The sequence below is a fragment of the Mesorhizobium sp. L48C026A00 genome (assembly GCF_000502375.1).
Classification (GTDB): Bacteria; Pseudomonadota; Alphaproteobacteria; order Rhizobiales; family Rhizobiaceae; genus Mesorhizobium; species Mesorhizobium muleiense.
Window position 1 is genome coordinate 56,507 of the sequence record NZ_AYWU01000024.1, and the last position, 47,114, is coordinate 103,620.

Sequence of the window (47,114 nt, forward strand, 5' to 3'; positions counted from 1 at the left end):
GCATGACGGCGTGGATGTCGCTGCACAACTGGCCGCTGATGGGCGCGCACTCGTTCATTGGCCTCGACAATTACTGGGCGATCCTGCGCGACACCAGGTTCTGGAACGCGCTCAAATTCACCGGCTACTATACGGTGATCGTCACCATCGCGATCTTCGTCGTCGCCTTTCCGCTGGCACTGTTCATCGAAAGGCCACGGCCGCTGACCGGCTTCTACCGGACGTCGTTCTTCATGCCGGCCGTCATCGGCTTCGCCTCGGCCAGCCTGCTGTGGTCGTGGCTGCTCAATGTCGATTCCGGCCTGTTCAGCCCGGCCGCCTTCGAGCTCGGCCTGACCGAGAAGAAGGTCAACCTGCTGGCGACGTTCCAGCCGGCGTTCTGGTCGATCATCGCCATGGTCGTCTGGAAGGTGGCGGGTTTTACCATGATCATCCTGATGACCGGCCTGCAATCGATCCCGCCGGATCTGCAGGAGGCGGCGATGATCGACGGGGCAGGGCCGCTGGCGCGGTTTCGCGCCATCACCCTGCCGCTGATGCGCCGCACGCTGGCGCTGGCGCTGATCCTGTCGGTTGCCGGCTCGGTGCTCGCCTTCGACCAGTTCTACATCATCCTGCGCGGCGGACCGCGCAACCAGACGCTGACCGCCGTCTACTGGATTTTCAACCAGTCGTTCGTGTCGTTCAAGCTCGGCTACGGCGCCGCCCTGTCGATGGTCCTGCTGGTCATCTTGGTCGCGCTCAGCCTGATCCAGCTGCGGTTGCTGCGCCAACCGGAGGGCGTTGACTGATGGCGCAGGCACGAAGCCGCAAACGCCGCATCGGCATGCAGATCGCCGAGCACGCGACGGGCATCATCGCCTCATTGCTGTTTCTGGCGCCGATCGTCTGGACCGTGCTTTCGGCCTTCAAGCCAGCACAGGAATCGCGCCAGCCGCCGCTGCCGCCCTGGCCGACGACGGGTTTTTCGGTCGAGAACTACGCGACGCTCAACACCTTCGGCGACGGCCTCTGGCTGCCGGCGCAAAACAGCATCTATGTCTCGGTCATGACCGTGGTTTTGTCGGTGATCGTCAGCGTGCTGGCCGGCTACGGTTTCTCGCGCTTCCGCTTTCCGCTGAAGAACCTGCTCTTCGTCCTTATCCTGTCGACGATCATGATCCCGTTCCAGTCGATCCTGACGCCGATCTTCCTGGTGCTGACCAAGATCGGCCTGCACAACACGCTGACCGGGCTGGTTTGCGTCTATGTCACGCTGCAGCTGCCGTTCTCGATCTTCATGATGCGCAACGCTTTCGACGCGGTGCCGCGCGAGATCGAGGAGGCGGCGCGCATGGACGGCGCCAACAATGTCACCATGCTGCTGCGGGTGATGCTGCCGCTGGTCTGGCCGGGCATCGTCACCATCGCGCTGTTCGCGTTCCTCGGCGCCTGGAACGAGTTTCTGGCGGCGCTGGTGCTGATGACCGACCAGTCCAAATTCACGCTGCCGATCATGATGACGGCGCTGCAGTCGGGCCGCTTCGGCGCCATCGACTGGGGCGCGGTGCAGGCCGGGGTCACCGTGATGATGGTGCCATGCCTGGTGCTGTTCCTGCTGCTGCAGCGCTTCTACATCCGCGGCCTCATGGCAGGGGCCGTGAAGTGACCAATCGAACCGAATCGGAGTAAATTGATGACCGCATCGCAATCCGCCAAGCCGGCTGCCGAGCTGGACCAAACCGGCAAGTCGGGCAGGCCAAAACGCGCCTTCCGCCCGCTGCCGATGCCGCAGGTCGATGTGCGCGGCTTTTGGGGTGACCGTGCCGATGCCGTCGCCACCACGACCGCCGGCATCCTCTATGACCGCTGCGTCGAGGCGCGCATGCTCGAGCAGATCGATCCGGATCGGCCATCGCCGGGCGTCGTCATTCCGTTCCACTCACCTTCGCCGGACGAAGCAGCCACCGCCGGCAACGAATTCACAGGATCGACGGTGACGACCCAGATGTTCTGGGACTCTGACTGGGGCAAGACTATCGAGACCGCCGCCTACTCGCTGTACCGCCGCCGCAACGAAGCGCTGGAGAAGAAGATCGACGCCGTCATCGACATGTACGGCAGACTGCAGCAGCCGGACGGTTATCTGTCGAGCTGGTACCAGCGCATCCAGCCCGGCCTGCGCTGGACCAATCTGCGCGATTGCCACGAGCTCTACTGCGCCGGCCATCTGATCGAGGGCGCGGTCGCGTACTACCAGGCGACGGGAAAACGCAAGCTGCTCGACATCATGTGCCGCTATGCCGACCATATCGCCGAGACCTTCGGCCCCGAGCCCGGCAAGAAGAAAGGCTATTGCGGCCATGAGGAGATCGAGCTGGCGCTGGTCAAGCTCGCACGGGTCACCGGCGAGCAGAAGTACATGGACCTGGCAAAATACTTCATCGACCAGCGCGGCCTTGAGCCGCATTATTTCGACCAGGAGGCGCGTGCCCGCGGCGCCGACCCAAAAGCCTATCATTTCAAGACCTACGAATACAGCCAGTCGCACAAGCCGGTGCGCGAGCAGGACAAGGTCGTCGGCCATGCGGTGAGGGCGATGTATCTCTATTCCGGCATGGCCGATATCGCGACCGAATATGGCGACGACACGCTGCGGGCGGCGCTCGACCGGCTGTGGGACGACCTCACCACCAAGAACCTCTACATCACCGGTGGCCTCGGACCGTCGTCGCACAATGAGGGCTTTACATCAGACTACGATCTGCCCAACGAAACCGCCTATGCCGAGACCTGCGCTTCGGTCGGATTGGTGTTCTGGGCGAGCCGCATGCTCGGCATGGGCCCCAACGCGCGTTACGCCGACATGATGGAGCGAGCGCTCTACAACGGCTCGATTTCGGGCCTGTCGCTCGACGGCTCGCTGTTCTTCTATGAAAATCCGCTGGAAAGCCGGGGCAACCACAACCGCTGGAAATGGCATCGCTGTCCGTGCTGCCCACCCAATATCGGCCGCATGGTCGCCTCGATCGGCAGTTATTTCTACGGCCTGTCCGGCGATGCCCTTGCCGTCCATCTCTATGGAAACAGCACGGCTCGTTTCGATATCGCAGGAACGCAAATGGAGCTGCGCCAGACCAGCAACTATCCATGGGACGGCGCGGTCTCGATCACGATCGAGCCCGAGGCGCCGACGACATTTACCTTGCACCTGCGCCTGCCGGCCTGGTGCCGCAAGGCGGCGCTCAAGGTGAACGGGGAGGCGGTCGATCTGCAGGCGGTCACCAGCGACGGCTATGCCGCGATCCGGCGCGAATGGCGCAAGGGCGACCAGGTCGAGCTCGACCTCGAAATGGCCATCGACCGGCTCTATGCCAACCCGCAGGTGCGGCAGGATATCGGCCGCGTCGCGCTTGCCCGCGGCCCGCTGATCTATTGCGTCGAGGAGACCGACAATGCTGGCCAGCTGCACCGCATCGCCTTGCCACAGACGGCACAGATCGAGGCGCATCAGCAGCCGAACCTTTTGGGCGGCGTCGTGACGCTTTCGGCTGTTGCCACGAAAGAGGCGTTTGAAGACTGGGACAACGGCCTCTACCGCCCCGAACCGCCGGCGGTTGAGGAAGCAAAAATCACCGCCGTGCCGTATTTTGCCTGGGACAACCGCGATCCCGGCGAGATGCTGGTCTGGCTGAGAGACTCGTGATCCGGGGACGAAGATGATGCCGCCGACGACAGGGATGTCTTGAATTCGCCCCGGCGGCGCTAGTTTAGAGGGCAGAGTGGCGCCAGCCACTCGAATGGGTGGAGGCAGAGTTGGCGCTCGAAGATGTCGCGCGTCCGAGCGCTGGTGCTCGCGCCATGGTCATGACCGTCGCGGCGGTGCCGTTGCTGTTCGTGATCAGTGGACTGGCCATCCGCTATGCGGCTTTTGCTTCGGTGTCGGAGGAAACAGGTTTTGCGGCTTATGCCCGTGCGCTGTGCCGGTGGGATTGCGCCTGGTACGTTGGCATCAGCGAACAGGGCTATGAGCGCTTTCCCATTCCAAACCACAGCAATGTCGGTCGCTGGGGCTTCTTCCCGCTCTATCCGATGCTGGTGGCGGCGATCCGGTTTGTTTTCCCATATCCTACGATACTGATCGCGACGGTCACCTCGATTGCGTGCAGCTACGCCGCCTGTCTGGTGGCGTGGCCGCTGCTCGAGAACAACATGCGGGCCTATGTGCTGTATTGCGCGTTTCTGCTCAGCGGCCCGTTCTCGTTCCACTTCACGACCTTCCTGAGCGAACCGCTTTTCGTGCTGCTGACCTCGTGCGTTTTTCTGGCGCTCAAGCGCTCCAGCTATCTCGCCGCGGGCGTTTCATCCGCGCTGCTGTCGGCGACCAGGCTGGTCGGAGTCTTCGTCGTCTTTGCAACCGTCATTCAAATGTTCAGCGAGCACCGCCGGCAGGGCGGATCGGCGCTGTCTTTCCCGCGCTGGGTACTTGGCCGACCGGATCTGCTGGTCGCTGTCCTCATCTCGCCTGCCGGTTTGTTCGCTTACATCCTGTTCCTGTACCTCACCGTCGGAGACGGCTTTGCATTCCTGCACATCCAGCGCGCGTTCGGACGGGTGGCGGGCAATCCGCTGGTCTTCCTGTGGGACGGGCTCTCAGCTGTTCCGACCACCGGATGGCTGCCCACGGCGCCGCAATGGAGTGCGCTCTCCGCGATCACCGGGCTGGCGCTGTCGGCCGGTCTGGCGGCTCGCAGGCAATATGGCGCGGCACTGTTCTGCGCGCTCTGCATCATCCTGCCGCTGATCACCAACCTGGCCTCAATCGTCAGATATGTGATTGGGCTTGCGCCCCTGACAATGTTGCTCGTCGTCCTGTTGTCGGCGTCGAGGCTCATTTGGCTCGCGGCTTTGGTTCTCTTCCTTGGCGCCTGTTATTTCATGACTGTGGCGTGGATCGGAGGCTATCTTGCCCTGGTCTGACATTCCGGCCCCGTATCGGCGCGCCGCCTCGCTTGGCGGCTACGCGCTTGCGGCAGTTCTGGCCGGGTCCGAGATCGTCATCCTAGCGCTTGCTCTCAATCCGAACGTCAACGCCGATTACCGCGCCTTTTACATCGATCAGACGACGACCTGCCTTAATCGCGATGCGACCGGCAGCTACACACTTGGCCAGACGGTGTCGTTCCGGAGCGACGGCGCCAAACGGGCAGCCAGCATAAAGGTCTGCGGCTGGTCGGGGTCGGCCGGCGACGGCACCCATTCGCTAGGCGAGACCTCGCGGCTTCGCGTGAAGATACCGCCGCTCCGCGACAGCCTGATGGCCACGCTGCAAATGGCCGCCGTCATTCGTCCACCGCAGATCACGCAAAGGGTGGTGATCTCGGTGAACGGTGTTCGGGTGCATGCGGAGACGCTGTTTGGCAAAGAACCACGAACGGTCTCGTTCGTCGTTCCACCGGCGGCTCTCGGCAAGGCCGATACACTCGAAATCGCCTTCGACTATCTCGACGGCATTCCGCCGACTCCGGCCGCCAGCAACATCTACAAGCGCTCCATCAAGCTGGTGTCGTTGCGGCTGGATGCGATTTGAGATCACGCTCAAAATCCCTGCAGTCCATGCGTATCATGAACGCGCGCAATAGGCGTGTTCACAGAACGCTGTATTACAGCCAATGAAGAGCATTGCCGTGCGCTGGCGACAGCACGGGGTCGCAGCGTACCAGCAGTGCCGAGCGGGTCTTAGCGAAAGGTCTCCGGCCCGGGGCGCGCCATGGCCTGCTCGCGCGGCGTTTTGTCTGCGGCCGCCATGATCAAGCTGGCGAAGCGCGTGAGATCCACATTGCCGCCACTGACGATGACACCGATGCGCTGGCCGCGCAGGCTTTGCGATTCACTGCGAACCGCCGCCGCTGCAAGACAACCGGTGGGTTCGACCACGATTTTCATGCGCTCGGCGAAAAAATGCATCATTTCGATGAGCGCGTCGTCGCTGACCGTGGTGATAGCGGCAACCTTGTCGCGGATGACAGGAAAATTATGCGCGCCCAGATGGGTGACGACCGCGCCATCGGCGATGGATTTCGGCACTTCGATGGTGACGACCTCACCCCGCGCGAGGGATTGCTGACCATCATTGCCGGCCTCCGGTTCAACCCCGACGACCCTGCAGGCGGGCGCACATTCCGCTGCCGCCAGTGCGGCGCCGGCGAGCAGGCCGCCACCGCCAAGGCAGACATAAAGGGCATCGAGAGAGCCGGCCTCCTGGATAAGTTCAAATGTCGCCGTGCCTTGCCCGGCAATCACATCGGGGTGGTCATAGGGTGGAATGAGGGCGGCTCCTCGCTCGGCGGCGGTCCTGCTGCCAATCTCTTCGCGGTTCTCGCTGTAGCGGTCGTAGAATATCACTTCTGCGCCATAGCCGCGGGTGGCACGCACCTTCAGCTCGGGCGCATCCCTGGGCATGATGATCGCTGCCTTCACGCCCTTGATCGCGGCCGCATAGGCCAGCGCCTGCGCATGATTGCCCGAAGAATAGGCCACCACTCCGCGCGCCCGCGCCGAAATATCCAAGGCCAGAAGCGCGTTCATGGCGCCGCGGAACTTGAACGCGCCCCCACGCTGGAAGTTCTCGCACTTGAAGAACACCTCGGCGCCGGTCAGCTCGTTGAAGGTGCGCGAGGTCAGCACCGGCGTCCGGTGGGCCAATCCGGCGAGGCGCGCCGCGGCGGTCAGGACATCGTCGAATGTCGGGATATTGAGGGACATTGCGGGTCGCCTTCTTCACTTTGCCGATGGTGGGCTGGCCGATGAGCTGGCTTGTCTGCGACGATATGTGTTTGCGCGAACCGGCGATCGCATTCGATGGGAAAGTCGGCGCAGCATTCGTCCGAATGACGGGCGACAAACCGCAGGAAATGCCGCTCGTTGGCCAACACCGCTGTCTTCCCCCGAGAACCGCTGGCTAGAATGAGGGAAAGCCGGGGAGATGTCATGTCCGTCACCGCAGACGAGTCGCAGCTGGTACTGCTTGCGGGCGATCAGGTCGCGCCGCTGTTGGAGCCGGATGCCGTCCTCGATGCCGTGCGGCGGTCCTTCGAGCTTCACAGTGCGCGCGAAGGCAGGGTCTTTCCGCTTGTGCGCGAGAAGCTGCATACCGGCGGCATTTTCGGTATCAAGTCGGGCGACGTGCCGAAAGCCGATCTTCTGGGCTTCAAGGCAGCGGGCTTCTGGCCAGCCAACCGCGAACTCGGCAAGGAGCCGCATCAGGCGACCATCGTGCTTTTCGACCCGCACACCGGGCGTCCCTTGTGCATCATCGACGGGAACGCCATCACCACCTTGCGCACAGGGGCGGCTGGCGCCATTGGCCTGACCCTGCTGGCCCGCCCCGAAAGCCGGTCGATCTGCATTTTCGGCACCGGCACCCAGGGCCGGATCCAGCTGCGCCTGGCACTGCGTGAGATGCCCGGTCTGGACACCATCCATTACCTGACGGCGGACGGCCGGGCCGACGCGGCGTTCGAGGCGGCATTCGAGGATTTCGCGCCGGCCCATTCGAACCAAGCCGCCAAAGCTGTCGGCTCGAGCGATATCATCATCACCGCGACCCCTGGCAGCGGACCGCTGTTTCCGGCAGACGCGGTGCGGCCCGGCACGCACATCAACGCCGTGGGTGCCGATACGCAAGGCAAGCGGGAACTGCCCGACGGCCTGCTTCGCCGGGTACGGCTCTTTGCCGACGACTGCGAGCAATCGGCCGCTGTCGGCGAAGGCCAGTGGGACACCGGCTGCCAGGCGACCGAAATCGGCGATCTTCTGACCGGAAAAATTCCGTTCACGCGCGATGCCGCCGATATCACAGTCTTCGATATGACCGGGCTCGCGCTGCAGGATCTGACGGTCGCGGATATGCTCTGGCGACAGGCCAGGAGCCGGGGCACGGGAACGCGCGTGCCATGGCGCTGGTAGGCCGGGCCGAAGTGACCGACGGCGACGGAACAAAGCTCGAGACGCGATCTTCGTTGCGCACGGAACAGTCAATCAGCTCGCCCTGAAGGGTCCACTCAAGAAGATCTTCGTCATCGCTGAGAACTGACCACAGCTTCCTCTGTCCGAAAGGAACGAACTGCCACGCCGGACTATGGCGGGACAGGCGCCGTGGAAGCGGTGAAGCTGTGTGCCTGAAGCGCGCCTGTATGTATTGGATGCCGGAAGAGGGTGCGGCGGCGGCGACCGCATCGGCGAGAGCGGTCATCAAACGGTCCAGATCGCGCCTGAGCCCGTAGGTAACGATCGCTCAGCGTCCTTTGCTGTTGCCATTGCGGTCAATCGCGTCTGAAGGCGCCGACTTCCATTTTCGATCTGTCCGTGAAGCGTGACAGGCGGAATGGAGTCGCATCGACGCTTGCCGCGTCACCGGCGACCAGATCCGCCGCCAGATGGCCAATGCCAGGGCCGGCGCCGAAGCCGTGTCCGGAACAGCCAGCGGCGACGAACGCTCCGCCGATGCTGTCCACCGCCGAAATCACCGGTACTGCGTCCGGCGTGAAGTCGATATAGCCGCCCCAGGAGGACACGATGCCGGCATCGGCAACGGCGGGGAACAGGGCCTTTATCTGCGTCATGATGCTTGCCACCATCCGCTTGTCCGGAGCGGGATCGAGGACGCGGATGCGCTCAAACGGGGTCGGCCTGTCGAGATGCCAGCGACCGAGTGTTTCCGGGCCTGCGAAGAACGAGCGACTTATGCCGATCTCGACGGACTTCAGTCGGTTGATGAACATCGGCAGAAACGGGCGGGCGTAGCGGATGCCCTGCGGGGTGATCTCGAGCGTCGCCCTGCCGCTGGCGGCTATCGTGTAGCTGCCATCGATCCGGCGCGTCAGGGCACCGTCAGAGGTAAAGATTGCCCCGCCAAGATCCGGTGCAGGACCGGTCCGCAAGGTGGTCTGACGGACGCTGGCCTGCGGCAGCGAAACCGCATGCATGCGCAGGAAAGCAGAAGCCCAGGCGCCGGCGGCGCATAGCACTGCGCTGGTGCGGATAAGGCCTTTCTCGGTGACGACGCCGCTCACTTGCCCATTGGTGATATCCAGGCCGCGTGCCGCGCAGTTCTGATGAATGGTCGCGCCACGCTTGCGGGCGCCCTCGGCGATCCGCGGGGCGGCGAGCCAGGGCTCGGCCTTGCCATCGTCTGCAGCGTGGACACCGCCCAGTCATTTGCGGCCGCCAGCCGCAGGAACGGCGGCAGTGGCCTCGTCGGCCGTAAGCATCCGCGTCTTGACGTCGAACCGCCGGGCAACCGCGCGCCACTTGTCCCATTCGGCAAGTTGCTTTGGATCGTCCGTCGCATAGATGAGCCCGCAACGGCGGAAGCCAAGGTCGTGCCCGATCTCTTCGGTCAGCTCTTGCCACAGCCGCAGCGCCAGATTGGCAAGCGGCAATTCACGTGCATCGCGGTTCTGCCGGCGGCACCAGCCCCAGTTCCGGCTCGACTGTTCGCAGCCGACGTACCCCTTTTCGATCAGCGCCACCGACAGGCCGCGCCGCGCCAGGGAATAGGCCGCGCTGGCGCCGACAATCCCGCCGCCGATCACCACGACGTCCGCTGACTTGGGCAGCGTTTCATCGCTGCTGATGTGGTGGATTAAAGGAGACATGGCGGCCTCGGCAATCAATGATAGCTCGCAGTATCGGCGAACGGCGCCGCAGAATGCACTGACTGCAGTGGCACTTCGGTATTTTGCACGGAATATCGCCGGCATTCGGCGAGGGACGCGGAAGGGGCGATTCTATCGTCGTGTCAGTCTTCCCACTCCAACAGTCCTGGTGCTCATGAACACCCAGTCCATCACATTCGAACCTTTTGAAGCGCACCATCTTGAGGAAGCGACGGCCCTGTCGCGAGCGGCCGGCTGGCCGCACCGGAGCGAAGACTGGGCCATGATCTGGTCCCTGAGCAAAGGTCAGGTCGCCTTGGAAGCCGGCAGGGTGGTCGGAACCGCCTTCATGACCCCCTTCGGAAATACCTGCGCAACGCTCAACACCATCATCGTCGATGAGGCAATGCGTGGTCGCGGGCTGGGACGGCGGCTGACCACCACCGCGCTCGAGCAGGCCGGCGACCGCGAGTGCCGCCTTACCGCCACGGCCGACGGACTGCCTCTTTATGAAAAGCTGGGCTTTTTCGCGACGCACGATGTTCGCCAGCACCAGGGCACCGTCGGGCGGGTCAGTGCGCCCCCGGCCGTGGAATGGATCGGGTCCGAGCACCTTCCGACACTCACCGCGCTCGATCGCGCCGCCTTCGGTGCGGATCGCGCCGCACTCATGAACGCCTTGGCGGGCGAGGGACGGTTTGCGGCCATCACCAACGAGGACGGCATCGCGGCCTTCGCAGCCGTGAGGGCATTTGGCAGGGGCGAGGTCGTCGGACCGGTCGTGGCGGAGGATCGCGATCAGGCGAGAGCCCTGATCGCCTTCATCCTCTCGGGAATGCAGGGCTGCTTCGTGCGCATCGACATCCCTGAAGACGCCGGCCTTTCACCCTGGCTCGAAGGATTGGGGCTTGCCCATGTGGGCGGGCCGGTTGCCATGCTCCGGGGCGCAAGCAATATCCCGGGTTCCGCGAACGCACGCATCTTTGCCCTGGCCAGCCAGGCCCTCGGCTGAGCCCAACTCAGAAGGCCATGGATCAGGTGGAGCGGTCGCCGTGCTCGCCGGGTCCTCGCTGCGCAAAAACCCATCGGTCGAGCATGAGAAGATTGACCGCCGGAACAAGCAGGCATGTAACCAGAATGGCAATGATCGGCGGCAGGCCGAGTTTCGCCGTCAAAAGCGCCGGCGCCGCATAAGCCACGGCAAAGCCTGTCGCCGTCAGCAGGAGAAAACGCGCAGCTTCCGATCGATGCGATCCATTCGACATGAAGGTTACTGATTTATGGGCGAAATATGAAAACACGGCAGCCGCCGCGTAAGCCGCGAGCGACGCCTGGACCGGCGAAAGGCCGATCCATTTCGATTCGACCAAACCGATAGCCAGGGCAGCATACAGGATTGTCGCGGCGATGCCGACCAACCCGAAGCGCGCCAGCAGCTTCAGCCCGGCACCGGCAGTCGAACGGTCCTCAGACATGCGCGCTGCACGCATACTGGGCCCCGAGCGGCAGAGGCGCGAGCAGGCGCTCGAGTCGTCTGGCGAAGGACCTGGCCGACGGCAGCAGCAGGAAGTGCTCGGATCGGATATCCTGAAAACCCGTCTCCTGAAAAAGGGATCTTGCCTTGGCGGCGTTGAGCAGGACCGCGTCCTGGTCGAACGGACACCGGAACACCGCAAGACGCGTCAGCGGATTATGGGGGTTATGCTCGATGATGCAGGCGACGCCGCCCGGCCGCACGACGCGCCGCATTTCCCGGAAGAAATCGGGCCAGGAGGCGGGCGGAACGTGATGGACGACGCAACTGGCGAAAGCCAGATCGAACGCGCCGTCGCCATAAGGCAGGCGCGGCGTCGTGCAGGCCCTGTAGGTCACACACGGATTGTCCTGGCCGGCGCGCAGGATCGATTCTTCCGAGACGTCGCAGCCATCCAGGCTCTCGAACGCGCCTTCGAGATAAGGGTGGAGCGACCCGACGCCGCAGCCGATATCCAGCGCCCGCACCCCGCCCTGTCGAAGCCCACGCTCGACAACGAGACGCCGCAGCAGGTCGGCCTTGGCGATCAGAAAAAAGTCGTGCCCGAGTCCGGAAAACCGGATGGATCCTGCGACCGCCTCGCCATAGTTCGATTTATAGCTGTCGAAGAGTTCGGCCATCAGCCGAGGCTCCGTTCCTGGGTTTTCGAAACGGTCGACGGCTCTCACTGGCGGCACGCATCGCCTTGTCGAAGCCGGCGACCCGATCGATCACGTAAAGCGGACGGCGTTTCACCTCGGCGTGGATGCCGCCGACATAGAGCCCGACCACGCCGGTCATGAAAAGATTGATGCCGCAAAGCAGCGACACGATCACCACGGTGGATGTCCAGCCGGCAATGATGCCGGTTTCAAAAATCCAGGCGAAGATGGCGTAAATGCCGAACAACACCGCAAGCGCGGAGATCGCTAATCCGCCCCACAGCGCCATGCGCAGCGGCTTCTCGGAGAAGCTTACGATGCCGTGAACGGCAAGGTGCATCATCTTCCAGAATGGGTATTTGGTCTGGCCAAGGGTCCGCGCCGGGCGTTCGAAAGGCACCGCTGTCTGCTTGAACCCCATCCAGGCGAACATGCCCCTGACGAAACGGTCGTGTTCGGGCATTTGCTTGAAGGTTTCCAGAGCCTTGCGTCCGACCAGGCGAAAATCGCCGACGTCGCGGGGGATGTCGACCGACGTCATCTTCTCCAGCAGGCGGTAGAAGAGACTCGCCGTCAGGCGCTTGAACCAGGATTCGCCCTCACGCTTGACACGGCGGGCATAGACGATCTCGAAGCCTTCCTTCCACTTCGCCACCAGATCGAGGACCACCTCCGGCGGGTCTTGCAGGTCGGCATCCATGACGATGACGGCATCACCCGCAGCCGCATCCATACCGGCCGTGATCGCGACCTGATGGCCGAAATTGCGGGAAAGCTCGATCAGCCGGAAGCGCGGCTCGACGGCGACGACGTTGCGAAGGTATTCGACGCTCCCATCGAGGCTGCCGTCATCGACGAAGATCGCCTCAGTCTCACCGTCCAGCCGGCCGATCAGCGAACTAATCCGCTCGATCAGTCGCGGCAGCACCTGTTCTTCATTGTATATGGGAAGGACCAGCGAGTACCGCGGCGGCGACACGTTCACCGCAGTCCTGATGCTTTGGATCACAGGGTCTCGCATGCCGTTGAAAATGGAACGCAAGCTACAAAGTTCCAAGAACATACAAGAAATCGCTAAATTTAGCGGTTTCGGCCAGGTGCTGATCATGCGGGGAAAGGAACACAGGCGTTACCGCAATCGAGCGTCCATTTGTGGTCGGAGCACGGCGCCAATGGGCTATCGGCCAGTCCGAAACCGCCGCGAAGCAACCTTTGAGGCCCGCTTCGATCATGCCGCCCAAAACCGGGTGTCTGCTGGCCGATTTGCCCCGCTTGCCACTTCTGCCATTGCACAAGCCACATCAGAACAATAGATGGTGCGGAGCGGCCGCCCCTTATGTCAGGCGGAAAAACAGGACTATGCGCATGACCGATACGCTGGACTCAGCGAAATTGACCGACCGGGTCGCGGCCCTGGTCGAGGCTGCCAAACGGGCCGGCGCCGACGCCGCCGACGCGGTTGCGGTGCGCGGCCGTTCGACCGGCGTGTCGGTGCGGCTTGGCAAGGTCGAGGGCACCGAGGCGTCCGAGAGCGAGGATGTCTCGCTGCGCGTCTTCGTCGGCAAGCGGGTGGCGAGCGTCTCGGCAACCGCTGCCTCCGACCCGAAAGCGCTAGCCGAGCGCGCCGTGGCGATGGCGAAAGTCTCGCCGGAAGATCCCTACCAGGGCCTCGCCGATCCGGCCTTGCTGGTCAAGAAGCCGCGCGACCTCGATCTGTTCGATCCGACGGAAGTCTCGGCCGACCAGTTGAAGGAAGCGGCGCTGGCCGCGGAAGCGGCGGCCCTTGCCGTCAAGGGCGTTACCAATTCGGCCGGCAGCGGCGCCAGCGCCGGGCTTGGCGGGCTGGTGCTCGCCACCTCGCACGGCTTTGTCGGCCACTATGTCGCCTCGCGCTTTTCGCGCTCGACCAGCGTCATCGCCGGCGAGGGCACCGGCATGGAGCGCGACTATGAATACTCCTCGCGCCAGCATTTCTCCGATCTCGACGCGCCCGAGGACATCGGCCGCAAGGCCGGCGAACGCGCGGCGCGGCGCATCGGCGCGCGCAAGGCGGCGACGGGGCCGGTCGATGTGGTGTTCGACCCGCGCGTCGCCCGCGGCATTGCCGGCCATCTCGCCGGCGCCATCAATGGCGCCTCCGTCGCGCGCAAGACCAGCTTTCTGCGCGACATGATGGGCAAGCAGGTGGCGGCGGCCGCGATCACCGTCACCGACGAGCCGCTCCGGCTCCGTGGCCAGGCGTCGCGTCCGTTCGACGGCGAAGGCATCGAGGGTGAAAAGCTGCTTATGGTTGAGAAGGGCGTTTTGAACCACTGGTTCCTGTCGACCTCAGTCGCGCGGGAATTGGCGCTGACCACCAACGGGCGCGGCTCGCGCAACGGCTCCTCGGTCTCGCCGTCATCGACTAATCTTGCCATCGAGCCGGGCGAGCGGACGCCCGAGGACCTCATCAAGTCGCTCAAATCAGGTTTTTACGTCACCGAGGTGTTCGGCCAAGGCGTCGACATGGTGACTGGCGAGTACAGCCGCGGCGCTTCCGGCTTCTGGATCGAGAATGGCGAGCTCGCCTATCCGGTTGCGGAAGTGACCATCGCCTCGAACCTGAAGACGATGTTCCTCAACATGGTTCCGGCGAGCGATCTCGATCGCAATTTCGGCACCGCCGCACCAACGCTGCTGATCGAAGGCATGACCCTTGCCGGAGCTTGACCAGGTCGCCTCCGCCGCCGGGGCTCGTGAGGATCTGCCGCTGCTGCGCGACGCTGCCCGCGAGGCGGGCGCCATCGCCATGCGCTATTTCGGCAACAATCCGCAAGTGTGGATGAAGGGCGGCACCTCACCGGTGAGCGAGGCCGATCACGCCGCCGACGCCTATCTGCGCCAAACCTTGCTTGCAGCGCGGCCGGACTATGGCTGGCTGTCGGAGGAGACGGCCGACGATCCGGCAAGGCTTGCCGCCCGCCGCACCTTCGTCGTCGATCCGATCGACGGCACCCGCGGCTTCCTCGAAGGCCTGCGCTCCTGGTGCGTCAGCGTCGCGGTGGTCGAGGACGGCCGCACGCTTGCCGGCGTGCTCGAATGTCCTGCCACGGAGGAGACCTATTGGGCGCTGCCAGGTGAGGGGGCGTTCCTGAATGGCCGTCGCATTGCCGTGCGCCGCCCGGCAGCGATGGTCGAAATTGGCGGGCCGAAGCCATTGATCGCCCTGATGCCGGCGCAGTGGCAAGGCCGGCTGAGCCGCGTGCCCTATATTCCCTCGCTCGCCTATCGGCTGGCGATGGTCGCCAATGGCCGGCTCGACGCGACCTTCGTCAAACCCAGCGCACATGACTGGGACATCGCCGCGGCGGATCTCATTCTGCGCGAGGCCGGCGGCGCATTGCTCGACCAGAAGGGCCGCGCACCGCGCTATGCCGGCGAAGTAATCCAGCACGGCGCGCTGGTCGCCGGCAGCGGCGAACTGCTCGCCGTCCTCTCCGCCGTCGTCGCAGGGCTGGACGATTGAACATGTCATCAATGGTTCCAAAGTCGGCGGCTTTGGTCTAGACCTGTCACAAACTCACGATATGTGAAGGACCGACATGACCGCGGAAGACGGAAAGAAGCAGCTATTGCACCTGGTGTTCGGCGGCGAACTGAAGACGCTGGGCGGAACAGAATTCCGTGATCTCGAGACGCTCGATATCGTCGGCATCTATCCGGATTATCAATCCGCGCAAACGGCGTGGAAAGCCAAGGCCCAAGCCAGCGTGGACAATGCCCACATGCGTTATTTCGTCGTTCACCTGCACCGGTTGCTCGACCCCGAAAACAAGCCTGCCGGTTGACATGGATGGATCATGAAGGCGTGAAAGGGCCGGCCACGAGGTCCGCGGCAAGGCGGCGCCGCGGTGGCACCCCGAAGACATTCTGGCGCAAGATACGCGAACCGCTGGCGCAATCGCGATTCGTCAAGAACGCCATCGCCAGCCTGTTTGCGCAGTTCGTTCGCCTCGTCCGCCTGACCAATCGTGCTGTCGACGGATCAGCGCAGATGTCGGGCGGCGCCTACTCGCAGTTCGAACCCGCCATCATCGCGCTGTGGCACGGCCAGCATCTTCTGACTCCGGCCTACTATCCCGGGGGACGGCCAGTAGTCGCCATGGTGTCGCGTAGTGCCGATGCCGAGCTCAACGCACTGATGATCGAGAAATTCGGGATCGAGGCGGTGCGCGGCTCGGGTGGACGCGAAGGCTCGAAGCGTCGCGACAAGGGCGGCGCCAAAGCGCTGATCGCCCTGAAAAAGTCACTCGCCATCGGCAAGAACGTCGCCATGATCGCTGACATTCCGCATGGCACGCCGCGCGACGCCGGGCTTGGCATCGTTCTCCTGGCGCGGCTTTCGGGCCGGCCGATCCTGCCCGCCGCAATCGCCACCAGCCGCCGCAAGGTGCTGGAGCGCAGCTGGGACAAGACCACGATCAATCTGCCGTTCGGCCGCTCCTCGATCGTGCTTGGAGCGCCGGTGTTCGTTCCGGCCAACGCCGACGAGGCTGAAATGGAACGCAAGCGCCAGGAGGTCACGGCCGCGCTCAACGCCGCGACCGCCGAGGCCTACCGCCTCGTGGATGGCCCAAAATGAGCGAGCGCTGGGCGCGCACTTTCCTGACGGCGTATCGTTTCGCAGGCGCAGCCGCCTATCCCCTGGTCGGGCCCTATGTCGCCTGGCGCACCTCCAGAGGCAAGGAGGATCGAATTCGCCGGCGCGAGCGCTATGGCATCGCCGGGCGCGAGCGCCCCGAAGGGCCGCTGATCTGGATCCATGCGGCGAGCGTCGGCGAGACGATCGCCGTCGTGCCGCTGGTTGAGAGCATCCTCGATTACGGTGTCAACATCGTGCTGACGACGGGGACCGTCACCTCCGCTCAGGTTGCCGAGGAACGGCTCGGCGACCGCATCATCCACCAATACGTGCCGCTCGACCTCAAGCCGGCGGTCAGCCGCTTCCTCGACCATTGGCGGCCGGATCTGGCGATCATCGCCGAATCGGAGATCTGGCCGATGACCATCCTCGAGCTCGGCGCACGGCGTGTGCCGCAGGTGCTGGTCAATGGCAGGCTGTCGGACCGTTCGTACAAATCCTGGAAGAAGCGCGCCAACATCGCCGAGGCGCTGTTCGAGAATCTCGCCCATGTTGTCGCCCAGTCGGATGTCGACGGCGAGCGCTTCCTCTCGCTCGGCGCCCGGCCGGTCACCGTATCCGGCAATCTCAAGGTCGACACCACGCCGCCGCCGGCCGATGAAAGAGCGCTGTACACGCTGAAGCGCCAGATCGGCGCCCGCCCGACCTGGGCGGCGATCTCGACCCATGACGGCGAGGAGGCGGTCGCCGCCGAGGTTCACGCGATGCTGCACAAGCGGCACCACGGTCTTTTGACCATCGTCGTGCCGCGTCATCCCGATCGCGCCGAAGCGCTTGCCGCGCAGATTTCCGGCATGGGCCTGAAACTCGCTCGGCGCAGCAAGGGCGACCGGATCATCGCCGATACGGACATTCTGCTCGGCGACACGATGGGCGAGATGGGGCTTTATCTCCGGCTGACAGAGATCGCCTTCGTTGGCCGGTCGCTCACCTCGGAGGGCGGCCAGAACCCGCTGGAGCCGGCCATGCTCGACACGGCGGTGCTGGCCGGCCGCAACGTCCAGAATTTTCGCGAGACCTATCAGCGCCTGCTCGACAGCGGCGGCGCCAAGCTGGTGCGCGACCGCGACATGCTGGCCGGCGCCGTCAATTTCCTTTTGACCAACGAGGTGGCTCGCCACGAGATGATGGCCGCCGGTGCGGCGACTGTCGAAGAGATGCGCGGCGCGCTGGCGCTCACCTTGAAGTCGCTCGAACCCTACATTCAGCCTTTGGTCGTCAAATCGCGCCTCAAGGGCGCCAACGGCCGTTAAGATGGCCAGCGAAGCGCCCCCCTTTTGGTGGGAAGAACCGGACTGGCGGGCGCTGGCGCTGGCGCCGCTGTCGGCGGTCTATGCGCTGGTTGCCGGTCGCCGCATGCGCTCAGCGGCCCGCGAGAAGATCGAGGCGCCGGTGCTTTGCGTCGGCAACTTCACCGTCGGCGGCACCGGCAAGACGCCGGTGGCGATCGCGCTGGCCCGGCAAGCCAGGCGCATGCAGCTCAATCCAGGTTTCCTGTCGCGCGGCCATGGCGGCTCCTTCGCGCGGCCGCATGTCGTCGATCCGCACCATGACGCCGCCAAGCATGTCGGCGATGAGCCGCTGCTTTTGGCTGCGCATGCGCCGGTCGCAGTGACGCCGAACCGTGCCGCCGGCGCACGCCTCCTGCTGGAAAAGCATGGCTGTGATTTCCTGATCATGGATGACGGTTTCCAGAGCGCGCGCATCCACATCGACTATGCGCTGGTCGTCGTCGACGCACGCTACGGCGTCGGCAACGGCCGCGTCATTCCCGGCGGTCCGCTCAGGGCTGGTATCGTCGACCAACTGGTTTTCACCAGCGCGCTGCTGAAAATGGGCGAGGGCCTTGCTGCCGATGCCGTCGTTCGCCGGGCGGCGCGCGCCGGCCGGCCGATCTTCGAGGCGCATACGCGGCCAACCAGCAAGGCGGGGCTGGCCGGCAAGCGATATCTGGCGTTTGCCGGCATCGGCCATCCCGACAAATTCTTCGACACGGTCCGTCAGGCCGGCGGCGAGGTTGCGCTGGCCCGGTCGTTTCCTGACCATCATTTCTATGGCAAGGACGAACTAGCCGAACTGGCAACGACAGCGCGAGGTGCCGGACTTGGCCTCATCACCACCGCCAAGGACGCCGCCCGGCTACGCCACGATGCCGTGTCTGCCGATTTTCTCGGACAGCTCGATGTGCTGGAGATCGACACCGTGTTCGATCCCGACCACGTGCCCGAACGCATCATCGTCGAGACGCTGGATGCCTGGCGGCAGCGCAAGCTGCAGGGCTGATCCAGAGAACCTTCAAGCGCCGCGGCCGTCGAAGACGCCGGCGGGACAGGATCGCTACAGAACGGCTTTCATCTGCGTCGGACTAACGTCGGCTGCGCAGTTCGGGATGTGCCTCGATCTCGCGGCGCAGCGAGGCCGCGGCACTCACATAGGGCTCCTGCCTGGCGACGCTCCAGTATTTGAGCTCATCGAGCGGGATGCTTTCGCCGGTGACCGCACAGCGCACGAAGGCGCCGGGGCTGGTCACCTGGAAGTCGCCGTCCAGGTAGCGGATACGGGCTTCCTTGCCGCCGGGGCCTTCAAAGCGATTCATCATGACATGGAGCCAAGGTTCATGACGATGTCATCGCCACAAAATGCCGGCAAGGTCAAGCTCCGAACGAGGCAAGATTGGCTTCAGTCGGCTTCGTTTCGAACGGCAACCAGCCGAGCAGGCCGGCAAAGTGGATGCCCCGCATCCTACTGCTCGGCTGCGATGAAATCCTCGATCTTTTCCGCCGCCAGTCCGGCTTGGGCCGCGATGCGCCGGGCAAGCTCGGCTGCGGCGGCGCGCGGGCGCCCGATAGGTCGGTCGAGCCAATAGGATATCGGGCTGAGGACGACGCGCTCGTCGGCCGCGATGATACGGCCAGACTTCAGTTGATCCTCGGTCATCGGCGGCCGCGCCAGCGCGATGCCGAGACCATGGGCGGCGGCGCCGAGCACCAGATTGTAGTCCTCGAAACGGCGATCCTGCGGACGCGGGCGGTAATCGATGTCCTGTGCGGCAAACCAGGCACGCCAGGCCGAGGCGTCGGAATCGTTGATCAGCGGGAATTTGAGCAGCCGGGCAGGGTCGCCTCGGCCGATCTCGCAGGCGAGGTCCGGCGAGGCGACCGGAAACACATGTTCCTCGAACAGCTGCACCGAGACGCGGCCGGGGATGCGGCCGCGTCCGCAGCGGATCGACAGATCGATGCCCTCGTCGGCAAGGTCCGCCTGGCGGATATCGACGTCGAGCACGATGCGCAGCCTGGACGGATTGTTTTCCAGCGCCGCCATGCGCGGCATCAGCCACAGCCCGCTGACCGAGGGAATCGAGGTCAGCCGCACCACGGCGGTGCCGCGCGGCTCGATCCAGCGGTCCGAATTGCTCGATATCAGCGCGAAGGCCTCAGTGGTGCGCAGATGCAGGCGGTTGCCTTCGATCGTCAGCGAGACACCTCGCGCGCCGCGATCGAACACTTTCAGCCCGAGCCAGTCCTCCAGCTTGGCGATCTGCCGGCTGACGGCGCCATGGGTGAGGTTGAGTTTTTCGGCAGCGGCCGAAAAGCTACCCGTCCGTGCCGCGGCGTCGAAGGCGCGCAGGGTTTCGAGCGGCAGCATCGCGTCTGAGCTGTGATCCATAGTCACAGCTGACCCTCGATTTGGTCGTTTGTCAACCGATCGGGAAAGGCGCTTTGTATGTTGAGAGCATGAAACGCGGGAATAATGAAATGAACGCTTGTACCGGCACGTTGAATACGACACAGCGGATCGACACCACGGCGGCCATTGCGGTGGCGTTGACAGTGGTCGGCTGGGCCTCCGCCTTTCCGGCGATCCGTGCCGGCCTCGTCGCTTTCGGGCCGCTGGAGCTTGGCGCGCTGCGCTTCGCCATCGCGGCGGTGCCGGCGGCGATCTTCCTCGCCGTCAAGCGGCCGGCGCTGCCCCGGCTCGATGAATTATGGCGCTTTGCCTTCGGCGGCGCCGTCTTCGTTGCGCTGTACACGGTAATGCTCAATTTCGGCGAGCTGACCGTCTCGGCGGGTGCCGCCGGCTTCATCATTAATGTCAGCCCGATCTTCACCGCGATCATGGCGATGGCGCTGCTTGGCGAACGCTTCTCGGGCCTGGCCTGGGCCGGCACATTCCTGTCCTTCGCCGGCATCGGCATCATCGCCATGGGCGAGGGGCAAGGGTTGCATTTCAACAATGGCGCGCTGCTGGTCCTCGGCTCGGCGCTGTGCTCGGCGGTCAACACCATCGTGCAAAAGCCGCTGTTTGCCCGCCATCATCCACTGACCATTTCGGCCTCGAACATGCTGCTCGGCGCGCTCTGTCTGCTGCCCTTCCTGCCGAACGGCCTGGCGCAGGCGGCAGTTGCCGATACCGCCGGTCTCGGCGCCGTCGTCTTTCTCGGCATCGTGCCAAGCCTCATCGCCTACGCCGCCTGGGCGACAGCACTTTCCCGGCTGCCGGCGGCGCGCGCCTCGAACTTCCTTTATCTGGTTTCGCCGGTGGCGACGCTGATCGGCTTCTTCTGGCTGGGCGAGGTGCCGACGCTGCTCGGCATTCTCGGTGGCGCGCTGGCGCTCGGCGGCGTGGTCGTGGTGAATTTGAAGCGGTGAATCAGAGGGTTGGAGGTTTGCTTGAATCATAGACAGCTGTTTCGAACGGCTCTTTATGATTTCCCCTCTCCGGTTTGCTTCGCAAACCACCTCTCCCCACTTCGTGGGGCGAGGAACCCAAGTTTTCTGGGGTCGCGGCCTTGGCGATTGGTGTTTCCTCGCCCCCATTTTAATGGGGAGGTGGCCGCGAAGCGGCCGGAGAGGGGGCTACGCCGTTACAACTGAAAAGCTCAGTCCCTTCACCGCCGCCCGAACAGTCGCTCAATGTCGGCGAGCCTGAGCTCGATATAGGTCGGGCGGCCGTGGTTGCAGGTGCCGGACCCGGGCGTCGCCTCCATCTGGCGCAGCAGTGCGTTCATCTCTTCCGGCTTGAGCAGGCGGCCGGAACGCACCGAGCCGTGGCAGGCCATGGTCGCGGCTATCCTGTCCAGCCGCTCTTTCAGCGTGTCGACGGTGTCGTTGTCGGCGATCTCGTCGGCAAGGTCGCGCACCAGCTGCTGGACATTGGTTTCGCCGAGCATCGACGGCGTCTCGCGCACCGCGACCGCACCCGGGCCGAAGCGCTCGACGGCGAGGCCGAAGCGGGCCAGTGTTTCGGAATGCAACGCGAGCCGTTCTGCATCCTCTTCCGGCAGATCGACGATCTCGGGCAAAAGCAGCATCTGCGACGGCACGGCGCGCGAATGCAATGCGTTCTTCAGTGCCTCGTATACCAGCCGCTCATGCGCCGCATGCTGGTCGACGATAACGAGCGAATCCCTGGTCTGCGCGACGATGTAGTTCTCGTGCACCTGCGCGCGTGCGGCACCCAGCGCCATGCCGAGCAGCGTCTCCGCCGCTTCGTCTTGTCCGGCGCGCGCGTCGGCGCTGTGAAGCGAACCGGCAGCGAACGCCGCCTGATCGTTTTCGCTGAAGCCGCCATTTGCAAATCCTGCATCCAGCGGCCGTTGCGACGAGCGGGAAGGATCGAAACCGGCGAAGCCGGAGGCCCGGTAGGCCGCTTCGTAGCTGCGATGGCCGTTGGCCGGTCCTGGATGCGCATAGGATGCTGCGCCTGGCCGGAATGCCGCCATCATGCCGGCCGCCCCTGATGTGGCGGCACGGATGCCGGCATTGGCCAGCGCCTCGCGAATGGCGCCGACGATCAGCCCGCGCACCAGCCCCGGATCGCGAAAGCGGACGTCGGCCTTGGCCGGGTGGACATTGACGTCGACGATGGCCGGATCGAGCGTCAGGAACAGCACCGTCACCGCATGGCGGTCGCGCGGCAGCACGTCGGCGAAGGCGCCACGGATAGCGCCGGCAATCAGCTTGTCGCGCACCGGCCGGCCGTTGACATAGGCGTATTGCTGCAGCGCGTTGGCGCGGCTGAACGACGGGATCGAAACGTGGCCGGCAAGATGCACACCGTCGCGCATGGCGTCGATGGCGATCGCGTTGGGCGGAAAGCCGGCGCCCATCACCTGCGCGACGCGGCGCAGCCGGCCTTCCGGGCTGTCGTCGGTCGCCGGCAGTTCCAGCGTCGAGCGGTCGGAGCCGGCCAGCGTGAAGCGCACGGCCGGGAAAGCGATCGCGATACGCTTGATCACGTCGCTGGTCGCCGAGCTTTCGGCGCGCTCGCCCTTCATGAATTTGAGCCGCGCCGGCGTGGCGAAGAACAGGTCGCGCACCTCGACCGTGGTGCCGCGATTGGCGGCCGCCGGCTTGACGGCAGATACGCGGCCGCCTTCGATGCCGATCTCGGCGGCGCTGTCGCCGTTGGCGGTGCGCGAGCGGATCGACAGCCGCGCCACCGAGCCGATCGACGGCAGCGCTTCGCCGCGAAAGCCGAGCGAGTGGATGTCGTGAATGTCATCGGCGAGCTTCGAGGTGCAATGGCGTGCGATCGCCAGCGGCAGTTCCTTTTCCGGGATGCCTGAGCCATCGTCGGTGACGCGGATCAGGTTCAGCCCGCCGCCGGCGGTGACGATCTCTATTCTCGCAGCGCCGGCATCGAGTGCGTTCTCGACCAGTTCCTTGACCACGCTTGCCGGACGCTCGATGACTTCGCCGGCGGCGATCTGGTTGATCATCGTTTCGGAAAGCTGGCGAATGGGCATGGGGTACTATACGCGGATTCGTCGCCCAAGCGGGAGGGGCGAATTCAGGAATCCGCGCCGCTCACCGTGCTCCTGCATTTCACGTCATCAGCCTGGGCAGTGCCGCTGCCAGCGCGTCGACGGCAAGGCGGACCTTCAGCGGCAAGTGAGGCGTCTGCAGCCAGAGCGCATAGGCGTCGTAAAGAAATCCCGGCTGTTCCGGCAACAGCACGACAAGTGCGCCGGCCTGAATGCGCTCACGGACCAGCCAGTGTGGCAGCCAGGCGAGCCCCATGCCGGCTGCCGCAGCATCGGCGATCGCAGCGAGGTCGTCGAGCCGCAGCCGGCTGACCGGCATGACCTCCAGCGCACGCTGGCCATCACGCGGAAACAGCCACGGTTGAACGACACGGCCCGAACGGCGGTAGATGATGGTCTGGTGGCTGCCGAGATCCTCTACCCGCCGTGGCTGCCCGTGCATCTCGAGATAGGATGGCGACGCGCAGACGACCATGCGCTGGCGCGCGACGCGACGCGCCATCACGCCGGCCTGATCCTCCAGATTGCCGGTCCGGATGGCAAGATCGCAGCCATCCTCTGCAAGATCGGCGATGGGATCGCTGAAAGTCAGGTCGAGTTCCAGAGCGGGATATCGCTGCGCGAGTTCCAGCAGGATCGGGGCAACGCAGCGCCGGCCGAAGTGCACGGGCATGATGACGCGCAGCTTTCCGCGTGGTTCGGAAAGTTGATCGGCCGCCAGTGCATCCGCAGCTTCGGCTTCAGCGAGTACCATCCGGCAGCGCTCATAGTAAGCGCGCCCGAAGTCGGTCAGGCTCTGGCGGCGTGTGGTCCGGTTGATGAGGCGCACGCCCAGACGCTCCTCGAGAAACCGGACATGCTTGCCGACCATCGGTCCGGACAGATCGAGAGCGGCAGCAGTCGCCGCGAACGAGCCAAGATCGACGGTTTTGACGAACACGGCCATGCTCGTAAGGCGATCCATATTCAAAACTCCCAGTTTCTACTGTCTTGCCAAAGCAAGCATTTATCTGCCGGAAGGCCGATGGCATAGCGTATTCGGTTCAAATATTTTGGAGTTATGGCCGCATGGCACGTGTTGTTCGCTTTCATGAGCATGGTGGTCCCGAGGTTCTGCGCATCGAGAATCTCGATATTCCCGCGCTCGGTCGCGGCGAGATTCATATCCGGGTCAAGGCATTGGGTCTCAACCGGGCCGAGGCGCTGCTGCGTTCGGGCACTTATATCCAGACGCCGCCGTTGCCTTCCGGTCTTGGCCTTGAGGCAGCGGGTGTCGTCGAAGCGGTCGGCGAAGCCGTGCACGGTTTTGCGCCAGGTGACGCCGTCAGCGTCGTGCCGCCATTATCGATGGCCCGCTGGCCCGCCTATGGTGAGATCGCCACATATCCCGCCCATCTCGTGGTCAAGCACCCGCCATCGCTTACCTGGGAAGAGGCGGCAGCCGTCTGGATGCAATATCTCACCGCCTATGGCGCACTGATCGACATTGCCAAGCTCAGCAGAGACGACTTCGTCGTCATTACCGCGGCATCGAGCAGTGTCGGACTTGCCGCGATCCAGATTGCCAACATCGTTGGTGCGACCGCGATCGCGGTGACGCGGACATCTGTCAAGAGAGAGGCCCTGCTCAAGTTCGGGGCGGCCCATGTCGTCGCTTCAGCGGACGAAGATCTGGAAGCCCGGCTGAAGGAAATCGCCAGTCCGGACAACATCCGAGTGGTTTTCGACGCAGTCGGCGGCCCGATTTTCGAACCTCTGACGGCGGCGATGGCACGGGGTGGCATTCTCATCGAATATGGCGGCTTGAGCCCCGAGCCGACGCCGTTCCCGCTGTTCGATGTGCTGGCCAAGACGCTGACGCTGCGCGGCTATCTCGTCCACGAGATCACTGGCGATCCGGTGAAGTTGGAAGCTGCCAAGGCGTTCATCCTCGACGGATTGATGTCGGGTTCGCTAAAGCCGGTAATCGCCAAAACCTTTTCGTTCGAGCAGATCGTCGAAGCGCATCGCTTTCTCGAGTCGAACGAGCAATTCGGCAAGATCGTCGTGACGGTTGATTGAGCATTCATGGGAGCCTCAGGCCTGCGCGGCCAGCCAGTCCCGCACCTTGCGAGCATTGTCGCTGAGGTCGCGGGTTCTCGACCAGATGACATGAAAGCCCTTGCCGGTCGTCATCGTGTGGCCGGTCGCACGCACCAGCAGTCCCGACGCCAGCAGGCGCTCGGCGAGGTGGCCCCAGCCGAGTGCAATGCCTTGCCCTTCCATGACCGCCTGGATCACCAGCGCATAATCGTTGATGCGCAAGCCGCGCCCGGCATCGGTGATGTTGACCCCGGCCGAGGCGAACCACTCGTCCCAGCTCGCGGCTTCGCGAAACGGCTCTTCAAGATGGATGAGCCGGTGCGATGGAAGATCCTCGACGGTTTCCGGCAGTCCGAACCGCGCCACATAGCTCGCGCCGGCAACCGGGAATATTTCCTCATCGGCGAGCGGCAGCGAATGATAGTCCGGCCATCCCTGGGGTTCGCCGCCACGAACGCCGAGCGGGATGTCTTCGGCGATGATGTCGAGATCGCGGTCGGCGGTCTGGATGCGCAGGTCGATGCCCGGCAGTTCGTCGCGAAACTGCTGCAGGCGCGGCATCATCCAGAACGAGGCGAAGGCGGTCGAGGCAGCGAGCGTCACATGGCCGCCGGTCGCCTGTAGGCGCAGATCCTCCGCCGACTTGCGGATGTGCGACAGGCCGAGCGAGACGTCGGCGTGGAAACGCTCGCCGGCTTCTGTAAGGCTGACCTGACGATGGCGGCGCTGGAAGAGTTTCGCGCCGAGCTGCTCTTCAAGCCCGCGGATCGCATACGACACGGCAGCCTGCGTCATGCCGAGCTCCCGCCCGGCGGCGGTAAAGCTCGACAGCCGGCCGGCGGCCTCGAAAACGATCAGGCTGCCGGCCGAGGGCAGCAGATGGCGCAAGCTTCGCATAAGCTGAGCTTATACAAGTGATCAGGATTTTCCAGCGTCACAGCCATATTTCCTCTCGCTAGGCTGGTCGTCATTGGGAGGATAGAGTTGCCATGAATGCACCGGCCGCCGAAGTCACCGAACACGCCGGCCGCCGAGGTGGCGGCCGCCTGGGCCGCAAGGCGCTGCGGGGAACTCCGATGGCGTCGTTTCCGACGCTGGTTCGCAACATACCCACATACCAAATGGTCCCGGACGAGGCGGTCGAGCTGATCCACCAGGAGTCGCTGTCGATCCTCGAAGAGGTTGGTTGCGAGTTCCGCGACGACGAGGCCATTGCACTGTGGCAGGCCGCCGGAGCCGATGTCTCTGAGACGCGCGTCCGCATTGACCGCGCGCTCTTGATGGAGCTGGTCTCGAAAGTCCCGCCGGAGTTCACGCTCAATGCGCGCAACCCTGAGCGCTCGGTCCGCGTCGGCGGCAAGAATTCCATCTTCGTGCCGATGTACGGCGCGCCTTACGTGCGCGACCTCGACAATGTCAGGCGCTATGGCACACTCGCCGACCTCAACAATTTCCACAAGCTCGCCTATATGGCGCCAGCGCTGCATTCGTCGAGCTCGATCATCTGCGAGCCGATGGAAATTGCGGTGCCGAAGCGTCACCTCCACATCATCCATTCGGCGCTGAAGCATTCCGACAAGCCGTTCATGGGCATCGTGACATCAAAGGATCGCGCCGAAGACACGATGGCGATGGCGGGCATCGTGTTCGGCGAGGATTTTGTCCGTGACAACCCGGTGTTGGTCGCGATCACCAATTGCAACTCGCCGCTGGTATGGGACGCCACCATGCTGGACGCGATGAAGGTCTATGCGCGTCACAACCAGCCGTTGATCCTGGCGCCGTTCGCGCTGTGCGGCGCTTCGACTTCGGCCTCGGCGGTGGGAGCGGTGGCGCAAGTCAATGCCGAAGCGCTGGCGGGCGTCGCCTTCACGCAGCTGCTGCGTCCCGGTTCGCCGCAGATCTACGGACAGTTCATGGTCACGGTCGACATGAAGACCGGCGCGCCGATGGGTGGCACGCCCGAGGCCGCCCAGATGATGTATCTGATGGGAGCACTGGCGCGGAAATACCGGCTGCCATGGCGCACGTCGGGCTTCCATGTCGGGTCGAAACTGAACGACGCCCAGGCGGGCTACGAGGCGAACATGCTGATGCATGCCGCCATCCTTGCCGGCGCCAACTACATCTGGCACTCCGCCGGATGGCTCGAGGCCGGCCTGACCTGCGGCTATTCAAAATTCGCGACGGACTGCGAACAGCTTGTCGGCTGGTACAAATATGCCGGCGGGCTGTCGTTCGACGATTTCAAGGAAGCGATGGCGGCGATCCGCGAGGTCGGGCCGCAGGGCCACTTCCTCGGCACCCAGCACACGCTCGAGCATTTCCAGTCGGCCTTCTTCATGCCCAGCATCATGGATTTCAATTCGTACGAACAGTGGAAGGCTGAAGGGGCAAAGGACCACGACACACGCGGCCGCGAGAAAGCGCGCAATATGCTCGCCGATTATGAGGAGCCGAAGCTCGATGAGGGCATCGCCGATGGTCTCAAAGATTTGATCGCGCTGCGCGAGGAGAAGCTGCCGGACAGCGTTAGTTAATAGGACAGGCGAAGACCTGACGAGAACCAGAACGGGAGGAAAAAATGACATTCTTCAGAAGCAACGGTGATCGCGTGCCGGGCGCCATCGAGGTGATGGCGGAAGAGACGCGTGCGGGTCGCATGGACCGGCGCGAGTTTCTGGCGCTGGCAAGCGCCTTCGGGGCATCGACCGCCCTTGCCTACGGTATGATCGGTCTTGCCGTGCCGGAATGGGCCCTGGCCGATGAACCGAAAAAGGGCGGAACGCTGCACGTCGCGATGTCGGTCAAGGCGCAGAAGGATCCGCGCACCTATGACTGGACCGAGATGGCAAACGTCACCCGGACTTGGCTGGAGCCGCTCGTCCGCTATACGCACCAGTTCACGTTCGAGCCGGTCCTGCTCGAAAGCTGGGACGTCAATGACGACGCCACCGAATACACACTGCATCTGCGCAAAGGCATCACCTGGAACAATGGCGATGCCTTCAACGCCGATGACGTGGTCTCCAATCTCAACCGCTGGTGCGAGAAGGGCGCTTCCGGCAATTCAATGGCCGCGCGCGTCGGTGCGCTGATCGACGCAAAAACCAGCAAGGCCAGGGATGGCGCCATCACCAAGGTCGACGACCACACGGTCAAGCTGAAGCTGTCCGAACCCGACATCGCGATCATACCGGGCTTCACCGACTATCCGGCTCTGGTCGTGCATCGCGACTTCGACAAGGATGGCGCCGACCCGATCAAGAAGCCAATCGGTACCGGGCCCTTCGAACTGGTGTCCTATGAAGTAGGTACGAAGGCGGTCGTCAAGCGGCGCGAGAACGGCAAGTGGTGGGGCGGTGAAGCGCCTCTCGATAGCGTCGAATTCATCGACTACGGAACTGACTTCAATGCCACGCTGAATGCCTTCGAATCCGGCGAGATCGACCTCGATTTCGAAACGCCGGCCGACTTCATCGATGCCCTTGATAAGATGGACCTGGTGAAGTCGGAGGTTGCGACGGCGACCACGCTCGTTGCCCGCACCAACATCACTCACAAGCCCTATGACGACCAGCGAGTGCGCAATGCGCTGCAGATGGCTGTCGACAACAATGCCGTCATGCAGCTCGGCTACGCCGGGCTCGGCACCGTCGGCGAGAACCACCATGTCGCCCCGATCCATCCCGAATACTATCCGCTGCCCAAAAAGACACGCGATGCCGCCGCCGCCAAGAAGCTGATGGCGGATGCCGGGCAGGCCGACTTCGAGCATGAGCTGATCACCGTCGAGGACGAATGGCAGAAGAACACCGGCGATGCGATCGCCGGCCAATTGCGCGATGCCGGCATCAAGGTGAAGCGTACGGTGCTGCCGGGCTCGACCTTCTGGAATGACTGGACGAAGTATCCGTACTCGATGACCATCTGGTACATGCGGCCGCTGGGCGTCCAGGTGCTGGCGCTCGGCTATCGCACCGGCGAGGCCTGGAACGAAACGGCCTATGCCAACCCGGATTTCGACGCCAAGCTGAAACAGGCGCTCTCGCTGGCTGATCCTGCCAAGCGCAAGGAGGTGATGAAAGACGTGGAGCAGATCCTGCAGGATTCCGGCGTCATCATCCAGCCGTTCTGGCAGAAGCTCTACAGCCACATGAGCAAGAAGGTGAAGAACCACGGAATGCACCAGACCTACCAAATGGACTTCCAGAACGTCTGGCTGGACGCCTGAGTTAGCTCCCAAGGCTGGCAATGACCCGCCGGCACCCGTTGCAGAAAACAGGTGCCGGCGGACAGCAAACCTTTGAAATCAGCGAGTGCGTCAAACATGGCCGACGACGAGATCATCCTTTCCGAGCTTTCCGACGACGAGCTCGTGCAGCAGATGCACGACGATCTTTATGACGGGCTGAAGGAAGAGATCGAGGAAGGCACCAACATCCTTCTCGAGCGCGGCTGGGCGCCTTACAAGGTGCTGACCGAGGCGCTGGTCGAAGGCATGCGCATCGTCGGCGAGGATTTTCGCGACGGCATCCTGTTCGTGCCGGAAGTGCTGTTGTCCGCCAACGCGATGAAGGCGGGCATGTTCATCCTGCGCCCGCTGCTTGTCGCCACCGGCGCGCCGAAGCAGGGCAAGATGGTGATCGGCACGGTCAAGGGCGACATCCACGACATCGGCAAGAACCTTGTCGGCATGATGATGGAGGGCGCCGGCTTCGACGTCATCGACCTCGGCATCAACAATGCGGTGGAAAAATATCTCGACGCCATCGAACAGCACCAGCCTGACATCATCGGCATGTCGGCGCTGCTGACGACGACCATGCCCTACATGAAGGTCGTCATCGACACGATGAAGGAAAAGGGCATCCGCGACGACTACGTCGTGCTGGTCGGCGGTGCCCCGCTCAACGAGGAATTCGGCAAAGCCGTTGGCGCCGACGCCTATTGCCGCGACGCAGCCGTGGCAGTCGAGACCGCCAAGGATTTTATGAAGCGCAAGCACAACGTCCGCGTATCATAGCCGCAAGGCAACTTTCCGTCCTTCGTGGAAGGCGTAGGGCGCCTGGCGCGGAGCGACGGCGTCGCCGACCTCCATGAAAGGCTGGGACGTGCTTTCCAACTCTTTCGCCAGCCAATTCGCCGCCACATTGGTGGTTGCGAGAACAAGGCAATCGCCCGGCACAAAGCTCTCTTCACGGGTGTTGTGGTCAACGATGGTCACGCCGTCCCCGTGCCATTCCAGCACGCTGACATCCAACAACCATGTGACGCCAAGCTGGCGCAATGTCCGTCGAAGCGGGAAATCGGCAGCTGTCCGCTGCAGCTCCTTGCCGATCAGCGGGTCGGGAGTGAGAATGGTCACTTGATGGCCATCCTCGGCAAGTTTCCAGGCAGTGCCACTGCCTCGCCAACCGCCTCCCTCGTCGAGCAAAAGCACGTGCTTACCCGGCCGCACAACGCGGGCCATGACGGATTCGATCGAGAAGACATTGCCCCTTTCGATGCCGGGCAGGCTCGGCACTGCCGGCAAAGCCTTCTGAAAGCCGGTTTCGGGAGACACCGACCCCGTGGCCAGGATGACGGTGTCAGCTTGGAAAGAGGCGATGTCCGGCGCCTCGACGTAGGTGTTCAGTCGTACGTCGACATTCAGTTTGCTGAGCTGGCGCTCATACCACCCAAGAAGGTCGAGGATTTGCCCGCGGCGCGGCTGAAGGCCGGCGAGCAGAAAGTTCCCGCCCAGCCTACTGGAGGCTTCAGCCAGCACCACGTCGTGACCCCGCTCGGCGGCAACCCGGGCCGTCTCGAGGCCGGCGGGACCGCCGCCGACGACAAGCACCCGTTTCTTGATGGCAGCGGACGTGAACCGGTCACCACCCCATTCAAACTCGCGCCCCGCAGAGGGATTGATAAGGCAGCTGATCCAGTAGTCGCGCGAACGACGGCCCCAGCACATCTGGTTGCAGGATATGCATCCGCGCACATCCTCGGGCCGGTCTGCCGCGGCTTTGCGTGCCAGATGCGGATCGGCGATCTGGCCCCGAACGATCGAGACCAGATCTGCAGCTTGCTCGCCGAGCACGGTTTCGGCGTTTTCAGGCGTCCTGATATGGCTTTCGGCGACCACGAGGGCCGTCTTGACCACGGCCTTGAGGGTCGTTGCGAGATCAGTGCCAAGCTTCTCCGGATAAAGAAAGGTCGGCATTATCTTGTAGAAATCGAGGTAGCTGCCGGTGCCGCAGGTCACGTAATCGATCAGCCCCTGTTCATCGTGCAGCCGAATGATCTCCGCCAGTTCCTGGCGACTGAGCGCTACTGTGTAGTCGGGTTCGTCGCTGACCGAGAGTCCAATGATGAAATCGCGGCCGCATCTTTCGCGGATGCGGGTTAGGATTTCGCGCGAGATCCGCGTGCTGTTGTCGAGCGACCCTCCCCATTGGTCCTCGCGTCGGTTTGTCCAGGGCGTCCAGAACTGATCGAGCAGTCCGAGATAAGCAGCCCAGACTTCGACGCCGTCGAAACCGGCTTCCTGGCAGCGGCGCGCCGCCTGAACGAAGCTGTCGATGGTTTCCCAAATCTCACCCTCGGACATGGCGTGGGAACCGTCGCTGTCATGATAGCTCGGCAGGCCCGAGGGCGACCAATGCGCGTGAAATGAGTTGTCTGAATCCCCGTGCGCTCCGACGTGATAGAGCTGCTGGATGGCGATCGCCCCGTGGTCCTTGATCGCGCGCGTGACCTGTTGGAAATGAGGAATGACGCTATCGTCGCCAGGTCGAAAATTGCCGCGTGTCAGGACGGCGGCCTGATGGACGGGCATGGGTTCGACAACAATCATGCCGGCCCCACCGAGCGCTCGCTCGGCATAGTAGGCAACGTGTCGTTCGGTCGGCACGCCATTTTCGGCCATGTTGGCGGTATGAGCCCCGAACACGATCCGGTTTCGGAGCGTGCGACTGCCTAGCTTTGCAGGTGAAAACAGATGCGGAAAGAGTTTTGACATAATATCACACCAGCGGTCGGAGGAAGGCCTCGGGCGGCAGTCAGGTGGCTTGTCCCATAGTCACGGATTTCTGGAGCGCCGCGGCAAGGCCGTCTGCCACGGCAGATTCAAACCCGGCTGCGCGCATGGCCTCGATCGCTGCCGCGGTGGTGCCGCGGTAGTCGAGGAAGGTCTGGACGATATCTTGGGGATTGTCTGGACGAGCCTCGAGGAGTTTTCCGGTTCCAACAAGCACCGCGCTGACGCTCCGCCGGGCAATATCTGGATCCATTCCTCGGCTGACGGCATCGTCCATCATCGCTGCCGCCAAGAGCGCCGGAAACGCCGGGCCGGATCCAGTCAGGCCCGTCAGATAATCGATATCTGCTTCGCTTTTGACTTCATCGGCCGCGCCACAGGCCTCCAGAATCCGGCGAACGACATTGCGGTCATCCGCAGTGACGCTCTGAGAGCTTATCCAGGGAGTATAGGAATTCCGCACCTCTGCCGCTGCATTCGGAAGCGTGCGGATGACGCGGTCGGTTTTAAGACGTCCCGCCAGTTGGTCGAGAGTGATCCCGGCCATAACCGACATGGCGAGCTTGCCGGACGCAGTAATGTCGATGGCAGGCCAATCCTGGGGCCGGACCGAGACGATGATGACATCAGATCGATCCACCAGTTCCTGGTTGTCCCGGGTCCATGTAGCGTTTGGCAGAAAGTCGGGTTGCCCAGTTCTATGAGAGAGCGTGAGGTGCTCTGCGGCGACTATTTGCGCATCAATAATGGCCTCGGCGATAGCGCGTCCAAGCCAGCCACCTCCGCCGATTATTCCGATGCTCAAGGATTCACCCATTGTCGAAACGCTTCCTCAGCCCGCCGAATGGCCGTGTCTGGCGAAGAACCGGTCGAGTTCGCGCTTCCGCGGGGCCTTACCTGTAAAAATCTCCACGTACCCGGGAATGCGCTTCATGCGGTCCGCGAGATCTTCGCTGGTCTGCATTGAGATGTAGCCGATCTGCACGAGGTAGATGGTGCGCGCTCGAACATCGGCTGAGCCTTCGTCGTAACCAAAGCGGACAAACATCTGGCTCAATGCATCGAGACGCGTCTGGTCGGCTTTCTGCACCTCCGCCAGAATGTCAGGGGATTGAAGCGCCCAGCTTCTGACTGCGAACTCGAACTGGGAATCGAACAAGGATTTGTCGAGCCAGCAGTCGAAAACGTTCAGCATCGCTTCGGCGACCGTCTCGGCGTATGCCTCAGCCTGCTTGACGAGGTTGCCGGTGTTCTTGTCCCGCCAACGGGTCACGAGGGCAGCGAACAGTTCTTCCCTATCCTTGAAGAACCAATAGAAGCTGGTGCGCGACAGGCCCAATTTCTTGGCCAGTGGCGATATTCTCACCGTGTCGACGCCGGATTCAACAAGCAGGTCGTAGGCGGCTTCAAGCCACCCCTCGGGCGATCCGCGCCATCCGCTATCGTTCGAAATTTGCTCCATGAGCGATCAGCCTAACAAAATGTCAAAGTGAAAACCAGCAAAATGTACACCTATGTCGACTCTGTCGACTTCTCCGAAGTGAAACTTGACATGCATGTACATTTTCGGATAGCGTTCGCACTTGCCATCTCAGCCCGGAGTCCGTCAGATGTCGAGCGATCCCCTTCTGCAGCCGTACAAACTCAAGCATTTGACCCTGCGCAATCGCATCATTGTGACCTCCCACGAGCCGGCTTATCCGGAGGACGGGATGCCGAAGCAGCGCTATCTTGCCTACACGGTTGAAAGGGCGAAGGGCGGTGTGGCGATGACGATGACAGCCGGGTCCGCTGCGGTCTCGAAGGACAGCCCCCCGGTTTTCAACAACCTGCTCGCCTACAAGGACGAGATCGTGCCGTGGATCAGGCAGATGACAGATGCGGTGCACGAAGAGGGCGCCGCCATCATGATCCAGCTAACCCATCTTGGACGGCGTACACGCTGGGACAAAGGTGACTGGCTTCCCGTTGTGGCGCCGTCCCATCATCGTGAAGCCTCCCACCGCGCGTTTCCCAAGAAAATTGAAGACTGGGATATCGAGCGCATCATCAAGGACTTTGCGGACGCCGCTGAGCGGATGGAGGCGGGCGGGATGGATGGCGTCGAGTTGGAGGCTTACGGCCACCTGCTCGACCAGTTCACGTCTCCTCTCACGAACGAACTTGACGGCCCTTATGGCGGTTCGCTTGATAACCGCATGCGCTTCTGCATGGATGTCTTGAAGGCGATCCGGTCACGGGTCGGCGAGGACTTCATCCTGGGCGTGCGATATACTGCGGATGAACGTCTCCCCGGTGGCACTGGCAAGTCCGAGGGCATGGAAATCTCCAAGCGTCTCAAGGAAAGCGGACTGATCGATTACCTCAACGTGATCCGCGGGCACATCGATACCGATGCGGGCCTGACGGACGTCATTCCAATTCAGGGAATGGCGAATGCGCCGCATCTTGATTTTGCCGGCGAGATTCGTGCGGCAACCAACTTCCCAACTTTCCACGCAGCGAAAATACCGGATGTGGCGACTGCCCGGCACGCGATTGCGTCGGGTAAGGTGGATATGATCGGCATGACGCGCGCGCACATGACTGACCCTCACATCGTGCGCAAGATCATCGAAAAGCGCGAAGACGAAATCAGGCCGTGCGTGGGCGCAAACTACTGCCTTGACCGTATCTATCAGGGCGGGGCGGCATACTGCATTCACAACGCCGCGACCGGCCGCGAACTGACCATGCCGCACATTGTCGCCAAGGCCGACAGCCGCAAGAAGATTGTCGTGGTCGGCGCAGGTCCGGCTGGCCTCGAGGCCGCCCGTGTCGCGGGTGAGCGGGGACACGAGGTCGTGGTCTTCGAGGCCGCCAGCGGACCGGGAGGGCAGATCCGGCTGACAGCGCAGAGCCCGCGTCGCAAGGAGATGATGAGCATCATCGATTGGCGCATTGCCCAGTGCGAAAAATACGGAGTGACAATCCAGTTCAATACCTGGGCGGAAGCCGAAACCATCGAGGCAGAGCATCCGGACGTCGTCATCATTGCCACGGGCGGGGTGGCGCACACCGACGTCCTTTCCAAGGGCAACGAGTTCGTTGTGTCTTCATGGGATATCATTTCCGGAGACGCAAAGCCGGGAAGCAATGTCCTGATCTTCGACGATGCCGGCGACCACGCGGCACTCCAGGCCGCGGAATTCCTCGCCGGCGCCGGAGCGAAGGTTGAAATCATGACACCGGACCGGTCATTCTCACCCGAGGTCATGGCTATGAACCTCGTGCCCTACATGAGGTCTCTTCAAAAACTCGATGTGACCTTCACCGTTACCTATCGGCTCGAGTCAGTTGAAAAGAATGGCAATCAGCTCATTGCAAATGTCGGCAGTGACTACGGCGGCATATCCAAACAGCGCGTCGTGGATCAGGTTGTCATTAACCACGGCACCATTCCGCTGGACGACATCTATTTCGAACTGAAACCGAAATCGACCAATCACGGAGAGATTTCGCAAGATGAGCTCATCGCCGGGCAGCCGCAGTCGGTGGTGCGGAATGCGCAGGGCCAATTCCAACTCTTTCGTATCGGCGACGCCGTTTCAGCTCGCAACACCCACGCCGCGATCTACGATGCACTGCGACTGGCGAAAGATATCTAACATCCGGCAACGGACCATAGCGTCCGCTCACAACAAGGGCTGAAAGATGAACAGAAGTGAGGCCCTGCAATATTTTGTAGACACAGCGTTCGTGGCCTTTGACCAGTTCTCACACGACCTGCGATCGCGCAGATCGATCATCCAGCTCTTCGCCCAATCGGAGGTTCCCGGGCCTGAAAAGACCAGGGCCGGGAGCCGTTTGCCGGTCTGTTCCTATCTCGGCCCGGCGTTGGCGGAAGAGGCGATCCCGTCTACGCTCCGCAACTTGATTGAGCGCTTCAAGGCGATCGAGCCGCTGCTCGAATGGCGGCTGAAATCAAATCCCGCCCCGTCTGCCAGCAGCAATTTCCGCGACGGTCACGCCAACGCGATGATCCTTGGCCCGGGCGGCCTCGAGGACAGAAACGATCTGTGGCTCGGCGTCACTTTGATGGCTCCTCACGTCCGGTATCCCGACCACGATCATCCGCCGGAAGAAACCTACCTCGTGCTTTCGCATGGCGAGTTCAAGCAGGCTGACATGGATTGGTTTTCGCCCGGCATCGGTGGATCACTCTACAATCCGCCAGGCATCAAACACGCAATGAGATCGCTGGATCGGCCGCTGTTCGCATTCTGGGCGCTGTTGGTGGACCAGACGCATCACTGAGCTTGCCCGAAACCCGGCTACCGGCCGAGGAAGAGCCAAGACCGCCTTGCGGGTGAAGCGCGTGACTCATCAATAGCTTCATCATCGACTTCGGTTGAGACCGCGGACCGTCAAGGCGCTGCCGATTTCGAAGAAGCGCCTTGATCAAAGTTCGCGAAATGGTTGCTATATCTCGACTTTCACACGGCCAACCGGATTAGAGCAGCAAGCAAGGATGTAGCCGTCGGCAATCTCTTCGTCGGTGATGCCGCCATTGTGGACCATATGCACATCGCCATCGATTTTGCGAACCTTGCATGTCCCGCATATCCCCATACTGCAACCCGATCGGATCACCAGACCGGCAGCCCGTGCCGCAGCCAGGATCGTATCCGTCTCGACGCATTTCGCCGAGACGCCGGATAGGACAAATTCGATCTCGGCCTCGTTGTTCTCGGCGGGAACGAAGTCATCCGGGACCTTCTCGGCCTCAGGAAGCGGCGCGCGGAAGCTTTCCTGATGGTAATTTGCCATGTCGAAACCGAGACCGGCCAGCGCCTCGCGCACGGCTTGCATGAAGGGCTCGGGCCCGCAGCAGAACACCTCGCGATCAAGATAATCCTGCGCCATCAGTCCGAGCATCAACTGGTTGAGCATGCCTCTGTAGCCGGTCCATGGCCTGTATGGATCGGTCTGTTCAACCACCCATTTCAGGTCGATGCCAGTTACGCGCGACGCCATATGCTCCAGCCGTTCGCGGAAGATGATCTCAGAAGGGCGGCGCGCGCAGTGGACAAAGACGATGTCCGGATCAACTCCGGAATCATACAGATGTGTAGTCATGGACATCATCGGTGTGATGCCCGAGCCGGCTGAGATGAAAAGATACTTTTCGGCTGGCTGATGCGCCATCGAGAAGGTGCCCCCCGGACCTATTGCCCGCAGGCGCATTCCCGGACGGAGGCTGTCAAACATCCACTGCGTTCCGACGGAGTCGGCCTGCGCCTTTACGGTAATGGTCAGCGAGGTCGGCCGCGACGGAGATGAGGATATCGTGTAGGTCCGGTAGATTGGACCGCCGGGAGTGGGCAGTTCCAAAGTGAGGAACTGCCCTGGATCAAAATTGAACAGCGATCCGGACGGCGACCGGAAACAAAAGGTCAGGACGTTCGGCGCCTCCGGAAGAAAGGAGGCACATTCGAGTTCTTCCGCGTCGGTCCAGAAGACCAGCCTGGGTTTTGCCACCACGTTCATTGGTTCACTCCGCGGCCAATCGCATCGAGGCCTGAGAGCGCTCAAGCCAGTTCGCATACCAATCGACGAATTGGGTCACACCGCTTTCCTGAACCGGCGAATATGGTCCGGGAACATAGGCAGGAGAGAAGATCCCTTGCTGGTTGGTTTCGACGATCTCACGGTCTTCATCATTGGTAGAAATCCAGACCTCGGTCAGGCGCTTGAGGTCGTAGTCGAGCCCTTCGACCGCATCTTTGTTCACCAGCCAGGTGGTGGTGACCTCGGTCTCCGTGGCGCTGATTGGCGTGACTCGGAAGGTCAAGGAGTGATCCGGCAGGAAGTGGCTCCAGGTCGTTGGATAATGGAACATCAACAGCGAGCCTGCTTCGGGCAGAGCCACCCGGCCAAGATTCTTGCTTACGGCAGCCTTGCCGTCGAGCGTGTAGCTCACCGCCTTTTGCTGCAGCGGCATCCGCGCCAGGCGAAATTGGCCGCTGCCGCCAAGCCGGAACTGCGCCGGCGCGCCTGAGGCTTCGCAACGGTCAAAATGCGCCTGGAGGGTCGCCGAGACCGACCCGTCAGCAGAGACACCGGCCACGTCCGGGTCGAGCGAGAAGGAGCGGCAGAGCGACGGGTGGTTGCTGCTGCAGTGGTAGCATTCGCGGTTGTTTTCCCACACAAGCTTCCAGTTGGCCTTTTCGACGATGGTCGACGTATGCGCGACCTTCGCATTGTTGAGGTCATGGACCTCTAGGTAGGGAAGGGCCAGGTCGGCAAACGGTTCGAAGTCTGGGGGCGTAGCGGACAGACAGACGTAGATCAGGCCGGCCAGATTGCGCAGATGGACCGGCTTCAGCCCGTGTTTGGACATGTCGAAGTCGGGCCCCATGTCATTTGCCCAGATGAGCTTGCCGTCAAGCTCATAGGTCCACTGGTGATAGGGGCAGACGAGTTTGGCCACTTGGCCTTCGCGCGCCTTGCAAATCATCGAGCCGCGATGGCGGCAGGAATTGTGGAAGGCGCGGATTTCACCATCGCGGGCGCGCACGATGACCACCTCATAGGCGCCCACGCGCATCGTCACGTAGCTACCAGCTTTCGCAAGCTGGCATGCCGGGGCCGCGTAGAGCCATTGCTGGTAGAAGATGTGCTCGAGATCGAGCTGGTAAATCGTCGGCGACGTGTAAAAGGGCTGCTCAAGGGCATAGCCCGAGACCCGGCGCGCTAGCAACTCTTGGATCGAGGGCGAGGGGGCGTTCATGCGGAATTCCATAGATGGCGTGCACATTTGAGATGAAATTTTCTTGCCTGAACGCCTTTTGCGCAATAGCACTAATTTTCAGAACGATTTAGTTCAGCTAATCTGTTGCACTCAGCGAGCCATCCAAAAAGCGGGTCCGAAGAAGCGTTGATGCCAAGACCGTACGATCTCTCCTCGGTCACGGCTCTCATCTGCTTCGAGGCAGCCGCCCGAAATGCGAGTTTCAAAAACGCCGCCCAGGAATTGAATGTGACGCCCGCCGCGATCAGCCACCAGATCAAGGCGCTTGAGGGTGACTTGGGATGCAACCTGTTCCTGCGCTTGAGCCGCGGCGTCGAATTGACTGAGAAAGGAGCGTTCCTGTTCGTTGCCGTGCAGCGCGGGCTTGAGACGATTTCCGACGCCGTCACTCACATGCGCGATCGCCCGGAAACCGCCGACGTGACCATCCGGACAACGACTGCCGTCAGCTCGCTATGGCTTACACCGAAGATTTCAGCCTTCTGGAAGAGCTATCCCACCATCACCGTCTCGCAGATCGTCAGCGACGTGCCCGCAACAGCGATCCGCTGTGATCTAAGTATTCATTACGGAGATGCGCAGGAAAGTCCCGAGGAGTGTCACAAACTTTTTCAAGATCGCATTGTCGCGCTTGGAACTCCAAAATTCGCCGCCGAGCACGGCATTGGCCGAGTTGAGGATCTGCTCAAGGCGCCTTTGATTCATATGAACAACGAGGAAACCGACTGGACGAACTGGCCGGAGTGGTTTCAAGCGCTTGGACACACCATCCCAAAAGGCCGCAGGTTTTCTGTGAACAACTACATGATTGCCCTCCAGGCCGCTCAGGATGACATCGGGGCGGTCTTGGGGTGGGATGGATTGGTCAAAAGCCTGATGGAACAGGGCCGGCTGGTCACACTTGTACCCGACAACATTCCCTCACCCAGGGCATTTTATCTGAAAATCCATCCCAGGGCAGGTTCGAAAGCGCGGCTTTTTGCGAGCTGGCTCGCCAAAAGCTCTTGAGCAGCTGCTCTCTTGCTCGCTGACTTTTCGGGCGGCTTCACATCACCGCGCTCGCTATGGATTCGTGGTATTGAACGGGTTCCCACCACGAAAACCTGGAGATTATCGGATGAGACTGATTGTGCTTGCCGCCGCTCTCTCGATCGCAGCGCCTGCGACCGCCCTGGCCGGGCCGGCCTCCAATGCGGTGAAGTTCTTCTACATGCCCGAGGTCAAGTTCGAGGCCGACGCGAAATACCGCGACCGTTTCACCGAGCCGGTGACAAAGCTGTTCGACCTGAACGACCAGGCGCAGAAGAACAAGCCGGACGAGGTGCCTTGCATCGACTTCGCCCCCGGTCTCGACGCGCAGGATTTTGACGAGAAGACAGTCGCCAAGACGTTGAAGCTGTCTGAAGCAGTGGATGGCGACAGCGCCAACGTGACAGTGACGTTCAACCTTTTCCCGGAAGGCGATGAATCCAAACGCGAAATGGTCTGGTCGCTGAAGAAGGTCGACGGCCAGTGGAAGGTTGCCGACATCACCTCGAAGACCAGCGGCTGGACGCTGAGTGCGCTCGAATGCCTGGCTGGCCAAACTCCGGAGTGACGCCATGGCCCGCGCCCTGGCCCTGGCGACTTGCGTGCCTGCTGGCCGCGGGTTTGAGCAGCACCGCTGGCCAGGGCCTGTTCAGCGCGCCGCTCTCAGCAGAAAATGCACGGGCAGCTCCGCTGCGGCCGGGTTCGCCGACGGCGATGGTGAAACCGTTTTACGAGCATGTCGGGCTCGAGCTCGATCCGGCTCAGCGCAGCCATTTCGTCGATCCCGCGAGGTCGGTGCTCGACAAGAGCGATGCGCTGCGGAAATCGGGGCAGGGCGAATGCCTCGATCCCAACATGGCGCTCGACAATGCGGCGTACGACAGGGCCAAGATCGACAACAGCCTGAAGGCTGTTGAAGCGGTCAAAGGCGATGAGGCCAAGGTCGTCGTCGCCTTTATCGTTGCCGGCAATCCGCACCGGCTGGAATGGAAGTTCAAAAAGGTCGACGGCGATCTGGAAGATATCGGACCTTCTGTCGGTGACCGGCGAATGGGCGCTCAGCCAATATCAGTGTGAGTGAGAACGGACCGATGAGTTGATCGCCTGATGACGATTGAAAACCAGAGTTGGCGATCCTGCTGTCCCGCCGGACATCTCGCAGCAGAATTCAGCCGCGTCCGCGATACGGCGCAACACCGGTGTCGGGCAGCCATGCGCCTTCCGGCGGCGCGCCGGTCTGCCAGAATACGTCGATCGGAATGCCGCCGCGCGGATACCAATAGCCGCCAATCCGCAACCACAGTGGTTTGGTCGCAGCGATGATGCGGCGGCCGATCATGATGGTGCACTCTTCATGGAAGGCGCCATGGTTGCGAAACGAGGTCATGAACAGCTTCAGCGACTTCGATTCCACCAGTAGCGTGTCGGGTGCATAGTCGATGACGATGTGGGCGAAGTCCGGCTGGCCGGTGACCGGGCAGAGCGAAGTGAATTCCGGGCAGGTGAAGCGAACGATGGCTGGCGGCCCGTCGCCGCGCGAAAACGGCACGGTCTCCAGGACTGCTGCGTCAGGGTTCTGTGGCGCCTCGACGTTGGTGCCGAGCTGGGTAAGGTTTTTCGTATCGGTCATCGGCGGGTTCCTTACTGCATGTCGCCCAAAAGCCTGCCCACGGGTCCGACCCGAGGGTGCGCGGACTTGGGTACGACATGCGCAAAAACAAAAATTTGCCGCTCATTAGCACAATTTGAAACAGGAAGACGAGGACCACCAGCGATCCGCTTCTCCAGCCCTATCAGCTCAAACATTTGACGCTGAAGAACCGGGTCATGTCGACCAGCCACGAGCCGGCCTATTTCCGAGGACGGTATGGATTAAAGATCACTTCGGATTTGATTTGGTGGCGCGCAGCCGAACCTCCGCACGGAGAGCCACCAGGCACGTCGGTCCGATCTGCGCGCTGCGCACGCCGCCGGCTTGCAGCCAGACACCGTACGATCTCTTAAACCGCGATAGCGGCTGGCCGCTCAAAACATTCTGGCGGTGGCCATGCAGAGCACGGTGATGACCAGCAGGCCGCCGGCGATGCGTTCGCCCCTTGTCATTTTCGCGCGCAACTGCGTTTCCGTCGCCGAGTCAGTGCCGGCAAGCTGCCTGCTGGCAGAGCCGACGAGCGCGCCCTGGACGCCGGCGGCAATCAAGGCCGTCGCGATACCTAGGGCCAGAACCATTTCCATCGAACCGAAAGAGCCGCTGTGGAAGAAATACCAGAGCAGGGCGCCGGTCAGGAAAACCATGCCAGCCGCGTTCATTTGCGGCAGGAAAAACCGTTCGATCCGAATCTCCGGATCGCGGGCGACAGCGATGGTCGTTCCAGCCCAGAACACACCGGCCAATACGTGAAGGCCGAGGACGATGATGTAGACATACTGCATGACCGCGTTCCTCCTTTCCTACCGCCAACCATAAAGTTAGATATCAAATGATTAGATGTCAATGTAAAGTCAAAGGGCCAGTTCCATCGGCCTTTCCCTTACTCTAGTGTCGGATCATGACGCTTTTTGACCGCCCGCCAGTCGGGATGAATCTCGCCCGCACCGCAAAGCTTGTCGCTCAGGCCTTTGACGCCACGTTGGTCGAGGCGGGCGGCACGCTGCCGGTCTGGGTCACGCTGTTGTCGATCAAGTCGCGCGAACTGGCCAACCAGCGTGAGCTCGCCGGCATGATCGGAATCCAAGGCGCGACGCTGACCCACCATCTGAACGCGATGGAGACGCAAGGTTTGCTGACCCGGCGCCGCGATCCGGAAAACCGCCGCGTCCATCAGGTCGAACTGACCGAAGCGGGAGAGGCCCTGTTCCTGAAATTGCGCACGGCAGCCATTGCCTTCGACAAGCGGCTGCGGACCGGGTTGTCGGACGAAAGGCTGGCGGAGTTCGCGGAAGTCTTGGCGACGCTACGGGCGAATGTCGATTGATCCCAACTGCCGAACGCATTGTTCAGCGAGCCCAAGATGTAGCGGCAGCCAGCTACAGACCGGCCGTAACCCCATCAGGCCGCCATTTCCGAAGCGGCGTGTCAGGTTGGCGCCTTACGCCAGCCTTCCCTGCAGCACCGTCAGCCTGGCTCTCTTCGGCGCCCGCGCGACCAGCCATTCGCGTACCTGGTCCTGCGGCATCGGGAAGGCGATCGAGTAGCCCTGCACTTGGTCGCAGCCGATCGCCATCAGCGAATCGAGTTCAGCCTCGGTTTCGGCGCCCTCGGCGACGATCGAGATGCCGAGGCCACGGGCGAGTTCGGTGATGGCACGCACGATCTTGGTGTTGTCGCCGTTCTCATTGATGTTCTGGACGAAGCGGCGATCGATCTTCAGCCTGTCGATCTCGTTCGGGTTGACGTGGCTGAGCGACGCGTAGCCGGTGCCGAAATCATCGAGTTCAAGATGGACGCCGGTGGCGCGGATGTGCCGCAGCTTTGCCGCGATGCCGGTCTTCTCGTCGTCGAGAATGACGGATTCGACGATCTCGAGCGACAGTTTTTGTGGCGGCAGCCCAGCCTTTTCCAGCGCACCGAAGAGGAAGGCGTCGAAATCGGCCTCACGCAATTCGGAGCCGGAGACGTTGACGGCGAGCCGTCCGAAGGCAATGCCGGCACGGTTCCACTCCGCCGCCTCGCCGATTGCCTTGGCGATGACGATGCGGCCGATCGCAGGCATGAGTCCGCATTTCTCGGCGATGGGAATGAACTCGCCCGGTGCGATCATGCCGCGCTCGGCATGTCTCCAGCGAACCAGCGCCTCGATCCCGCCGATGGTGCCGTTCGACAACGAAACCTGTGGCTGGAAATAGACCTGGAACGTCTTCTCCGCGATAGCGATCCTGATGTCATGCTCGAGCCGCTTGCGGTAGTCGAGTTCATGCCGCAACGCCTCGGAGAAGAATGAGAGACTGCCGCCACCCTGCTTCTTGGCGGCGTGGAGCGCGAGGTCGGCATGGACGAGCAGATCTTGCGCATTGTCGGCGTCGACCGGATAGACGGCGACGCCGGCGCTGGCGCCCGGAAGGATGGTCGCGCCCCGATAGACGATCGGTTCGTTGATCTGCGACAGGACGCGCCCGGCGACCGTGTTGATGTCCTCGGTGCCGCCGGCACCGTTGAGGATCATCACGAACTCGTCGCTGCCGAGACGCACGCAGAGATCCGACGCCCGGCAAGAATCACGCATGCGCTGCGCCGTCACCACCAGCACATAGTCGCCGGCGGCGTGGCCAAGCGTGTCGTTGATCTGCTTGAACCGGTCGAGGTCGAGGTGGACCGCCGCAAGCCGCTCTCGCCGGCGCTGCGCGCCCTTGATCAGCGTATCGAAATGGTCGGTCAGGAAGGTGCGGTTGTGCAGGCCGGTAAGGCCGTCATGCACGGCGATGAAGGCCATGGAATTGCGGGTATCGATCAGTTCACGCGTCTTGCGCAGGATGGCGTTCGACATCGGCCTGAAGATGAAAAGTGCCACCAGCACGATGACGCCGAGGGTGGAGTAGAACAGCGTTCGATGGAGATCGAGAAGGCTCTCCGATCGCGCGTCGGCTTGGGCGCTGATGCGCTGGCCGAGTGCCGCATAGCCCGACAGGGCCGCATTGGCGACGGAAGCGTCGAGGTTGACGCGTTCGCCGCCACCCTTGTAGCCGCCATTGTCGGCCATGCCGAGTTGCGATTCAAACGCCGAAACCAGGCGTTCGCCGTTGGCGATAAGCCCGACCGAGAAGTAATCGAGATGAAACGGTTTGGCAAAAAGGACGTTCTCGACTGATTTTGGATCGAGCCTGGCCGGTGACGCCGGGTCGGCGACCACACGCTCGAGCAGAAGGTCGTAGTTCCTCTCGAAGTCGGCCGTGGCCTGTTTGAATGCGGTGACCAGAGCCGGTTGTTGGTTGCGCGTAGCTGCTCCTGCCGCGTTGGCAAGGAAGACAATGCGTTGCGACAGCACCTTTTGCATGCCGACAATATCGAGCAGCGTGTCGTCGTGCCGATGGCCAGCCATCATCTGCTGGAGAAGGATGAAGGAGGCCATCACCATGGCTGCAATGATCAGCAGCGCCAGCCAATAGCCTGCCTTGATCAGCAGTATGAGCTTGCCCGAAATGGTTTGCATCGGTTGCTGCGACATTTTCTGGGGCGGTCCCTCTCGCCGACAGATTGTTGGGTATGAGAACCATTGGCTTGAAAGGTTAACAGCTCCGGAAGCCGACAGAGCAGCAGCGGTGGAAAGCTCGCAAAATGGTTATCGCCTTCTTTCGCGCCGCGGCTGCATTTGAACATCTGCCATTTGGCGGCATTCTGGGGCGGCATTCTGGCCACTGACCGTCGGATCACCGAAGCCGTCGCTTTTGCGGTGGATTTTTCGCCCGCGCGGGGCGACAGTCCATTGAATCTCAACAGGGCCAGATCATGAGCGCGGCATTCCTCTCCCATATCGACAGCGAGCTTCAAGAGCTGAAATCGGCCGGCCTCTACAAATCCGAGCGGGTGATCACCTCGACGCAATCGGCTAAGATCGAGGTGGGCGGCGAGAGGGTGCTGAATTTCTGCGCCAACAATTATCTTGGCCTCGCAGATAGCGCCGACTTGCGCGATGCGGCCAAGCAGGCACTCGACCGATACGGCTACGGCATGGCGTCGGTGCGTTTCATCTGCGGCACACAGGAGGAGCACAAGCAGCTCGAGGCGACGATTTCTGGCTTTCTCGGCATGGAGGACACGATCCTCTATGGCTCCTGCTTCGATGCTAATGGCGGCCTGTTCGAGACGCTGCTTTCCGAGGAGGATGCGGTCATTTCCGACGCGCTGAACCATGCCTCGATCATCGACGGCGTGCGGCTGTCGAAGGCGAAGCGTTTCCGTTACGCCAACAACGACATGGCCGATCTGGAAGCGCGGCTGAAGGAGGCAATGGATTGCCGTTTTCGGCTGATCGCCACCGATGGTGTATTTTCCATGGACGGCATCATCGCCAATCTGAAGGGCGTCTGCGATCTCGCCGACAAGTACGATGCAATGGTGATGGTCGACGACAGCCATGCAGTCGGCTTCGTCGGCAAGAACGGGCGCGGCTCGTCCGAGCATTGCGGCGTCGAGGGCAGGGTGGACATCATCACCGGCACGCTCGGCAAGGCATTGGGCGGCGCGTCGGGCGGCTACACATCGGGCAAGAGCCAGGTGGTCGACTGGCTGCGCCAGCGCTCGCGTCCCTATCTGTTTTCCAACACGCTGATGCCAGCGATCGCCGGCGCCTCGATCCGGGTTTTCGAACTGATCCAAAATGGCGATGCGCTGCGCCAGCGCCTCTATGCCAATGCGGCGCGGTTCCGGTCTGAAATGGGTAAGCTCGGCTTTACGCTGGCCGGCGCCGATCATCCGATCGTTCCGGTCATGCTCGGCGATGCGACGCTGGCGCAGGAGATGGCGGCGCGCATGCTGCAGCGCGGCATCTATGTCATCGGCTTCTCGTTTCCGGTGGTACCGAAGGGCCAGGCGCGCATCCGCACGCAAATGTCGGCCGCCCATTCCAGCGCCGACATCGACCGTGCGGTCGAGGTNGGGCCAGGCGCGCATCCGCACGCAAATGTCGGCCGCCCATTCCAGCGCCGACATCGACCGTGCGGTCGAGGTGTTCGGCGCAGTCGGGCGCGAACTTGGTGTGATTTCCTGAACGACCGGAACCGAAAAGAGATTCCGGATCAAGAGTTTCAAGGGACAAAAGAATGTCGGACATGATGAAGGCGCTGGTCAAGGCCAAGGCCGAGCCGGGCATCTGGATGGAAGAAGTGCCGGTGCCGGAAATCGGCCCGAACGACGTTCTGATCAAGATCAAGAAGACCGCGATCTGCGGTACCGACGTCCACATCTACAATTGGGACCAGTGGGCGCA

Annotated in this window: 41 protein-coding genes and 3 pseudogenes (1 of these 44 cut by a window edge); 26 read left to right on the forward strand and 18 right to left on the reverse strand. The window is 62.5% G+C overall.

Translation table 11 applies throughout. From position 1 onward, the window contains the following. The 5 genes from X738_RS72040 to X738_RS72060 form a co-directional block, all read left to right on the forward strand. On the forward strand, window positions 1-791 hold the 3' portion of the coding sequence (locus tag X738_RS72040) for a carbohydrate ABC transporter permease (RefSeq protein WP_023802293.1). Its footprint begins 136 nt before the window's first position; the window shows 791 of its 927 coding nt (coding positions 137-927); its start codon lies beyond the left edge, outside the window; its stop codon occupies window positions 789-791. Next, window positions 791-1,648 carry a carbohydrate ABC transporter permease gene (locus tag X738_RS72045; RefSeq protein ID WP_023802294.1) on the forward strand — a complete coding sequence of 286 codons (858 nt, stop codon included), beginning with the start codon at window positions 791-793 and terminating at the stop codon, window positions 1,646-1,648. The genes X738_RS72040 and X738_RS72045 overlap by 1 nt, the downstream gene beginning before the upstream one ends. Window positions 1,649-1,675: 27 nt before the next feature. Continuing rightward, entirely contained in the window at window positions 1,676-3,685 is a 2,010-nt protein-coding gene (locus X738_RS72050; protein WP_023802295.1) for a glycoside hydrolase family 127 protein, read from the forward strand. Between the two features lie 110 nt (window positions 3,686-3,795). Continuing rightward, window positions 3,796-4,959 carry a hypothetical protein gene (locus X738_RS72055; protein WP_023802296.1) on the forward strand — a complete coding sequence of 388 codons (1,164 nt, stop codon included), beginning with the start codon at window positions 3,796-3,798 and terminating at the stop codon, window positions 4,957-4,959. Beyond that, window positions 4,946-5,569, forward strand: coding sequence for a hypothetical protein (locus X738_RS72060; RefSeq protein ID WP_023802297.1), 624 nt, complete (start codon window positions 4,946-4,948; stop codon window positions 5,567-5,569). The genes X738_RS72055 and X738_RS72060 overlap by 14 nt, the downstream gene beginning before the upstream one ends. A 149-nt stretch (window positions 5,570-5,718) precedes the next feature. On the opposite strand, the gene X738_RS72065 is transcribed toward X738_RS72060, so the two are convergent. Then, window positions 5,719-6,744, reverse strand: coding sequence for a threo-3-hydroxy-L-aspartate ammonia-lyase (locus X738_RS72065; RefSeq protein ID WP_023802298.1), 1,026 nt, complete (start codon window positions 6,742-6,744; stop codon window positions 5,719-5,721). A 225-nt stretch (window positions 6,745-6,969) separates the two neighbouring features. On the opposite strand from X738_RS72065, the gene X738_RS72075 reads away from it, so the two are divergent. After that, window positions 6,970-7,947, forward strand: coding sequence for an ornithine cyclodeaminase family protein (locus X738_RS72075; RefSeq protein ID WP_023802300.1), 978 nt, complete (start codon window positions 6,970-6,972; stop codon window positions 7,945-7,947). Between the two features lie 356 nt (window positions 7,948-8,303). Here the strand turns inward: X738_RS72075 and X738_RS72080 are convergent. After that, window positions 8,304-9,638 (reverse strand): annotated as a pseudogene (locus X738_RS72080) (NAD(P)/FAD-dependent oxidoreductase). Between the two features lie 175 nt (window positions 9,639-9,813). Here X738_RS72080 and X738_RS72085 point away from each other — a divergent pair. Next, complete coding sequence (locus tag X738_RS72085) at window positions 9,814-10,650, forward strand: GNAT family N-acetyltransferase (RefSeq protein ID WP_023802301.1); 837 nt, start codon at window positions 9,814-9,816, stop codon at window positions 10,648-10,650. 22 nt (window positions 10,651-10,672) lie between these two features. Here X738_RS72085 and X738_RS72090 read toward each other — a convergent pair whose 3' ends face one another. The 3 genes from X738_RS72090 to X738_RS72100 are packed head-to-tail and all read right to left on the reverse strand — an operon-like array spanning window position 10,673 to window position 12,741. Then, entirely contained in the window at window positions 10,673-11,113 is a 441-nt protein-coding gene (locus X738_RS72090; protein ID WP_245268693.1) for a GtrA family protein, read from the reverse strand. Next, window positions 11,106-11,792 carry a class I SAM-dependent methyltransferase gene (locus X738_RS72095; RefSeq protein ID WP_023802303.1) on the reverse strand — a complete coding sequence of 229 codons (687 nt, stop codon included), beginning with the start codon at window positions 11,790-11,792 and terminating at the stop codon, window positions 11,106-11,108. Before X738_RS72095 ends, X738_RS72090 begins: the two co-directional genes overlap by 8 nt. After that, window positions 11,767-12,741, reverse strand: a complete 975-nt coding sequence (locus X738_RS72100) for a glycosyltransferase family 2 protein (RefSeq protein ID WP_373420475.1) — start codon at window positions 12,739-12,741, stop codon at window positions 11,767-11,769. The genes X738_RS72095 and X738_RS72100 overlap by 26 nt, the downstream gene beginning before the upstream one ends. A 437-nt stretch (window positions 12,742-13,178) precedes the next feature. Between X738_RS72100 and X738_RS72105 the strand changes: the two genes are divergently transcribed. The 6 genes from X738_RS72105 (at window position 13,179) to lpxK (ending at window position 18,777) form a co-directional block, all read left to right on the forward strand. After that, a complete protein-coding gene (locus X738_RS72105) occupies window positions 13,179-14,522 on the forward strand; it encodes a TldD/PmbA family protein (RefSeq protein ID WP_023802305.1) in 1,344 nt (447 codons plus the stop codon). Continuing rightward, the gene (locus X738_RS72110; protein WP_023802306.1) at window positions 14,509-15,318 is read left to right on the forward strand and encodes a 3'(2'),5'-bisphosphate nucleotidase CysQ; all 810 of its coding nucleotides are present in this window, start codon (window positions 14,509-14,511) and stop codon (window positions 15,316-15,318) included. Before X738_RS72105 ends, X738_RS72110 begins: the two co-directional genes overlap by 14 nt. A gap of 76 nt (window positions 15,319-15,394) precedes the next feature. Next, window positions 15,395-15,640, forward strand: a complete 246-nt coding sequence (locus tag X738_RS72115; RefSeq protein ID WP_023802307.1) for a DUF4170 domain-containing protein — start codon at window positions 15,395-15,397, stop codon at window positions 15,638-15,640. A gap of 5 nt (window positions 15,641-15,645) precedes the next feature. Continuing rightward, window positions 15,646-16,434, forward strand: a complete 789-nt coding sequence (locus X738_RS72120) for a lysophospholipid acyltransferase family protein (RefSeq protein WP_023802308.1) — start codon at window positions 15,646-15,648, stop codon at window positions 16,432-16,434. Further along, entirely contained in the window at window positions 16,431-17,747 is a 1,317-nt protein-coding gene (gene waaA / locus X738_RS72125; RefSeq protein ID WP_023802309.1) for a lipid IV(A) 3-deoxy-D-manno-octulosonic acid transferase, read from the forward strand. Before X738_RS72120 ends, waaA begins: the two co-directional genes overlap by 4 nt. A gap of 1 nt (window position 17,748) precedes the next feature. Then, entirely contained in the window at window positions 17,749-18,777 is a 1,029-nt protein-coding gene (gene lpxK / locus X738_RS72130) for a tetraacyldisaccharide 4'-kinase (protein ID WP_023802310.1), read from the forward strand. An 82-nt stretch (window positions 18,778-18,859) separates the two neighbouring features. Here the strand turns inward: lpxK and X738_RS72135 are convergent, their stop codons facing one another. Further along, window positions 18,860-19,093 carry a DUF2093 domain-containing protein gene (locus X738_RS72135; RefSeq protein WP_027153867.1) on the reverse strand — a complete coding sequence of 78 codons (234 nt, stop codon included), beginning with the start codon at window positions 19,091-19,093 and terminating at the stop codon, window positions 18,860-18,862. A 143-nt stretch (window positions 19,094-19,236) separates the two neighbouring features. Continuing rightward, window positions 19,237-20,163 carry a LysR substrate-binding domain-containing protein gene (locus tag X738_RS72140; RefSeq protein ID WP_023802313.1) on the reverse strand — a complete coding sequence of 309 codons (927 nt, stop codon included), beginning with the start codon at window positions 20,161-20,163 and terminating at the stop codon, window positions 19,237-19,239. A gap of 89 nt (window positions 20,164-20,252) precedes the next feature. On the opposite strand from X738_RS72140, the gene X738_RS72145 reads away from it, so the two are divergent. Continuing rightward, window positions 20,253-21,146: a DMT family transporter gene (locus X738_RS72145; RefSeq protein ID WP_023802314.1), complete on the forward strand. Its 894-nt coding sequence runs from the start codon at window positions 20,253-20,255 to the stop codon at window positions 21,144-21,146. Between the two features lie 239 nt (window positions 21,147-21,385). Here X738_RS72145 and mutL read toward each other — a convergent pair whose 3' ends face one another. Beyond that, a complete protein-coding gene (gene mutL, locus X738_RS72150) occupies window positions 21,386-23,245 on the reverse strand; it encodes a DNA mismatch repair endonuclease MutL (protein ID WP_023802315.1) in 1,860 nt (619 codons plus the stop codon). 79 nt (window positions 23,246-23,324) lie between these two features. Then, the gene (locus tag X738_RS72155) at window positions 23,325-24,227 is read right to left on the reverse strand and encodes a LysR family transcriptional regulator (protein ID WP_023802316.1); all 903 of its coding nucleotides are present in this window, start codon (window positions 24,225-24,227) and stop codon (window positions 23,325-23,327) included. Between the two features lie 104 nt (window positions 24,228-24,331). Between X738_RS72155 and X738_RS72160 the strand changes: the two genes are divergently transcribed. Beyond that, window positions 24,332-25,324 carry a zinc-dependent alcohol dehydrogenase family protein gene (locus X738_RS72160; protein ID WP_023802317.1) on the forward strand — a complete coding sequence of 331 codons (993 nt, stop codon included), beginning with the start codon at window positions 24,332-24,334 and terminating at the stop codon, window positions 25,322-25,324. A 15-nt stretch (window positions 25,325-25,339) separates the two neighbouring features. Here the strand turns inward: X738_RS72160 and X738_RS72165 are convergent, their stop codons facing one another. Next, complete coding sequence (locus tag X738_RS72165) at window positions 25,340-26,242, reverse strand: LysR substrate-binding domain-containing protein (protein WP_023802318.1); 903 nt, start codon at window positions 26,240-26,242, stop codon at window positions 25,340-25,342. Window positions 26,243-26,334: 92 nt separating this feature from the next. On the opposite strand from X738_RS72165, the gene X738_RS72170 reads away from it, so the two are divergent. From X738_RS72170 to X738_RS72180, 3 genes are all read left to right on the forward strand, one after another. Then, the gene (locus X738_RS72170) at window positions 26,335-27,885 is read left to right on the forward strand and encodes a trimethylamine methyltransferase family protein (protein ID WP_023802319.1); all 1,551 of its coding nucleotides are present in this window, start codon (window positions 26,335-26,337) and stop codon (window positions 27,883-27,885) included. Between the two features lie 44 nt (window positions 27,886-27,929). After that, window positions 27,930-29,579, forward strand: coding sequence for an ABC transporter substrate-binding protein (locus tag X738_RS72175; protein WP_023802320.1), 1,650 nt, complete (start codon window positions 27,930-27,932; stop codon window positions 29,577-29,579). Window positions 29,580-29,675: 96 nt separating this feature from the next. After that, the gene (locus X738_RS72180) at window positions 29,676-30,371 is read left to right on the forward strand and encodes a corrinoid protein (RefSeq protein ID WP_023802321.1); all 696 of its coding nucleotides are present in this window, start codon (window positions 29,676-29,678) and stop codon (window positions 30,369-30,371) included. Here X738_RS72180 and X738_RS72185 read toward each other — a convergent pair. The 3 genes from X738_RS72185 to X738_RS72195 are packed head-to-tail and all read right to left on the reverse strand — an operon-like array spanning window position 30,366 to window position 33,831. Beyond that, window positions 30,366-32,351 carry an oxidoreductase gene (locus X738_RS72185; RefSeq protein WP_023802322.1) on the reverse strand — a complete coding sequence of 662 codons (1,986 nt, stop codon included), beginning with the start codon at window positions 32,349-32,351 and terminating at the stop codon, window positions 30,366-30,368. The genes X738_RS72180 and X738_RS72185 overlap by 6 nt on opposite strands. A 40-nt stretch (window positions 32,352-32,391) precedes the next feature. Beyond that, window positions 32,392-33,186: a pyrroline-5-carboxylate reductase family protein gene (locus X738_RS72190; RefSeq protein ID WP_023802323.1), complete on the reverse strand. Its 795-nt coding sequence runs from the start codon at window positions 33,184-33,186 to the stop codon at window positions 32,392-32,394. Between the two features lie 15 nt (window positions 33,187-33,201). Next, window positions 33,202-33,831, reverse strand: coding sequence for a TetR/AcrR family transcriptional regulator (locus X738_RS72195; RefSeq protein WP_023802324.1), 630 nt, complete (start codon window positions 33,829-33,831; stop codon window positions 33,202-33,204). A 148-nt stretch (window positions 33,832-33,979) separates the two neighbouring features. Here X738_RS72195 and X738_RS72200 point away from each other — a divergent pair, with 148 nt between their 5' ends. Continuing rightward, entirely contained in the window at window positions 33,980-36,016 is a 2,037-nt protein-coding gene (locus tag X738_RS72200) for an NADH:flavin oxidoreductase (protein ID WP_023802325.1), read from the forward strand. A gap of 46 nt (window positions 36,017-36,062) precedes the next feature. Beyond that, complete coding sequence (locus tag X738_RS72205) at window positions 36,063-36,665, forward strand: dimethylsulfoniopropionate lyase (protein WP_023802326.1); 603 nt, start codon at window positions 36,063-36,065, stop codon at window positions 36,663-36,665. A 165-nt stretch (window positions 36,666-36,830) separates the two neighbouring features. Here the strand turns inward: X738_RS72205 and X738_RS72210 are convergent, their stop codons facing one another. Next, on the reverse strand, window positions 36,831-37,898 hold the full coding sequence (locus X738_RS72210; protein ID WP_023802327.1) for a hybrid-cluster NAD(P)-dependent oxidoreductase: 1,068 nt from the start codon (window positions 37,896-37,898) through the stop codon (window positions 36,831-36,833). 4 nt (window positions 37,899-37,902) lie between these two features. Next, the gene (locus X738_RS72215) at window positions 37,903-39,141 is read right to left on the reverse strand and encodes an aromatic ring-hydroxylating oxygenase subunit alpha (protein WP_023802328.1); all 1,239 of its coding nucleotides are present in this window, start codon (window positions 39,139-39,141) and stop codon (window positions 37,903-37,905) included. A gap of 150 nt (window positions 39,142-39,291) precedes the next feature. Between X738_RS72215 and X738_RS72220 the strand changes: the two genes are divergently transcribed. From X738_RS72220 to X738_RS72230, 3 genes are all read left to right on the forward strand, one after another. After that, the gene (locus tag X738_RS72220; RefSeq protein WP_023802329.1) at window positions 39,292-40,170 is read left to right on the forward strand and encodes a LysR substrate-binding domain-containing protein; all 879 of its coding nucleotides are present in this window, start codon (window positions 39,292-39,294) and stop codon (window positions 40,168-40,170) included. Between the two features lie 109 nt (window positions 40,171-40,279). Then, window positions 40,280-40,759 carry a DUF3828 domain-containing protein gene (locus X738_RS72225; protein WP_023802330.1) on the forward strand — a complete coding sequence of 160 codons (480 nt, stop codon included), beginning with the start codon at window positions 40,280-40,282 and terminating at the stop codon, window positions 40,757-40,759. A gap of 53 nt (window positions 40,760-40,812) precedes the next feature. Continuing rightward, window positions 40,813-41,268, forward strand: a complete 456-nt coding sequence (locus X738_RS72230; RefSeq protein ID WP_306454988.1) for a hypothetical protein — start codon at window positions 40,813-40,815, stop codon at window positions 41,266-41,268. 91 nt (window positions 41,269-41,359) lie between these two features. On the opposite strand, the gene queF is transcribed toward X738_RS72230, so the two are convergent. Beyond that, window positions 41,360-41,821, reverse strand: a complete 462-nt coding sequence (gene queF, locus X738_RS72235; protein ID WP_023802331.1) for a preQ(1) synthase — start codon at window positions 41,819-41,821, stop codon at window positions 41,360-41,362. Between the two features lie 395 nt (window positions 41,822-42,216). After that, complete coding sequence (locus tag X738_RS72240) at window positions 42,217-42,624, reverse strand: hypothetical protein (RefSeq protein WP_023802332.1); 408 nt, start codon at window positions 42,622-42,624, stop codon at window positions 42,217-42,219. A 116-nt stretch (window positions 42,625-42,740) separates the two neighbouring features. Here X738_RS72240 and X738_RS72245 point away from each other — a divergent pair, with 116 nt between their 5' ends. Beyond that, window positions 42,741-43,166, forward strand: coding sequence for a MarR family winged helix-turn-helix transcriptional regulator (locus tag X738_RS72245; RefSeq protein ID WP_023802333.1), 426 nt, complete (start codon window positions 42,741-42,743; stop codon window positions 43,164-43,166). Between the two features lie 114 nt (window positions 43,167-43,280). Here the strand turns inward: X738_RS72245 and X738_RS72250 are convergent, their stop codons facing one another. After that, window positions 43,281-45,353, reverse strand: a complete 2,073-nt coding sequence (locus X738_RS72250; protein ID WP_023802334.1) for a putative bifunctional diguanylate cyclase/phosphodiesterase — start codon at window positions 45,351-45,353, stop codon at window positions 43,281-43,283. Between the two features lie 281 nt (window positions 45,354-45,634). Between X738_RS72250 and X738_RS72255 the strand changes: the two are divergent. Then, a pseudogene (locus X738_RS72255) lies at window positions 45,635-46,780 on the forward strand (glycine C-acetyltransferase); the annotation flags it as partial. 167 nt (window positions 46,781-46,947) lie between these two features. Continuing rightward, window positions 46,948-47,114, forward strand: a pseudogene (locus X738_RS83385) (alcohol dehydrogenase catalytic domain-containing protein); the annotation flags it as partial.

Excerpts from the sequence above, each read along its gene's own strand:
- X738_RS72045 (WP_023802294.1), top strand. The coding sequence starts at position 791 with ATGGCGCAGGCACGAAGCCGCAAACGCCGCATCGGCATGCAGATCGCC.
- X738_RS72050 (WP_023802295.1), top strand. The coding sequence starts at position 1,676 with ATGACCGCATCGCAATCCGCCAAGCCGGCTGCCGAGCTGGACCAAACC.
- X738_RS72065 (WP_023802298.1), bottom strand. The coding sequence starts at position 6,744 with ATGTCCCTCAATATCCCGACATTCGACGATGTCCTGACCGCCGCGGCG.
- X738_RS72075 (WP_023802300.1), top strand. The coding sequence starts at position 6,970 with ATGTCCGTCACCGCAGACGAGTCGCAGCTGGTACTGCTTGCGGGCGAT.
- X738_RS72085 (WP_023802301.1), top strand. The coding sequence starts at position 9,814 with ATGAACACCCAGTCCATCACATTCGAACCTTTTGAAGCGCACCATCTT.
- X738_RS72090 (WP_245268693.1), bottom strand. The coding sequence starts at position 11,113 with ATGTCTGAGGACCGTTCGACTGCCGGTGCCGGGCTGAAGCTGCTGGCG.
- X738_RS72095 (WP_023802303.1), bottom strand. The coding sequence starts at position 11,792 with ATGGCCGAACTCTTCGACAGCTATAAATCGAACTATGGCGAGGCGGTC.
- X738_RS72105 (WP_023802305.1), top strand. The coding sequence starts at position 13,179 with ATGACCGATACGCTGGACTCAGCGAAATTGACCGACCGGGTCGCGGCC.
- X738_RS72115 (WP_023802307.1), top strand. The coding sequence starts at position 15,395 with ATGACCGCGGAAGACGGAAAGAAGCAGCTATTGCACCTGGTGTTCGGC.
- X738_RS72120 (WP_023802308.1), top strand. The coding sequence starts at position 15,646 with ATGGATCATGAAGGCGTGAAAGGGCCGGCCACGAGGTCCGCGGCAAGG.
- waaA (WP_023802309.1), top strand. The coding sequence starts at position 16,431 with ATGAGCGAGCGCTGGGCGCGCACTTTCCTGACGGCGTATCGTTTCGCA.
- lpxK (WP_023802310.1), top strand. The coding sequence starts at position 17,749 with ATGGCCAGCGAAGCGCCCCCCTTTTGGTGGGAAGAACCGGACTGGCGG.
- X738_RS72135 (WP_027153867.1), bottom strand. The coding sequence starts at position 19,093 with ATGATGAATCGCTTTGAAGGCCCCGGCGGCAAGGAAGCCCGTATCCGC.
- X738_RS72140 (WP_023802313.1), bottom strand. The coding sequence starts at position 20,163 with ATGGATCACAGCTCAGACGCGATGCTGCCGCTCGAAACCCTGCGCGCC.
- X738_RS72145 (WP_023802314.1), top strand. The coding sequence starts at position 20,253 with ATGAACGCTTGTACCGGCACGTTGAATACGACACAGCGGATCGACACC.
- mutL (WP_023802315.1), bottom strand. The coding sequence starts at position 23,245 with ATGCCCATTCGCCAGCTTTCCGAAACGATGATCAACCAGATCGCCGCC.
- X738_RS72155 (WP_023802316.1), bottom strand. The coding sequence starts at position 24,227 with ATGGATCGCCTTACGAGCATGGCCGTGTTCGTCAAAACCGTCGATCTT.
- X738_RS72160 (WP_023802317.1), top strand. The coding sequence starts at position 24,332 with ATGGCACGTGTTGTTCGCTTTCATGAGCATGGTGGTCCCGAGGTTCTG.
- X738_RS72165 (WP_023802318.1), bottom strand. The coding sequence starts at position 26,242 with ATGCGAAGCTTGCGCCATCTGCTGCCCTCGGCCGGCAGCCTGATCGTT.
- X738_RS72170 (WP_023802319.1), top strand. The coding sequence starts at position 26,335 with ATGAATGCACCGGCCGCCGAAGTCACCGAACACGCCGGCCGCCGAGGT.
- X738_RS72175 (WP_023802320.1), top strand. The coding sequence starts at position 27,930 with ATGACATTCTTCAGAAGCAACGGTGATCGCGTGCCGGGCGCCATCGAG.
- X738_RS72180 (WP_023802321.1), top strand. The coding sequence starts at position 29,676 with ATGGCCGACGACGAGATCATCCTTTCCGAGCTTTCCGACGACGAGCTC.
- X738_RS72185 (WP_023802322.1), bottom strand. The coding sequence starts at position 32,351 with ATGTCAAAACTCTTTCCGCATCTGTTTTCACCTGCAAAGCTAGGCAGT.
- X738_RS72190 (WP_023802323.1), bottom strand. The coding sequence starts at position 33,186 with ATGGGTGAATCCTTGAGCATCGGAATAATCGGCGGAGGTGGCTGGCTT.
- X738_RS72195 (WP_023802324.1), bottom strand. The coding sequence starts at position 33,831 with ATGGAGCAAATTTCGAACGATAGCGGATGGCGCGGATCGCCCGAGGGG.
- X738_RS72200 (WP_023802325.1), top strand. The coding sequence starts at position 33,980 with ATGTCGAGCGATCCCCTTCTGCAGCCGTACAAACTCAAGCATTTGACC.
- X738_RS72205 (WP_023802326.1), top strand. The coding sequence starts at position 36,063 with ATGAACAGAAGTGAGGCCCTGCAATATTTTGTAGACACAGCGTTCGTG.
- X738_RS72210 (WP_023802327.1), bottom strand. The coding sequence starts at position 37,898 with ATGAACGTGGTGGCAAAACCCAGGCTGGTCTTCTGGACCGACGCGGAA.
- X738_RS72215 (WP_023802328.1), bottom strand. The coding sequence starts at position 39,141 with ATGAACGCCCCCTCGCCCTCGATCCAAGAGTTGCTAGCGCGCCGGGTC.
- X738_RS72220 (WP_023802329.1), top strand. The coding sequence starts at position 39,292 with ATGCCAAGACCGTACGATCTCTCCTCGGTCACGGCTCTCATCTGCTTC.
- X738_RS72225 (WP_023802330.1), top strand. The coding sequence starts at position 40,280 with ATGAGACTGATTGTGCTTGCCGCCGCTCTCTCGATCGCAGCGCCTGCG.
- queF (WP_023802331.1), bottom strand. The coding sequence starts at position 41,821 with ATGACCGATACGAAAAACCTTACCCAGCTCGGCACCAACGTCGAGGCG.
- X738_RS72240 (WP_023802332.1), bottom strand. The coding sequence starts at position 42,624 with ATGCAGTATGTCTACATCATCGTCCTCGGCCTTCACGTATTGGCCGGT.
- X738_RS72245 (WP_023802333.1), top strand. The coding sequence starts at position 42,741 with ATGACGCTTTTTGACCGCCCGCCAGTCGGGATGAATCTCGCCCGCACC.
- X738_RS72250 (WP_023802334.1), bottom strand. The coding sequence starts at position 45,353 with ATGTCGCAGCAACCGATGCAAACCATTTCGGGCAAGCTCATACTGCTG.